This is a genomic window from Pseudomonas sp. SG20052 (genome assembly GCF_031766055.1).
Classification (GTDB): Bacteria; Pseudomonadota; Gammaproteobacteria; order Pseudomonadales; family Pseudomonadaceae; genus Aquipseudomonas; species Aquipseudomonas mandelii.
Genome location: NZ_CP134498.1, coordinates 453,277 through 510,726 on the forward strand (window position 1 = coordinate 453,277; position 57,450 = coordinate 510,726).

The 57,450-nt window shown below is 60.3% G+C and carries 52 protein-coding genes and 2 pseudogenes (2 of these 54 cut by a window edge); 31 read left to right on the forward strand and 23 right to left on the reverse strand.

All coding sequences use genetic code 11. The annotated features are described in order from the left end of the window. Both RHP74_RS02135 and RHP74_RS02140 read left to right on the forward strand, forming a co-directional pair. Positions 1-73, forward strand: partial view of a hypothetical protein gene (locus RHP74_RS02135; protein WP_010464535.1) — the final stretch only. The gene continues 182 nt to the left of window position 1, outside the view; the window shows 73 of its 255 coding nt (coding positions 183-255); its start codon lies beyond the left edge, outside the window; it ends in the stop codon at positions 71-73. A gap of 31 nt (positions 74-104) precedes the next feature. Further along, the gene (locus tag RHP74_RS02140) at positions 105-674 is read left to right on the forward strand and encodes a lipocalin family protein (protein ID WP_010464533.1); all 570 of its coding nucleotides are present in this window, start codon (positions 105-107) and stop codon (positions 672-674) included. A 119-nt stretch (positions 675-793) separates the two neighbouring features. Here RHP74_RS02140 and RHP74_RS02145 read toward each other — a convergent pair whose 3' ends face one another. Beyond that, positions 794-2,158 carry a formimidoylglutamate deiminase gene (locus RHP74_RS02145; protein ID WP_311097555.1) on the reverse strand — a complete coding sequence of 455 codons (1,365 nt, stop codon included), beginning with the start codon at positions 2,156-2,158 and terminating at the stop codon, positions 794-796. A gap of 146 nt (positions 2,159-2,304) precedes the next feature. Here RHP74_RS02145 and hutC point away from each other — a divergent pair, with 146 nt between their 5' ends. The 18 genes and pseudogenes from hutC to RHP74_RS02235 all read left to right on the forward strand — a co-directional run. Then, complete coding sequence (hutC, locus tag RHP74_RS02150) at positions 2,305-3,015, forward strand: histidine utilization repressor (protein ID WP_154505298.1); 711 nt, start codon at positions 2,305-2,307, stop codon at positions 3,013-3,015. Continuing rightward, complete coding sequence (locus RHP74_RS02155; protein ID WP_010464527.1) at positions 3,012-3,581, forward strand: HutD family protein; 570 nt, start codon at positions 3,012-3,014, stop codon at positions 3,579-3,581. The genes hutC and RHP74_RS02155 overlap by 4 nt, the downstream gene beginning before the upstream one ends. 396 nt (positions 3,582-3,977) lie before the next feature. Next, complete coding sequence (gene hutU / locus RHP74_RS02160) at positions 3,978-5,666, forward strand: urocanate hydratase (protein ID WP_010464525.1); 1,689 nt, start codon at positions 3,978-3,980, stop codon at positions 5,664-5,666. Between the two features lie 111 nt (positions 5,667-5,777). Beyond that, on the forward strand, positions 5,778-7,250 hold the full coding sequence (locus RHP74_RS02165; RefSeq protein ID WP_010464523.1) for a cytosine permease: 1,473 nt from the start codon (positions 5,778-5,780) through the stop codon (positions 7,248-7,250). Between the two features lie 69 nt (positions 7,251-7,319). Further along, positions 7,320-8,288: an ABC transporter substrate-binding protein gene (locus RHP74_RS02170; RefSeq protein ID WP_010464521.1), complete on the forward strand. Its 969-nt coding sequence runs from the start codon at positions 7,320-7,322 to the stop codon at positions 8,286-8,288. A gap of 70 nt (positions 8,289-8,358) precedes the next feature. Further along, positions 8,359-9,210 (forward strand): proline/glycine betaine ABC transporter permease, encoded by an 852-nt coding sequence (locus RHP74_RS02175; protein ID WP_010464518.1) that lies wholly within the window; start codon positions 8,359-8,361, stop codon positions 9,208-9,210. Further along, positions 9,207-10,037 (forward strand): glycine betaine/L-proline ABC transporter ATP-binding protein, encoded by an 831-nt coding sequence (locus RHP74_RS02180; RefSeq protein WP_145309870.1) that lies wholly within the window; start codon positions 9,207-9,209, stop codon positions 10,035-10,037. The genes RHP74_RS02175 and RHP74_RS02180 overlap by 4 nt, the downstream gene beginning before the upstream one ends. A gap of 167 nt (positions 10,038-10,204) precedes the next feature. Further along, the gene (gene hutH / locus RHP74_RS02185; RefSeq protein WP_311097562.1) at positions 10,205-11,728 is read left to right on the forward strand and encodes a histidine ammonia-lyase; all 1,524 of its coding nucleotides are present in this window, start codon (positions 10,205-10,207) and stop codon (positions 11,726-11,728) included. Between the two features lie 120 nt (positions 11,729-11,848). After that, positions 11,849-13,381: a histidine ammonia-lyase gene (gene hutH / locus RHP74_RS02190; protein ID WP_010464511.1), complete on the forward strand. Its 1,533-nt coding sequence runs from the start codon at positions 11,849-11,851 to the stop codon at positions 13,379-13,381. A gap of 132 nt (positions 13,382-13,513) precedes the next feature. Continuing rightward, the gene (gene hutI / locus RHP74_RS02195; protein ID WP_311097565.1) at positions 13,514-14,719 is read left to right on the forward strand and encodes an imidazolonepropionase; all 1,206 of its coding nucleotides are present in this window, start codon (positions 13,514-13,516) and stop codon (positions 14,717-14,719) included. A 10-nt stretch (positions 14,720-14,729) separates the two neighbouring features. Continuing rightward, positions 14,730-15,533, forward strand: a complete 804-nt coding sequence (gene hutG, locus RHP74_RS02200; RefSeq protein WP_311097567.1) for an N-formylglutamate deformylase — start codon at positions 14,730-14,732, stop codon at positions 15,531-15,533. Between the two features lie 311 nt (positions 15,534-15,844). Continuing rightward, positions 15,845-16,801 (forward strand): choline ABC transporter substrate-binding protein, encoded by a 957-nt coding sequence (locus tag RHP74_RS02205; protein ID WP_311097569.1) that lies wholly within the window; start codon positions 15,845-15,847, stop codon positions 16,799-16,801. Positions 16,802-17,009: 208 nt separating this feature from the next. Continuing rightward, positions 17,010-17,927 (forward strand): alpha/beta hydrolase, encoded by a 918-nt coding sequence (locus RHP74_RS02210; protein ID WP_311097571.1) that lies wholly within the window; start codon positions 17,010-17,012, stop codon positions 17,925-17,927. A gap of 105 nt (positions 17,928-18,032) precedes the next feature. Then, positions 18,033-19,004, forward strand: coding sequence for a prolyl aminopeptidase (gene pip, locus RHP74_RS02215; RefSeq protein WP_010464501.1), 972 nt, complete (start codon positions 18,033-18,035; stop codon positions 19,002-19,004). Further along, on the forward strand, positions 19,001-19,438 hold the full coding sequence (dtd, locus tag RHP74_RS02220; RefSeq protein WP_010464499.1) for a D-aminoacyl-tRNA deacylase: 438 nt from the start codon (positions 19,001-19,003) through the stop codon (positions 19,436-19,438). The genes pip and dtd overlap by 4 nt, the downstream gene beginning before the upstream one ends. A 276-nt stretch (positions 19,439-19,714) precedes the next feature. Then, entirely contained in the window at positions 19,715-21,544 is a 1,830-nt protein-coding gene (locus RHP74_RS02225; RefSeq protein ID WP_145309885.1) for a glucan biosynthesis protein G, read from the forward strand. Then, on the forward strand, positions 21,537-24,107 hold the full coding sequence (gene mdoH / locus RHP74_RS02230) for a glucans biosynthesis glucosyltransferase MdoH (protein ID WP_010464496.1): 2,571 nt from the start codon (positions 21,537-21,539) through the stop codon (positions 24,105-24,107). The genes RHP74_RS02225 and mdoH overlap by 8 nt, the downstream gene beginning before the upstream one ends. Positions 24,108-24,221: 114 nt before the next feature. Further along, positions 24,222-24,389 (forward strand): annotated as a pseudogene (locus tag RHP74_RS02235) (peptide ABC transporter ATP-binding protein); the annotation flags it as partial. 126 nt (positions 24,390-24,515) lie between these two features. Here RHP74_RS02235 and RHP74_RS31305 read toward each other — a convergent pair. From RHP74_RS31305 to ubiE, 11 genes and pseudogenes are all read right to left on the reverse strand, one after another. After that, positions 24,516-25,388 carry a methyl-accepting chemotaxis protein gene (locus RHP74_RS31305; protein ID WP_409201927.1) on the reverse strand — a complete coding sequence of 291 codons (873 nt, stop codon included), beginning with the start codon at positions 25,386-25,388 and terminating at the stop codon, positions 24,516-24,518. A 33-nt stretch (positions 25,389-25,421) separates the two neighbouring features. Further along, a pseudogene (locus RHP74_RS31310) lies at positions 25,422-26,432 on the reverse strand (methyl-accepting chemotaxis protein); the annotation flags it as partial. Positions 26,433-26,670: 238 nt separating this feature from the next. Next, positions 26,671-27,378: a 16S rRNA (uracil(1498)-N(3))-methyltransferase gene (locus tag RHP74_RS02245; RefSeq protein WP_311097577.1), complete on the reverse strand. Its 708-nt coding sequence runs from the start codon at positions 27,376-27,378 to the stop codon at positions 26,671-26,673. Beyond that, positions 27,375-28,181: a twin-arginine translocase subunit TatC gene (tatC, locus tag RHP74_RS02250; RefSeq protein WP_010464487.1), complete on the reverse strand. Its 807-nt coding sequence runs from the start codon at positions 28,179-28,181 to the stop codon at positions 27,375-27,377. The genes RHP74_RS02245 and tatC overlap by 4 nt, the downstream gene beginning before the upstream one ends. After that, the gene (gene tatB, locus RHP74_RS02255) at positions 28,178-28,627 is read right to left on the reverse strand and encodes a Sec-independent protein translocase protein TatB (protein ID WP_077747609.1); all 450 of its coding nucleotides are present in this window, start codon (positions 28,625-28,627) and stop codon (positions 28,178-28,180) included. Before tatB ends, tatC begins: the two co-directional genes overlap by 4 nt. A 10-nt stretch (positions 28,628-28,637) precedes the next feature. After that, complete coding sequence (locus tag RHP74_RS02260) at positions 28,638-28,916, reverse strand: twin-arginine translocase TatA/TatE family subunit (RefSeq protein ID WP_010464483.1); 279 nt, start codon at positions 28,914-28,916, stop codon at positions 28,638-28,640. Between the two features lie 25 nt (positions 28,917-28,941). Next, positions 28,942-29,274, reverse strand: a complete 333-nt coding sequence (locus RHP74_RS02265; RefSeq protein ID WP_008047820.1) for a phosphoribosyl-ATP diphosphatase — start codon at positions 29,272-29,274, stop codon at positions 28,942-28,944. Then, entirely contained in the window at positions 29,267-29,668 is a 402-nt protein-coding gene (gene hisI / locus RHP74_RS02270; RefSeq protein ID WP_010464478.1) for a phosphoribosyl-AMP cyclohydrolase, read from the reverse strand. Before hisI ends, RHP74_RS02265 begins: the two co-directional genes overlap by 8 nt. An 81-nt stretch (positions 29,669-29,749) precedes the next feature. Next, a complete protein-coding gene (gene ubiB / locus RHP74_RS02275; RefSeq protein ID WP_010464476.1) occupies positions 29,750-31,354 on the reverse strand; it encodes a ubiquinone biosynthesis regulatory protein kinase UbiB in 1,605 nt (534 codons plus the stop codon). Continuing rightward, the gene (locus RHP74_RS02280) at positions 31,351-31,974 is read right to left on the reverse strand and encodes an SCP2 domain-containing protein (RefSeq protein WP_010464473.1); all 624 of its coding nucleotides are present in this window, start codon (positions 31,972-31,974) and stop codon (positions 31,351-31,353) included. Before RHP74_RS02280 ends, ubiB begins: the two co-directional genes overlap by 4 nt. Further along, positions 31,974-32,744 (reverse strand): bifunctional demethylmenaquinone methyltransferase/2-methoxy-6-polyprenyl-1,4-benzoquinol methylase UbiE, encoded by a 771-nt coding sequence (gene ubiE, locus RHP74_RS02285; protein ID WP_007948968.1) that lies wholly within the window; start codon positions 32,742-32,744, stop codon positions 31,974-31,976. Before ubiE ends, RHP74_RS02280 begins: the two co-directional genes overlap by 1 nt. A 155-nt stretch (positions 32,745-32,899) precedes the next feature. On the opposite strand from ubiE, the gene RHP74_RS02290 reads away from it, so the two are divergent. The 3 genes from RHP74_RS02290 to RHP74_RS02300 all read left to right on the forward strand — a co-directional run bounded on the left by RHP74_RS02290 (position 32,900) and on the right by RHP74_RS02300 (position 34,731). Then, positions 32,900-33,175 (forward strand): polyhydroxyalkanoic acid system family protein, encoded by a 276-nt coding sequence (locus RHP74_RS02290; RefSeq protein WP_010464468.1) that lies wholly within the window; start codon positions 32,900-32,902, stop codon positions 33,173-33,175. Between the two features lie 241 nt (positions 33,176-33,416). Then, complete coding sequence (locus tag RHP74_RS02295; protein ID WP_010464467.1) at positions 33,417-33,839, forward strand: phasin family protein; 423 nt, start codon at positions 33,417-33,419, stop codon at positions 33,837-33,839. A 10-nt stretch (positions 33,840-33,849) separates the two neighbouring features. After that, positions 33,850-34,731 (forward strand): phasin family protein, encoded by an 882-nt coding sequence (locus tag RHP74_RS02300; RefSeq protein ID WP_311097599.1) that lies wholly within the window; start codon positions 33,850-33,852, stop codon positions 34,729-34,731. A 201-nt stretch (positions 34,732-34,932) separates the two neighbouring features. Here the strand turns inward: RHP74_RS02300 and RHP74_RS02305 are convergent, their stop codons facing one another. From RHP74_RS02305 to RHP74_RS02350, 10 genes are all read right to left on the reverse strand, one after another. Further along, on the reverse strand, positions 34,933-35,553 hold the full coding sequence (locus tag RHP74_RS02305; protein ID WP_010464462.1) for a TetR/AcrR family transcriptional regulator: 621 nt from the start codon (positions 35,551-35,553) through the stop codon (positions 34,933-34,935). 59 nt (positions 35,554-35,612) lie between these two features. Further along, positions 35,613-37,295, reverse strand: a complete 1,683-nt coding sequence (gene phaC, locus RHP74_RS02310; RefSeq protein ID WP_311097601.1) for a class II poly(R)-hydroxyalkanoic acid synthase — start codon at positions 37,293-37,295, stop codon at positions 35,613-35,615. Positions 37,296-37,410: 115 nt separating this feature from the next. After that, complete coding sequence (gene phaZ, locus RHP74_RS02315) at positions 37,411-38,265, reverse strand: poly(3-hydroxyalkanoate) depolymerase (RefSeq protein WP_010464458.1); 855 nt, start codon at positions 38,263-38,265, stop codon at positions 37,411-37,413. Between the two features lie 151 nt (positions 38,266-38,416). Then, positions 38,417-40,096: a class II poly(R)-hydroxyalkanoic acid synthase gene (phaC, locus tag RHP74_RS02320; protein ID WP_010464456.1), complete on the reverse strand. Its 1,680-nt coding sequence runs from the start codon at positions 40,094-40,096 to the stop codon at positions 38,417-38,419. A 256-nt stretch (positions 40,097-40,352) separates the two neighbouring features. After that, positions 40,353-40,724, reverse strand: a complete 372-nt coding sequence (locus RHP74_RS02325; RefSeq protein WP_010464454.1) for a gamma-butyrobetaine hydroxylase-like domain-containing protein — start codon at positions 40,722-40,724, stop codon at positions 40,353-40,355. Positions 40,725-40,803: 79 nt separating this feature from the next. After that, complete coding sequence (gene hslU, locus RHP74_RS02330; RefSeq protein ID WP_010464452.1) at positions 40,804-42,141, reverse strand: ATP-dependent protease ATPase subunit HslU; 1,338 nt, start codon at positions 42,139-42,141, stop codon at positions 40,804-40,806. A 55-nt stretch (positions 42,142-42,196) separates the two neighbouring features. After that, the gene (hslV, locus tag RHP74_RS02335) at positions 42,197-42,727 is read right to left on the reverse strand and encodes an ATP-dependent protease subunit HslV (protein WP_007899242.1); all 531 of its coding nucleotides are present in this window, start codon (positions 42,725-42,727) and stop codon (positions 42,197-42,199) included. A gap of 232 nt (positions 42,728-42,959) precedes the next feature. After that, on the reverse strand, positions 42,960-43,667 hold the full coding sequence (locus RHP74_RS02340; protein ID WP_010464446.1) for an SPOR domain-containing protein: 708 nt from the start codon (positions 43,665-43,667) through the stop codon (positions 42,960-42,962). A gap of 1 nt (position 43,668) precedes the next feature. Next, positions 43,669-45,405 carry an arginine--tRNA ligase gene (argS, locus tag RHP74_RS02345; protein ID WP_010464443.1) on the reverse strand — a complete coding sequence of 579 codons (1,737 nt, stop codon included), beginning with the start codon at positions 45,403-45,405 and terminating at the stop codon, positions 43,669-43,671. Positions 45,406-45,642: 237 nt separating this feature from the next. Further along, positions 45,643-47,862 carry a primosomal protein N' gene (locus RHP74_RS02350; RefSeq protein ID WP_102593628.1) on the reverse strand — a complete coding sequence of 740 codons (2,220 nt, stop codon included), beginning with the start codon at positions 47,860-47,862 and terminating at the stop codon, positions 45,643-45,645. Between the two features lie 288 nt (positions 47,863-48,150). On the opposite strand from RHP74_RS02350, the gene rpmE reads away from it, so the two are divergent. The 3 genes from rpmE to RHP74_RS02365 all read left to right on the forward strand — a co-directional run bounded on the left by rpmE (position 48,151) and on the right by RHP74_RS02365 (position 50,650). Continuing rightward, the gene (gene rpmE, locus RHP74_RS02355) at positions 48,151-48,384 is read left to right on the forward strand and encodes a 50S ribosomal protein L31 (protein WP_027922104.1); all 234 of its coding nucleotides are present in this window, start codon (positions 48,151-48,153) and stop codon (positions 48,382-48,384) included. Positions 48,385-48,398: 14 nt separating this feature from the next. Next, complete coding sequence (locus RHP74_RS02360) at positions 48,399-49,202, forward strand: thermonuclease family protein (RefSeq protein WP_311097608.1); 804 nt, start codon at positions 48,399-48,401, stop codon at positions 49,200-49,202. 179 nt (positions 49,203-49,381) lie between these two features. Beyond that, the gene (locus tag RHP74_RS02365) at positions 49,382-50,650 is read left to right on the forward strand and encodes a malic enzyme-like NAD(P)-binding protein (protein ID WP_010464435.1); all 1,269 of its coding nucleotides are present in this window, start codon (positions 49,382-49,384) and stop codon (positions 50,648-50,650) included. Positions 50,651-50,905: 255 nt separating this feature from the next. On the opposite strand, the gene RHP74_RS02370 is transcribed toward RHP74_RS02365, so the two are convergent. Continuing rightward, a complete protein-coding gene (locus RHP74_RS02370) occupies positions 50,906-53,350 on the reverse strand; it encodes a penicillin-binding protein 1A (protein WP_409201928.1) in 2,445 nt (814 codons plus the stop codon). Between the two features lie 217 nt (positions 53,351-53,567). Between RHP74_RS02370 and RHP74_RS02375 the strand changes: the two genes are divergently transcribed. The 5 genes in view from RHP74_RS02375 to pilQ are tightly spaced (at most 13 nt apart) and all read left to right on the forward strand, a layout consistent with a single transcriptional unit that may run on beyond the window. Then, positions 53,568-54,632 (forward strand): pilus assembly protein PilM, encoded by a 1,065-nt coding sequence (locus RHP74_RS02375; RefSeq protein WP_010464432.1) that lies wholly within the window; start codon positions 53,568-53,570, stop codon positions 54,630-54,632. Further along, on the forward strand, positions 54,632-55,198 hold the full coding sequence (locus RHP74_RS02380; RefSeq protein WP_010464430.1) for a PilN domain-containing protein: 567 nt from the start codon (positions 54,632-54,634) through the stop codon (positions 55,196-55,198). The genes RHP74_RS02375 and RHP74_RS02380 overlap by 1 nt, the downstream gene beginning before the upstream one ends. Continuing rightward, entirely contained in the window at positions 55,195-55,818 is a 624-nt protein-coding gene (gene pilO / locus RHP74_RS02385) for a type 4a pilus biogenesis protein PilO (RefSeq protein WP_311097613.1), read from the forward strand. The genes RHP74_RS02380 and pilO overlap by 4 nt, the downstream gene beginning before the upstream one ends. After that, positions 55,815-56,342 (forward strand): pilus assembly protein PilP, encoded by a 528-nt coding sequence (locus RHP74_RS02390; RefSeq protein WP_010464425.1) that lies wholly within the window; start codon positions 55,815-55,817, stop codon positions 56,340-56,342. Before pilO ends, RHP74_RS02390 begins: the two co-directional genes overlap by 4 nt. 13 nt (positions 56,343-56,355) lie before the next feature. Beyond that, a protein-coding gene (gene pilQ / locus RHP74_RS02395) for a type IV pilus secretin PilQ (protein WP_311097615.1) crosses the window boundary here: on the forward strand, positions 56,356-57,450 show its 5' portion. Its footprint extends 987 nt past the window's final position; the window shows 1,095 of its 2,082 coding nt (coding positions 1-1,095); it begins with the start codon at positions 56,356-56,358; the stop codon falls past the right edge of the window.

Sequence of the window (57,450 nt, forward strand, 5' to 3'; positions counted from 1 at the left end):
CAAGAACAGCTTTATCAGCGTGCAGTATGCCGGTGACAAAGTACTGATGTTTTCCGGCCAAGGCCTGAAGTAATCCGGGGCTACGCGCCCACGGGAGAAAAACAATGAAGCGGTTATTGATACTCCTTTTTGCCGGCCTGGTATTGGCCGGCTGCGCCACTTCTGGCACAGATCCGTTGGCGCCGAAAACCGTCAACAGCGTCAATCTCAAGAAATACCAGGGCACCTGGTACGAGTTGGCCCGCCTGCCGATGTATTTCCAACGCAACTGCGCACAATCCGAAGCCCATTACACGCTCAATCCTGACGGCAAGGTGCAGGTGCTGAACCGCTGCCTGACGGCGGACTGGCAATGGGAAGAGGCCAAGGGCACGGCTTATCCACAAGTGCCGGGCAAGACCGACAAGTTGTGGGTCGAGTTCGATACCTGGTTCTCGCGCTTGCTGCCAGGTGTGGCGAAGGGGGAATACTGGGTGCTTTACGTCAGCGACGATTACAAGACCGCCATCGTCGGTGACCCGAGCCGCAAGTACCTGTGGCTGCTGTCGCGCACGCCGACGGTCAACGGTGTAGTGCGTGAAGAACTGCTGAGCAAGGCGCGTCAGCAAGGCTACGACACTACGCGGCTGATCTGGCGCGCGTCGGATACGCAGATGGCCAAGACCTCGAACTGACGGCTAGTAAAGAACAAATGTGGGAGCGAGCCTGCTCGCGATAGCGGAGTATCAGTCAACACTTCTGTTGAATTTGATCGCCCTGTCGCGAGCAGGCTAGCTCCCACATTTCGTTTGTGTCAGCCCAGGAGGTCGCGCAGGACATGGGTAAACGCGCGGTTACTTTCTTCTTCTGCTGCATGACGCCCGTCACGCACCACCCACTGGCCATTGACCAGCACATCGCGCACCTGGCGATCGCCGCCGGCAAACAACCAACGATTGAGAATCCCGTCACCGCTGGCCGTTGCCAGGTACGGATCGTTGCCGTCCAGCACCAGCCAATCCGCACGTTTACCAACTTCCAGTGCACCGATCGGCTGCCCCAGCGCCTGAGCGCCGCCATCCAGCGCAGCGTCATATAGCGTGCGGCCAACCATCGGCTGATCCGCGCCATACAGCCGATTACGCCGCTGATCGCGCAGACGCTGGCCGTATTCCAGCCAACGCAACTCTTCCACAACGCTCAATGACACATGGCTGTCGGACCCGATACCCATGCGTCCACCCTGCGCGAGGAAATCCACCGCCGGGAAAATCCCGTCGCCGAGGTTGGCTTCGGTGGTCAGGCACAGACCGGCGATGGCGCGACTCTTGGCCATCAACGTGACTTCTTCCGGATTGGCGTGGGTCGCGTGGACCAGGCACCAGCGCTGGTCGACTTCTGTGTTTTCGTACAGCCATTGCAGAGGGCGACGACCGCTCCAACTCAGGCAGTCATCGACTTCCTTCTGCTGTTCAGCGATATGAATGTGCACCGGGCACTGCTTGTCGCTGGCCGCCAGCACTTCGCTGATCTGCTGCGGCGTTACCGCGCGCAACGAGTGGAAACACAAACCCAGCGACTGCGCCGGTTGCTGCGCCAGGATCGGCTGCAAACGCGACTGAAGCGTGAGGTAGTTCTCGGTGCTGTTGATGAAGCGGCGCTGACCGTCGTTCGGCGCCTGGCCGCCGAAACCGGAATGGCTGTAAAGCACCGGAAGCAAGGTCAGACCGATACCGGCGGAACTGGCCGCCTGGCTGATGCGCAGCGCCAGTTCAGCGGGATCTGCGTAAGGCTGGCCGTTGGTGTCGTGATGCACATAATGAAATTCCGCGACCGAGGTGTAACCGGCCTTGAGCATTTCGATGTACAGCTGACGAGCAATGACGCCGAGTTGATCCGGGCTGATTTTTCCGACGAGGCGATACATCAAGTCGCGCCAGGTCCAGAAACTGTCATTCGGATTGCCCGCCACTTCCGCCAGCCCGGCCATGGCCCGCTGGAAGGCGTGGGAATGCAGATTCGGCATCCCCGGCAGCAGCGGACCGCTCAGCCGTTCGGCGCCATCTGCGTTGGAATCGGCCTGGATATGGGTCAAAACGCCCTCGGCGCTGACCTCAAGACGTACATTGTTGGCCCATCCACTAGGCAGCAGCGCGCGTTCGGCAAAGAAGGCGGACATGGTTCAGAACCCCATCGTGTGTTATTTGTATATACATATACAGACGTTTGCCTGCTCGGTAAACTCCGGCAAGCTAGCGACTTCTAACAGACGACCAAGGATTAACCGTGCCGACTCCGCCCCCAGTGTCACCGTTGGCCGCGAACATGGGCGACAGTCCGGCGCCCTTGTACGCCCGCGTCAAACAGATGATCACCCAGCAAATCGACAGTGGAAACTGGCCGCCGCACTACCGCGTTCCGTCGGAAAGCGAGCTGGTCAGCCAACTCGGTTTCAGCCGCATGACCATCAACCGCGCCCTGCGCGAGATGACCGCCGACGGTCTGCTGGTGCGTATGCAAGGTGTCGGCACGTTCGTCGCCGAGCCGAAAAGCCAGTCCGCGCTGTTTGAAGTGCACAACATCGCCGACGAAATCGCCTCCCGTGGCCATCGCCATACCTGCAAGGTGATCACCCTCGAAGAAGAGGCCGCCGGTTCCGAGCGCGCTTTGGCGCTGGACATGCGCGAAGGCCAGCGGGTTTTCCATTCGCTGATCGTGCATTTCGAAAACGATATTCCGGTGCAAATCGAAGACCGTTTCGTCAACGCGCTGGTGGCGCCGGACTACCTCAAGCAGGACTTCACCCTGCAAACGCCTTACGCCTACCTGAACCAGGTCGCGCCGCTGACCGAAGGCGAGCACGTGGTCGAGGCGATTCTGGCCGAGGCCTCAGAGTGCAAATTGCTGCAGATTGAAAAGGGCGAGCCGTGCCTGCTGATTCGTCGCCGCACCTGGTCCGGCCGCCAGCCGGTAACCGCCGCCCGTTTGATCCACCCTGGTTCCCGTCATCGTCTGGAAGGTCGGTTTCATAAATGAATGTAACGAAGGTTCTACGCGCAAAAGATTACCCGCGAATGCCGTGGAAAAACGGCGGTGGCAGCACCGAAGAAATCACCCGCGATGCGGGGACCGGGCTTGACGGCTTCGGCTGGCGCCTGTCGATTGCCGATATCGGCGAGTCCGGCGGATTCTCGACGTTCGCCGGCTATGAGCGGGTGATCACCGTGTTGCAAGGCGACGGTATGACCTTGCGGGTTGACGGCCAGGACACGCCTCCATTGTTACCGTTGGAGCCTTTTGCGTTCAGCGGCGAAAGCCACGTGACCTGCACCTTGCTGGGCGGGCCGATTCGCGACTTCAACCTGATTTATGCGCCCCAGCGTTACTACGCGCGGTTGCAGTGGCTGGCCGGTGAGCAGCAGTTTTTCAGCTCGGCTGGCACCGTGCTCATATTTAGTGTCACTGACGAGCTTGTCGTGAAGGTCGGCAACAGCGCCTCGCAACTCGGTCGCCATGATTGCCTGCAACTCGGTGGTAACACCGGCCTGCTGGAAGTTTCCAGTAACGGCCCGTGCTGTGTGATCGAGCTGACTGCACGCTGATCCAATACCACCACTGATCGTTCCCACGCAGAGCTTGGGAGCGATCAACTGATTCGAAACTGCGCACCACTTTGTTACCGAACGCCCCAGCGTGGCGCAAAACCACGCCCAAGTAACAGCAATCACCCCCCTCGCAAAATCCCCCGAAAAATTTCATCGTTGCCAGAACCCTTGATCCAGGCGCTTTCCAGCCCGTTTAAAACTTTTCTTGAACGCCCCTCCAACAAGTTGGCCGCTTGATTGCATATGCTTGTATGTACAAGTAAAGACGTATGCGTATGAGTCGACCGAGACTCCTCGCAACGTCCACTGATTCGCTTGTTGCGCAACAGTGCGCACAGGCTGGCTTACCCACCGCCAGGGTTGGTTTGGATTGATCGCTGAGGAGTCTTTTTCGTGACTGACAATACCCAGAAACCTACTAAATACCGTGATGTTGAAATCCGTGCCGCCCGCGGTAACAAGCTGACCGCCAAGAGCTGGCTGACCGAAGCGCCGCTGCGCATGCTGATGAACAACCTCGACCCGGAAGTTGCCGAGAACCCTAAAGAACTGGTGGTTTACGGTGGTATCGGTCGTGCGGCGCGTAACTGGGAATGCTACGACAAGATCGTCGAAAGCCTGACCAACCTGAATGACGACGAGACCCTGCTGGTGCAATCCGGCAAGCCGGTCGGCGTGTTCAAGACACACACCAATGCTCCGCGCGTGCTGATTGCCAACTCCAACCTGGTACCACACTGGGCGAGCTGGGAGCACTTCAACGAACTCGACGCCAAAGGCCTGGCCATGTACGGCCAGATGACCGCCGGCAGCTGGATCTACATCGGCAGCCAGGGCATCGTCCAGGGCACTTACGAAACCTTCGTCGAAGCCGGTCGCCAACATTACAACGATGACCTGAAAGGTCGTTGGGTCCTGACCGCAGGCCTCGGCGGCATGGGCGGCGCTCAGCCCCTGGCTGCAACCCTGGCCGGTGCTTGCTCGCTGAACATCGAATGCCAGCAGGTGAGCATCGATTTCCGCCTGAACAGCCGTTATGTCGACGAACAAGCCACCGACCTCGACGACGCGCTGGCCCGCATCGCCAAGTACACCAAGGAAGGCAAGGCGATTTCCATTGCGCTGCTGGGTAACGCGGCAGAAATCCTGCCGGAACTGGTCAAGCGCGGCGTGCGCCCGGACATGGTCACCGACCAGACCAGCGCCCACGACCCGCTCAACGGTTACCTGCCAGCCGGCTGGACCTGGGAAGAGTACCGCGCTCGCGCCAAGACCGAGCCTGCTGCCGTGGTCAAAGCCGCCAAGCAATCGATGGCCGTGCACGTAAAAGCGATGCTCGAATTCCAGAAGATGGGCATTCCGACCTTCGACTACGGCAACAACATCCGTCAGATGGCGCAAGAAGAAGGCGTCGAGAACGCATTCGACTTCCCGGGTTTTGTTCCGGCTTACATCCGTCCGCTGTTCTGCCGCGGCATCGGTCCATTCCGTTGGGCTGCACTGTCGGGTAACGCTGAAGACATCTACAAGACCGACGCGAAGGTTAAAGAGCTGATCCCGGACGACGCCCACCTGCACAACTGGCTGGACATGGCCCGCGAGCGCATCAGCTTCCAGGGTCTGCCGGCCCGTATCTGCTGGGTTGGCCTGGGCCAGCGCGCCAAGCTGGGTCTGGCGTTCAACGAAATGGTGCGCAGCGGTGAGTTGTCCGCGCCAATCGTGATCGGTCGCGACCACCTGGACTCCGGTTCGGTCGCCAGCCCGAACCGCGAAACCGAATCGATGCAGGATGGCTCCGACGCCGTGTCCGACTGGCCACTGCTCAACGCCCTGCTCAACACCGCGAGCGGCGCGACCTGGGTTTCCCTGCACCACGGCGGCGGCGTCGGCATGGGCTTCTCCCAGCACTCGGGCATGGTGATTGTCTGCGACGGTACTGACGAAGCGGCCGAGCGTATCGCTCGCGTCCTGCACAACGACCCGGCCACCGGTGTCATGCGTCACGCCGATGCCGGTTACCAGATCGCGATCGACTGCGCCAAGGAACAAGGGCTGAACCTGCCGATGATTACCGGCAAATAAAACAGGCTTTGGCCTGATGCAAAACCTGTAGGAGCGAGCGATGCGGCGCCCCGCATCGCTCGCTCCTACAGGGATCACCAACACCGACAAACAATCCACAGAGGTTGAACAATGGCTGTTAATGACGATCGTGCAGGCAGTAAACCGTTGATCGAGACACGTTCGATCGACTACATCCCGGAAGCGGAAAGACACGGTCGTCTGTTAAGCCAGTTCACCCTGTGGATGGGTGCCAACCTGCAAATCACCGCGATTGTCACCGGGGCGCTCGCCGTGGTGCTGGGCGGTGATGTGTTCTGGTCGCTGATCGGTCTGCTGATCGGTCAATTACTGGGCGGTGGCGTGATGGCGTTGCATGCAGCGCAAGGGCCAAAACTTGGCCTGCCGCAGATGATCTCCAGCCGCGTACAGTTCGGCGTTTATGGTGCGGCCATCCCAATCGTGCTGGTCTGCCTGATGTACCTGGGCTTCACCGCAACGGGAACCGTGCTTTCCGGCCAGGCGCTGGGCCAGTTGTTTGGCGTCAGCGACAGCGTGGGTATCCTCATCTTCGCCAGCGTCATCGTGCTGGTCACGGTACTCGGTTATCGGGTGATCCATTTCATCGGCCGTGTCGCCAGCGTCATCGGCGTGATTGCCTTTGTTTATCTGTTCAGTCGTCTGATGAGCCAGACTGATGTGGGTGCGCTCCTGCAAATCCGCCACTTCAGCTGGAGCAGCTTCCTGCTTGCGGTGTCCCTCGCGGCATCCTGGCAGATCGCCTTCGGTCCTTACGTGGCTGACTACTCGCGCTACCTGCCGAGCAAGACTTCCTCGGTGAAAACCTTTTTCGCCGCTGGCGCGGGTTCGGTGATTGGTGCACAGGTGGCGATGATCCTCGGCGTGTTTGCCGCCGCTTCGGCCAACGGACAATTCGCCGGCCACGAAGTGGCCTATATCGTGGGTCTGGGCGGCACCGGTGCCACCGCTGCGCTGCTGTATTTCAGCATCGCGTTCGGCAAGGTCACCATCTCCACGCTGAACTCCTACGGCAGCTTCATGTGCATTGCGACCATCATCAGCGGTTTCCGTGGTCACCTGCAGGTATCGCGCTTGCAACGTCTGGTGTTCGTGCTGTTCATCGTCGGTACGGCCACCCTGATCGCGTTACTCGGTCAGCACTCGTTCCTCGGTGCGTTCAAGTCCTTCATCCTGTTCCTGCTGGCGTTCTTTACGCCATGGAGCGCGATCAACCTGGTGGACTACTACTGCATCACTCGCGAGCGTTATGACGTGCCGGCGCTGGCCGATCCAAAGGGTCGCTATGGCCGTTGGAACCCACTCGGCATCAGCATCTATGTCTTCGGTGTGCTGGTACAACTGCCGTTCATCGCCACCAAGTTCTATACCGGTCCGCTGGTGGAAACCCTGGGTGGTGTGGATATTTCCTGGATCATCGGTCTGGTGCTTCCCGCAGCCCTGTACTACGTCTGTGCGAAAAAATGGCACGGCTCGGTACCCGATCACCTGATTCTGCCGGTTGAGCAGGACAGCGTTGTACAACAAAAAACAAGTGGGGCTGGTCGCGCTGCGGCGCAGGCCTGATTGGACGTGGACAGGGCTGGATGCCTCTTGACTGCCGTAAGCCAATTCATGATTAGGAGCGTCACTACAATGAAATCGAACAAGACCCTGCTGACCACATTGCTGTCCATGGGCCTGCTCGCCAGCGCCGGCGCCACTCAGGCTGCCGGTTGGTGCGAGTCGGGCAAACCGGTGAAGTTCGCCGGCCTGAACTGGGAAAGCGGCATGCTGCTGACCGACGTGATGCAAATCGTGTTGGAGAAGGGCTACGACTGTAAGACCGACAGCCTGCCGGGCAACTCCATCACCATGGAAAACGCCCTGAGCAGCAACGACATTCAAGTGTTTGCCGAAGAGTGGGTTGGCCGCAGCGAAGTCTGGAACAAGGCCGAGAAGGCCGGCAAGGTTGTCGGTGTCGGCGCTCCGGTCGTTGGCGCAATCGAAGGCTGGTACGTGCCGCGCTACGTGATCGAAGGCGACGCCAAGCGCAAGCTGGAGCCCAAGGCCCCGGACCTGAAAGCAATCGCCGACCTGGGTAAATACGCCGCCGTGTTCAAGGACCAGGAAGAGCCTTCCAAGGGCCGTTTCTACAACTGCCCGGCCGGCTGGACCTGTGAACTCGACAACAGCGAAATGCTGAAAAGCTACGGCCTGGAAAGCACCTACACCAACTTCCGTCCGGGCACCGGCCCGGCGTTGGATGCCGCAGTGCTGTCGAGCTACAAGCGTGGCGAGCCGATCCTGTTCTACTACTGGTCGCCCACCCCGCTGATGGGCCAGGTTGACCTGGTCAAGCTTGAAGAAAAACCAGGCGTGAACAAGGAAGTGACCATCAAGGTCGGCCTGTCCAAGACGTTCCACGAGCAAGCCCCGGAACTGGTGGCAGTGCTGGAAAAGGTCAACCTGCCGATCGACCTGCTCAACCAGAACCTCGGGCGCATGGCCAAAGAGCGGATCGAGTCGCCAAAACTGGCCAAGATCTTCTTGAAGGAACATCCTGAAGTCTGGCACGCATGGGTAAGCGAAGACGCAGCCAAGAAAATCGACGCGGCCTTGTAGGTTGGGCCTCTCCGACTGTCGGCAACGGCAATCGGGTGCTTGATCGCAACCCCTTGATTGAGAGTCTCTTATGTTTCCCGAAAGCTTTACCTTTTCCATCGCCGACTGGGTCAACGGTTGGGTCGACTCGCTGGTCACCAACTACGGCGATGTGTTCCGGCATATCTCCGACACCCTGTTGTGGGCCATCGTCAATCTTGAAGGGTTGCTGCGTGCGGCGCCCTGGTGGCTGATGCTGGCCATCGTGGCGGGCGTTGCCTGGCACGCGACTCGTAAAGTGGTGACCACGGCAGTCATCGTCGGCCTGCTGTTCCTGGTGGGTGCGGTCGGCCTCTGGGACAAGCTAATGCAGACCCTGGCGCTGATGATGGTGGCCACGGTCATTTCGGTGCTGATCGGCATCCCGCTGGGCATTCTCTCGGCACGCAGCAATCGCCTGCGTTCGGTGCTGATGCCGTTGCTGGACATCATGCAGACCATGCCGAGTTTCGTGTACCTGATCCCGGTGCTGATGCTGTTCGGCCTGGGCAAGGTGCCGGCGATTTTCGCTACCGTGATCTACGCTGCGCCACCGCTGATCCGCCTGACCGACCTGGGCATCCGCCAGGTGGACGGTGAAGTGATGGAGGCGATCAACGCCTTCGGTGCCAACCGCTGGCAACAACTGTTTGGCGTGCAACTGCCGCTGGCCCTGCCGAGCATCATGGCCGGGATCAACCAGACCACCATGATGGCCCTGTCGATGGTGGTGATTGCCTCGATGATTGGCGCCCGTGGCTTGGGTGAAGACGTGTTGGTGGGGATTCAGACCCTCAACGTCGGACGTGGCCTGGAAGCCGGTCTGGCGATCGTGATTCTGGCAGTGGTCATCGACCGCATTACTCAGGCGTATGGTCGGCCACGGCATGAGGTGAGCAAATGAACGACGCAACCGTGAGCAAAATCGAAGTCAAAAACGTCTTCAAGATTTTCGGCAACCGCTCCAAGGACGCGCTGGGCATGATTGGCCAGGGCAAAACCAAGGATCAGGTGCTGGCCGAAACCGGCTGCGTGGTCGGCGTGAACGACTTGTCGTTGAGCATCGGCACCGGCGAAATCTTCGTGATCATGGGCCTGTCGGGTTCCGGCAAATCGACCCTGGTGCGCCACTTCAACCGCCTGATCGACCCCACCAGTGGCGCGATCCTGGTGGACGGTGTGGACATCCTGCAATACGACATGGAAGCCCTGCGCGAATTTCGCCGGCACAAGATCAGCATGGTGTTCCAGAGCTTCGGCCTGCTGCCGCACAAGACCGTGATCGACAATGTCGCCTACGGCCTGAAAGTGCGTGGCGAGAGCAAGCAAATGTGCGCCGAGCGCGCGTTGCACTGGATCAATACCGTGGGCCTGAAAGGCTACGAAAACAAATACCCGCACCAGCTCTCGGGCGGCATGCGTCAGCGTGTGGGCCTGGCCCGCGCCCTGGCGGCAGACACCGACATCATCCTGATGGACGAGGCCTTCAGTGCACTCGATCCGTTGATCCGCGCGGAGATGCAGGACCAGTTGCTGGAACTGCAAAAGACCCTGCACAAGACCATCGTCTTTATCACCCACGACCTCGATGAGGCCGTGCGCATAGGTAACCGCATCGCGATCCTCAAGGACGGCCGCCTGATCCAGGTGGGCACGCCGAGAGAGATCCTTCATTCGCCGGCGGATGAGTATGTGGACCGGTTCGTCCAGCGTCGGGCGGCGGTGGTTTAAAGGTTTGCGGCGGTTGTGCTGACCCCTTCGCGGGCAAGCCTCGCTCCTACAGGTTTTGAGTCGTTCCTGCATTGGACGGCAAACCTGAATCCTGTAGGAGCGAGGCTTGCCCGCGAAGAGGCCGGTAGAGCTGCAACAATATTCAGGTTTTACGCAAGAGGTCAAAGATGTCCCAGGCTGAAAAAATCGTTATCGCCGACGCCCCGTTGCGTTGGCAGGATGTGGTTGCCGTCGCCCGTCATGGCGCTCAGCTTGAGCTGTCGGCCCAGGCCTGGGCGCGGATCGAGAATGCCCAGGCGATCGTTCAGCGCATCGTCGCCAGCGGCGAGCGAGCGTATGGCGTCAACACGGGCCTGGGTGCGTTGTGCAACGTCTCGCTCAAAGACGAACAACTGAGCCAGTTGTCGCGCAACACCTTGCTCAGCCACGCTTGTGGCGTTGGCGCTCCGCTGGCCGACGAGCAGACCCGTGCAATCATGTGCGCGGCGATCCGCAATTACAGCCATGGCAAATCCGGCATTCATCGCCGGGTGGTCGAAGCCCTCCTGGCGCTGCTCAATCGCGGCATCACCCCGCAAGTGCCGTCCCAGGGTTCGGTCGGTTACCTGACCCACATGGCGCACATCAGCATCGCGCTGTTGGGTGTCGGCAATGTCAGTTATCGCGGGCAGATCGTTTCCGCCCAGCAAGCCCTGGCCGAAGAAGGTCTGCAACCGGTTCAGTTGGGTGCCAAAGATGGCTTGTGTCTGGTCAACGGCACGCCGTGCATGTCCGGCCTCAGCTGTCTGGCGATTGCCGATGCGACGCGCCTGGTGCAATGGGCCGACGTGATCGGCGCCATGAGCTTCGAAGCCCAGCGTGGCCAGATCGCGGCGTTCGATGCCGAGATCATCGCGCTCAAACCGCATCCGGGCATGCAGCAGGTCGGCATCAATCTGCGAGCGTTGCTGGATGGCAGTGAAGTGATTGCATCGAGCAAAGGCATTCGCACGCAGGATGCGCTGAGCATCCGTTCAATCCCGCAAGTCCACGGTGCTGCACGGGATCAACTGACGCACGCGATCCGCCAGATCGAAACCGAACTCAACGGCTGTACCGACAACCCGTTGCTGCTGGGTACGCCAGACAACTTCCGTGTCATGTCCCAAGCCAACCCGCATGGCCAATCGGTCGCGCTGGCGGCGGATTTGCTGGCCATCGCCATGGCCGAAATCGGCTCCATCGCCGAGCGTCGCCTGGACCGCTTGATCAACCCGCACGTCAGCGGCCTGCCAGCGTTTTTGGTGGCCAACCCCGGGGTGAACTCCGGGATGATGATTGTCCAGTACGTCGCCGCCTCGCTGTGCGCGGAAAATCGCCAATTGGCGCAACCGGCCGTGCTCGACAACTACGTCACCTCGGGCTTGCAGGAAGACCACTTGAGTATGGGCACCAACGCGGCGCTGAAGCTGCATCGCGCCCTGGAAAATTGCACGCAGATCCTCGCCATCGAGTACCTGCTGGCGGCCCAGGCGTTTGAATTTCTCAAGGAACAGCGTTTTGGCGCAGGCACCGATGCCGCTTGGCGTCTGCTGCGTGAACGCGTCCCGGCCTACGACCAGGACCGCTGGCTGGCGCCGGACATCGCCGCCGCTGCCGGCGTGTTGAAAGATCCGATTTTGCTGCACAAGGCTTTACCGAACCTCAACTGATTCCTACATCAAACCAGCGTGCCAAGGCGCCAGCCCCCCACGAGGCGGGAAGCGACGGACAACGGACATTTCCGGAGCGTCTGGTTAGTTAACAAAAAGACTCTCAAAAGGAGAATAAAAGTGACTGCGCTAAATTTGATTCCCGGCCAACTGAGCCTTGCCCAACTGCGTGATATCTATCAGCAGCCGGTCAAAATCACCCTCGACAACAGTGCATCAAAGCAGATCGAAGCCAGCGTTGCCTGCGTGGAACAGATCCTCGCCGAGAACCGCACCGCCTACGGCATCAACACCGGTTTTGGCCTGCTGGCTTCGACCCGCATCGCCAGCGAAGACCTGGAAAACCTGCAGCGCTCGCTGGTGCTGTCCCATGCCGCCGGTGTCGGCGAGCCGATCAGCGACGCGCTGGTGCGGTTGGTCATGGTGCTCAAGGTCAACAGCCTGAGCCGTGGTTTCTCCGGCATTCGTCGCGTCGTGATTGACGCGTTGATCGCGCTGATCAACGCCGAGGTTTACCCGCACATTCCATTGAAAGGTTCAGTCGGTGCGTCCGGCGATTTGGCGCCTTTGGCGCACATGTCCCTGGTGTTGCTGGGTGAAGGCAAGGCCCGCTACAAAGGCGAGTGGATGGAAGCGACTGAAGCACTGAAAGTCGCCGGCCTGACGCCGCTGACCCTGGCGGCGAAAGAAGGCCTGGCGCTGCTCAACGGCACTCAGGTGTCGACCGCTTATGCGCTGCGCGGTCTGTTTGAAGGCGAAGATCTGTTCGCCGGTGCCGTGGCGATTGGTGCCCTGACGGTCGAAGCCGTGCTGGGTTCGCGTTCGCCGTTCGACGCGCGCATCCACGCCGCCCGTGGCCAGAAAGGCCAGATCGATGCCGCTGCCGCCTACCGTGATCTGCTGGGCGAGCGCAGTGAAGTGTCCGACTCGCACCAGAACTGCGAAAAGGTCCAGGACCCGTACTCCCTGCGCTGCCAGCCGCAAGTCATGGGCGCCTGCCTGACTCAGTTCCGTCAGGCGGCCGAAGTGCTGGCCGTCGAAGCCAACGCCGTTTCCGATAACCCTCTGGTCTTCGCCGCTGAAGGCGACGTGATCTCCGGTGGTAACTTTCACGCCGAACCGGTGGCCATGGCCGCTGACAACATGGCCCTGGCCATCGCTGAAATCGGTTCCCTGAGCGAACGCCGCATCTCGCTGATGATGGACAAGCACATGTCGCAACTGCCGCCGTTCCTGGTGGCCAATGGCGGGGTGAACTCCGGTTTCATGATCGCCCAGGTGACTGCGGCGGCACTGGCTAGCGAGAACAAGGCGTTGTCCCATCCGCATTCGGTGGACAGCCTGCCGACTTCCGCGAACCAGGAAGACCACGTATCGATGGCACCGGCTGCCGGCAAGCGCTTGTGGGAAATGGCTGAAAACACGCGCGGTGTGTTGGCGGTGGAATGGTTGGCGGCGGTTCAGGGGCTGGATTTGCGGGAAGGTTTGAAGACTTCGGCGAAGCTGGAAAACGCCCGTGGGATTCTGCGTAAAGAAGTGCCGTTCTATGAGAAGGACCGCTTCTTTGCGCCGGACATCAATGCGGCGACTGAGTTGTTGGCCACGCGTTGCCTGAATGAACTGGTGTCGGCCAGGCTTTTGCCGAGCCTTTAACCCCTACCCACCGATCGTTCCCACGCTCTGCGTGGGAATGCAGCCCGTGACGCTCCGCGTCACTGGACGCAGAGCGTCCCTAGAGGCATTCCCACGTGGAGCGTGGGAACGATCAAAGACGAGGAACTCGGGATGAAAACTCTCTGGCAACACTGCCACGTCGCAACCATGGCGCAAGGCGTCTACTCGATCATCGAGGATGCGGGCATCGTGACGTCCGGTGCGCACATTGAGTGGGTCGGCCCGCGCAGTGAACTGCCGTCGGGTGAGTACCCGGCGGTCAATGATTTGAAAGGGGCCTGGGTCACCCCGGGCCTGATCGACTGCCACACCCACACGGTGTTCGGCGGTAACCGCAGCGGTGAATTCGAACAGCGCCTGAAAGGTGTCAGCTACGCGGAAATTGCAGCAGCCGGTGGCGGCATCGCCAGCACCGTGCGCGCCACCCGTGCAGCGACCGAAGATGAGCTGTTCGCCAGCGCCGCCAAGCGTCTGAAAAGCCTGATGCGCGACGGCGTGACCACGGTCGAAATGAAATCCGGCTACGGCCTCGACCTGGCCAGTGAACGCAAGATCCTGCGAGTCATCCGTCGTCTCGGCGCCGAACTGCCGGTCAGCGTGCGCAGCACGTGCCTGGCCGCTCATGCGTTGCCACCGGAATATGCGGATCGCGCCGACGACTACATCGATCACATCTGCGCTGAAATGCTCCCGGCCCTGGCCGCCGAAGGGCTGGTGGATGCGGTGGACGCGTTCTGCGAATACCTGGCCTTTTCGCCGACACAGGTCGAGCGGGTGTTCATCACCGCACAAGAACTGGGTCTGCCGGTGAAGCTGCACGCCGAGCAATTGTCGTCGCTGCACGGTTCGAGCCTGGCGGCGCGTTACCACGCTCTGTCGGCCGATCACCTGGAATTCATGACCGAAGACGACGCCATCGCCATGGCCAGATCCGGCACCGTCGCGGTGCTGCTACCCGGTGCGTTTTACTTCCTGCGTGAAACCCAGTTGCCACCGATGGATGCCCTGCGCAAACACGGCGTGAAAATCGCCATCGCCAGCGACCTCAACCCCGGCACGTCACCGGCACTGTCGTTGCGCTTGATGCTGAACATGGCCTGCACCTGTTTCCGCATGACCCCGGAAGAAGCCTTGGCGGGCGCGACCATTCATGCCGCCACCGCGCTGGGCATGGCTGATACTCACGGTTCGCTGGAAGCCGGCAAGGTCGCGGATTTCGTCGCCTGGCAAATCGATCGTCCCGCCGATCTGTCGTACTGGCTGGGCGGTGACCTGGAAAAACGCGTCGTGCGTCACGGCGTCGAAACGAGCGTTTAGGAGAGCAGTTGTGGATAAGGTTCTGAACTTCAAACAAGGCCGCGTGCCGCTGCTGATCAGCATGCCCCACGCCGGCCTGCGCCTGACTCCGGCGGTGGAAGCCGGGTTGATCCCCAATGCGCGCAGCCTGCCGGACACGGACTGGCACATTCCCCAACTTTATGAGTTCGCTGCCGAACTGGGCGCCAGTACATTGGCTGCCGAGTACTCGCGCTTCGTCATCGACTTGAACCGTCCGTCTGACGACAAGCCGCTGTATGTCGGCGCCACCACCGGTCTGTATCCGGCGACGCTGTTCGACGGTATTCCGTTGTTCCGTGAAGGGATGGAACCGTCGGCGGCGGAACGAGCGACGTATCTGGAGCAGGTGTGGACGCCGTATCACACCACCCTGCAGAACGAACTGGCGCGACTCAAAGCCGAGTTCGGCTACGCGTTGTTGTTCGATGCGCATTCGATCCGCTCGATCATCCCGCACCTGTTCGACGGCAAGCTGCCGGACTTCAACCTCGGCACCTTCAATGGCGCCAGTTGCGATCCACAATTGGCCACTCAGCTGGAAGCGATCTGCGCCAGGCACACCGATTACAGCCACGTGCTGAACGGTCGCTTCAAGGGCGGCCACATCACCCGGCATTACGGCAACCCGGCGGAAAACATCCATGCGGTGCAACTGGAGCTAGGGCAGTGCACGTACATGGAAGAGTTTGAGCCGTTTCGCTATCGCCCGGACCTGGCGGCGCCGACGCAGGTTGTGCTCAAGGAATTGCTGCAAGGCCTGCTGGCCTGGGGCCAAAAGCACTACAACGCATAACCCTGTGGGAGCGCGCTTTTGTGGCGAGAGCGCTTGCTCCCGCTCGGCGGTGAAGCCGTCGTAAACCCGGCGAGTCGGGTGTATCTGATAACACTCGGTTGAATGGGTTGGGGACTGCTTCGCAACCCAGCGGGAGCAAGCTCCCTCGCCACAGAGTGGGGTTGGTCTCGATACCTGAGCGTAACGGTCGCCACCGTGCAAATCTCGGTCGCTACAGTTCGCTTTTACCCTCTCGACGCTGCGTAATGTGCTGGTCACGGTGCAAGAAGACACCGGCCCTCGCAATAATCTGCCGCACGAGAACGCTCTCTATGACAAGCACCAAAGGTTTGTTCACCCGCTGTCTCTCAATCCTCTGCGGCACCGCTCTTCTGAGCACCAGCGTCCTGGCCAGTGACGACGCGTCCTGCAAGGCCGTGCGCATGGGTGTGGTCAACTGGACCGACGTGATCGCCACCAGCGGCATGGCTGACGTATTGCTCAATGGCCTGGGCTACGAAAGCAAGCAAACCAGCGCCGTGCAGCAAATCATCTTTGCCGGCATCCGCGACAAACGCCTCGATATCTTCCTCGGTTACTGGAAACCGGCGATGGACAAGAACATCGCGCCGTTCCTTGATGCCAAACAAGTGAAGGTCCTGGATAAGCCGAGCCTGGCCGACGCGCAGGCAACGCTCGCGGTGCCTCAGTACGTTGCGGACGCCGGGCTGAAAACCTTCGCCGACATCGCCAAGTTCAAAGACAAGCTCGGCGGCAAGATCTATGGCATCGAGCCCGGCAGTGGCGCCAACACCACGATCAAAACCATGATCGAGACCAATCACTTCGGCTTGAAAGACTTCAAGCTGATCGAGTCCGGCGAGGCCGGCATGCTCGCGGCCGTTCAGCGGGCGGTGAACCGTAAGGAGTTCGTGGTGTTCGTCGGTTGGACCCCACACCCGATGAACATCAACATGAAAATCGCCTACCTGACCGGCAGCGAAGACGTTTATGGCCCCAACGAAGGCGCAGCGAAGGTCTCGACTGTGACGTCCCCGGACTATGCCGAACGTTGCCCGAACGTGAACCGTTTGCTGGAGAACCTGACTTTCACCGCCGCCCAGGAAAGCCAGTTGATGGTGCCGATCATGGAGCGCAAGACGCCTCAGGACGTTGCCCGGCAATGGCTGCGTGATCATCCCGAAGACCTTCAGCGTTGGTTGGTGGGTGTCAGCAGTTTTGATGGCAAGGATGGCTTAGCCACCGTACAAGCCAGCCTGAAAAACTGATCACCTTTCCTTCGGCAAGTGCTGTCCTGTGGCGAGGGAGCTTGCTCCCGCTCGGCGGCGAAGCCGTCGTAAACCCGGCTGCTCGGGTGTATCTGATAAAACCCGATTGAATGGTTTGGGGGCTGCGGTGCAGCCCAGCGGGAGCAAGCTCCCTCGCCACAGAACCGGGTTCCCATTCCAAATCGCTGAACTAACTGGCACCAGACTTATGGCCTCTTATCCCTTATCTGAACAGATGACGGCGTTCGTCGAAAAAACTGTCAGCTTCAACAGCACCGACAGCAGCCTCAATGGGTTGCGTCGGGCTTACAGCGAGATGTGCCGGGCGTTCACCCCGCCGCGTCCCGCGGGGCTGTACGTGGTCGATTTCGAGTTGGCCGGTGTGTCGGTCCGATCCTATCAACCGCCGGTTTCACCTCCGACCGGCGGTGGACCGTGCATCGTGTATCTGCATGGCGGTGGTTGGGTGGTAGGGGATCTGGAATCCCACGATTTCATCTGCGCCGAACTGGCGTCGACACTCGGCGCACTGGTGATCGCGGTCGATTACCGATTGGCGCCGGAACATCCTTTTCCGGCGGCGTTCAATGATTGCCTGGGTGTCTGGCGCGCGCTGCGAAGCGGACCTTTTCGGCTTGATCCCGGACGAACGCTGGTGGCGGGGGACAGTGCCGGTGGCAATCTGGCTGCTGCGTTGTGTCTGGCGCTGCGGGATGCGGGCGAGCCGGTCCCGGCGGCGCAGGTTTTGATCTATCCGGGGCTGGGCGGTGATCGCTCGTTGCCGTCGCGTAGCGAATGCATCGACGCGCCATTGCTCGCCAGCAGTGATGTGGATTGTTATCACGCCCTGTACTTGCGCGGCACCCGACAGCCGGGCGCCTATGCGATGCCGTTGCTCGCCGGACACTTCGGCGGGCTGCCGCCGGCATTGATTGCCGTGGCGCAATTCGACCCGCTGCGCGATGACGGCGTGCTCTATGCCGAGCATCTCCAGGCCGCGGGTGTGCCCACCACGCTTTACTATGGAAAAGGGCTGGTTCATGGCTGTTTGCGGGCCCGGGGCCAGGTCGCCGAGGTCGACTTGCTGTATGAAACGCTGCTCGGGTTTTTGGCTGACAGGTTATGACGCTGCAAGGGGCATGCTCATTGGCGTAATTCGGGTTTATGATGCCGGACGGCAGAATAATAGAAGTCCCCCCAGGGATGACCTCGACCCCTTACGGAGCGCGCAATGCAGACTTTGTACCCGCAGATCAAACCCCACGCCCGGCACGATCTGGCCGTCGATGAAACTCACACCCTGTATGTCGACGAAAGCGGTTCACCGGAAGGTTTGCCGGTGGTGTTCATCCACGGCGGCCCCGGTGCCGGGTGTGATGCCCAGAGTCGACGGTACTTTGATCCGAACATGTACCGCATCGTGACCTTCGACCAGCGCGGTTGCGGGCGCTCCACGCCCCACGCCAGTCTTGAAAACAACACCACCTGGGATCTGGTCGCCGACCTTGAGCGCATTCGCAAACACCTGGGCATCGAAAAATGGGTGCTGTTTGGCGGCTCTTGGGGCTCGACCCTGGCGCTGGCCTACGCGCAAACCCACCCGGAGCGTGTACACGGTCTGATCCTGCGCGGGATTTTTCTCTGCCGGCCGCAGGAAATCGAGTGGTTCTACCAGTGTGGCGCCAGCCGTCTGTTCCCCGATTACTGGCAGGACTATGTCGCGCCGATTCCATTGGATGAGCGCGGCGACCTGCTCAGCGCTTTCCACAAGCGCCTGACCGGCAACGATCAGATCGCCCAGATGCATGCGGCCAAGGCCTGGTCCACCTGGGAAGGCCGGACCGCGACCTTGCGTCCGAATCCGCTGGTGGTCGATCGCTTCTCCGAGCCGCAGCGCGCATTGTCCATCGCACGTATCGAATGTCACTACTTCACCAACAATGCCTTCCTCGAGCCGAACCAGCTGATTCGCGACATGGGCAAGATCGCCCATTTGCCTGGCGTGATCGTCCACGGTCGTTATGACGTGATCTGCCCACTGGACAACGCCTGGGAACTGCATCAAGCCTGGCCGAACAGTGAACTCCAGGTGATTCGCGACGCCGGCCACGCCGCGTCCGAGCCGGGCATCACCGATGCACTGGTGCGTGCCGCCGGGCAGATGGCTCGCCGCTTGCTCGACCTGCCGCCCGAAGAAGCATGAAAGGCCTGCTGCAACGCGTGCATGGCGCGCGAGTCGAGGTAGCGGGGGAAGTGGTGGGGGCGGTCGATCAGGGGTTGTTGGTGCTGGTGGCGGTGGAGCCCGAGGATACTCGTGCCAGCGCCGACAAACTTCTGCATAAACTGCTTAACTATCGAGTATTCAGTGACGCCGAGGGCAAGATGAATCTGTCTTTGGCGGATGTAGGCGGCGGGTTGCTGCTGGTCTCGCAGTTCACCCTGGCCGCAGACACCAAGAGCGGGTTGCGCCCGAGTTTTTCGACCGCTGCCCCTCCGGCCCTGGGCGAGGAGCTTTTCGACTATTTATTAAGCAAAGCGAAACAGGTGCATGGCACTGTGGCATCAGGTAGATTCGGCGCGGACATGCAGGTGCACCTGGTCAACGATGGCCCGGTCACTTTCCTGTTACAGACGTGAAAGCACTTGAAACATGTTTTTCAGGGCTTTTCGACTGAAAACAGGGGTTTTTCGCGATAAATACTTTGTTACCCCTGATGCGTTGTAACGCGGCCTACTAGATAATCGCGCGCTACGGGGATCAGCGTTCGTTGGTCCATTTTGACTTAGGTAGAGACTTGTCCGAGACCTGTTGGGGAATCATTTAGCCCCATAGGAGTCGGAACAATGCTCGCCAACCTGGCATATAGATAGCTGGCCGTTGGTTTTTTGATCTGTTTTCGGCGAGGGTTGCTCGTGATTGTTACTCCCTGTAATGCACCAAAATTGACTGCCAAACGGTTCCGAAGCGCTCTGGTAGCGGGCTCTGCACTGCTCTGCTTGCTCAGCGCCGGCCAGATTTGGGCATTCAATCTGGAGGATGTATCGGTCAAGGCGAAAGAGCTGGCCGGACAAAAATACGAAGCCCCGCGCAGTAACCTGCCGAACGAATTCCGCGAAATGAAATTCGCGGACTATCAAAAAATTCGTTTCCGCACTGAAAAAGCCGAGTGGGCCGATCAGAAAACCCCGTTCAAGCTTTCGTTCTATCACCAGGGCATGCACTTCGACACGCCGGTGAAAATCAACGAAATCACGGCTAACACCGTCGAAGAGATCAAATACGACCCAACTCGTTTCGATTTCGGCGATGTGAAGTTCGATCCTAAAGCTACCGAACAACTGGGTTATGCCGGTTTCCGAGTGCTTTACCCGATCAACAAGGCCGACAAGCAAGACGAAATCATGACCATGCTCGGCGCGAGCTACTTCCGCGTTGTCGGCAAGGGTCACACCTATGGCTTGTCCGCTCGCGGCATGGCCATCGATACCGCATTACCGTCCGGCGAAGAATTCCCGCGCTTCACCGAATTCTGGATTCAACGGCCAAAACCGGGTGACAAACACTTGGTGATCTTCGCGCTGCTGGATTCGCCACGCGCTACCGGTGCTTATCGTCTGATCCTGCGTCCTGGCAGCGACACCATTGTCGACGTCAAGGCCCGCATGTTCCTGCGTGACAAGGTCACCAAGCTTGGCGTTGCGCCGCTGACCAGCATGTTCCTGTTCGGCGCCAACCAGCCGTCGAAAGTGCTGAACTACCGTCGTGAACTGCACGATTCCAGCGGTCTGTCGATTCATGCCGGCAACGGCGAATGGATCTGGCGTCCACTGAACAATCCAAAACACCTGGCCGTGAGCAACTACTCGATCGAAAACCCGCGTGGTTTCGGCTTGCTGCAACGTGGCCGCGACTTTAGCCACTACGAAGACCTCGACGACCGCTACGACAAGCGCCCAAGTGCCTGGATCGAACCAAAAGGCGATTGGGGCAAGGGTTCCGTCGATCTGGTAGAGATTCCGACTGCCGACGAAACCAACGACAATATCGTTGCGTTCTGGAGCCCGGAAAAACTGCCTGAGCCTGGTCAGCCGCTGGACGTCGCCTATCGCATGCACTGGACCATCGACGAAGCTGCACTTCACGCACCGGACAGTGCCTGGGTTCAACAGACCCTGCGTTCCACGGGTGACGTGAAACAGTCCAACCTGATCCGTCAGCCGGATGGCAGCGTTGCCTATCTGGTGGACTTCGAAGGTCCGTCCCTGGCAGCACTGCCGGAAACTGCGGACGTTCGCAGCCAGGTCAGCGTGGGCGACAATGCCGAGCTGGTCGAAAACAGCGTGCGTTACAACCCTGAAACCAAGGGCTGGCGCCTGACCCTGCGGATGAAAATCAAGGATCCGGGCAAGCCTACCGAGATGCGTGCGGCACTGGTCGAGAACATCGTGCCGGGCGACCTCTCCAAGAACTCGCTGCCAGTCTCCAACTCTTCGGTTGCCAAGGCCGATAAAGTGGCCGCCAAGCAACAAGAGAAGGCGGACAAGGAAGCCAAGGACGCCAAGCAAGCCGAAGCCAAGCAGGCCGACGCCAAGCCAGTTGCCGATACCAAGGAAAAGGACAAGGACAACAAAGACGCCAAGCAGCCTGTTGCTGCGGACGCGGCCCCAGCCACACCGGAATCGGCAGCGACGGAAGAAGTCCTGACCGAGACCTGGAGCTACCAGTTGCCTGCCGATGAGTAATTCTCAACTACAGCCAGAGACTCTTGCCGAGTATCTGGCGCATCTACCGATGACCGACCAGCAGCGCGCGGAACTCGCGGGCTGCCAGTCCTTCAGCGAACTGCACCAACGTCTGTCGTCTTCGACGTTCGACGCTCCGACCGAGGCTGCCCAAGCCTCGGTGGGCCGTCGCCTGACCCTGAGCACTGCTGAAGAACTGGAAGAAGCGGAAATGCTGGCGGTCGACGCCAGTGGTCGGGTTTGCCTCAAGGCCACCCCGCCGATCCGTCGGACCAAAGTCGTGCCGGAGCCGTGGCGCACCAACATTTTGGTGCGTGGCTGGCGGCGCCTGACCGGTCGCACCAATCCCCCGGCCCCGCCGAAGGACGAGAACGTGCTGCCGGCGGCTCGCTGGCGCACAGTCGGTTCGATCCGCCGTTACATTCTGCTGGTCCTGATGCTTGGCCAGACCATCGTCGCCGGCTGGTACATGAAAGGCATCATGCCGTACCAGGGCTGGTCGTTCGTCGACCTGAACGAGGTTCTGCACCAACCGATCCTGAAAACCGTCACGCAAGTGCTGCCGTATGCGCTGCAAACCAGCATCCTGATTCTGTTCGGGATTCTGTTCTGCTGGGTGTCGGCCGGTTTCTGGACGGCGCTGATGGGCTTCCTCGAATTGCTCACTGGCCACGACAAATACCGGATCTCCGGTAAAAGTGCTGGCAACGAGCCAATTGCCAAGGACGCGCGCACTGCACTGGTGATGCCGATCTGCAACGAAGACGTGCCACGGGTGTTTGCCGGTTTGCGCGCGACCTTCGAGTCGGTTGCAGCCACGGGTGACCTGGATCGCTTCGACTTCTTCGTCCTCAGTGACAGTAATGACGCGGACATCTGCGTGGCCGAGCAGCAAGCCTGGCTGGACGTCTGCCGTGAAGCCAAGGGTTTCGGCAAGATTTTCTATCGCCGTCGCCGCCGTCGTGTGAAACGTAAAAGCGGCAACCTCGACGACTTCTGCCGTCGCTGGGGCGGTGACTACAAGTACATGGTCGTGCTCGACGCGGACTCCGTGATGAGCGGTGACTGCCTGACCAGCCTGGTGCGCTTGATGGAAGCTACGCCGGACGCCGGGATCATCCAGACCGCGCCGCGTGCGTCGGGCATGGACACCCTTTATGCGCGTATGCAGCAGTTCGCTACCCGCGTGTACGGTCCGTTGTTCACCGCCGGCCTGCACTTCTGGCAGTTGGGTGAATCCCACTACTGGGGCCACAACGCGATCATCCGCATGAAGCCGTTCATCGAGCACTGCGCCTTGGCGCCGTTGCCGGGTAAAGGTGCTTTTGCCGGTGCGATTCTGTCCCACGACTTCGTCGAAGCTGCGCTGATGCGCCGTGCCGGCTGGGGCGTGTGGATTGCCTACGATTTGCCGGGCAGCTACGAAGAACTGCCGCCGAACCTGCTGGACGAACTCAAGCGTGACCGTCGCTGGTGCCACGGTAACCTGATGAACTTCCGCCTGTTCCTGGTCAAGGGCATGCACCCGGTGCACCGTGCGGTGTTCCTGACCGGCGTGATGTCTTACCTGTCGGCGCCGTTATGGTTCTTCTTCCTGGTGTTGTCGACGGCGCTGCTGGCGGTCAACACCTTGATGGAACCGCAGTACTTCCTTGAGCCGCGTCAGCTCTATCCGCTGTGGCCGCAATGGCACCCGGACAAAGCAATTGCGCTGTTCTCGACGACGATTGTGCTGTTGTTCCTGCCGAAGCTGTTGAGCATCATCCTGATCTGGGCCAAGGGCGCGAAAGAGTTCGGAGGCAAGTTCAAGGTGACCTTGTCGATGCTGCTGGAGATGCTGTTCTCCATGCTGCTGGCGCCGGTGCGGATGATTTTCCACACCCGTTTCGTCCTCGCCGCGTTCCTCGGCTGGGCCGCGACCTGGAATTCGCCACAACGTGACGACGACTCCACGCCATGGAGCGAAGCGGTCAAGCGCCACGGTCCGCAAACCTTGCTGGGCTTCTTCTGGGCCCTGCTGGTGGTCTGGCTGAACCCGAGCTTCCTGTGGTGGCTGGTGCCGATCGTCGGTTCGTTGATGCTGTCGATCCCGGTATCGGTGATTTCCAGTCGTGTCGGCCTGGGCCTCAAGTCCCGTGACGAAAGCCTGTTCCTGATCCCTGAGGAATACAATCCGCCGCAGGCGTTGCTGGCAACCGATCAGTACACCCACGAAAACCGTTGGCATGCACTGAACGACGGTTTCATCCGTGCGGTGGTCGATCCACAGCAGAACGCCTTGGCGTGCTCGCTGGCGACCTCGCGTCACGGTCAGGCCGAGCCGATCGAATGGTTGCGCATCGAGCGGGTGCGTCACGCATTGAAAGTCGGGCCTGACGGCCTGAACAACAATGAGCGTGTGCAATTGCTGAGCGACCCGGTGGCATTGGCTCGCTTGCATGAGCAGATCTGGAATGAAGGCCATCCCGAGTGGCTGGCAGCCTGGCGCAAATCGGTGAAAGCCGATCCCCATGCGCCGCTGCTACCGCTCAAACCGCTGAGTGCGCAGCCTCAGTTGGCCTGACGAGAAACCCCGCGAAAGCGGGGTTTTTTTTGCGCTGCTGATCGCTCCCACGCAGAGCGTGTGAACGACCAGCGTTAGAGCAACAATTCCTGCTTAAACCCTTGTGCAAACGGAGGCATGACCATGGTCTGCGTCACCCACGAGATGGGCTTTGCACGGGAAGTCGCGGATCGAGTGCTGTTCTTCGATCACGGCAAATTGCTGGAAGATGCCTCGCCGGCCGAGTTCTTCGATGCGCCGAAGGATCCGCGGGCGCAGGCCTTCTTGCGTCAGGTTTTGTAGCTTGAGCGCCTGTCGTGACGCCTTCGCGGGCAAGCCTCGCTCCTACAGTATTGTGTCGTGGCTCAATCGAGCGATACGCAAAGTCCTGTAGGCGCGAGGCTCGTCCGCGAAGGCATCACCTCGGTTTCAAACCTTGAACCTGCCCACCAGCATCTGCAGATGCGTCCCCAGGCGCGCCAGCTCGACGCTGGACGCCGCGGTCTCTTCACTGGCTGCCGAGGTCTGCTCGGACACATCGCGCACGTTCAGCACGCTCCGGTTGATCTCCTCGGCCACTGCGGTTTGCTGCTCGGCAGCGGCGGCAATCTGCTGGTTCATCGACTGAATCGCCGACACCGTGCGGGTGATGCTTTCCAGCGAGCTACCGGCGCGGCGGGTCAGTTCGACGCTGCTGTCGGTCAGGCTGCGGCTGTTGTCCATGATGGTCGCCACTTGCTGGGTGCCGGTTTGCAGGCCGACGATCAGCTCTTCGATTTCCTCGGTGGACTTCTGAGTGCGCTGGGCCAGGCTGCGCACCTCGTCGGCGACCACCGCGAAACCACGTCCGGCCTCACCGGCACGGGCGGCTTCAATCGCGGCGTTGAGGGCCAAAAGGTTGGTTTGTTGGGCCACGGATTTGATCACGTCCAGCACGCTGCCGATCTTGTCGCTCTCGCGTTTCAGATCACCCATGGCCGCTGTGGAATTGCCAACCTCGAGGGCCAGGCGCTCGATCTGAGCGATGGCCTCTCCGACCACTTTGTCACCTTCGCGGGCCTGCTGATCGGCGGCGACGGCGGCTTCGGAGGCTTCTTCGGCGTTTCGCGCGACTTCCTGCACGGTGGCCGTCATTTCGTTCATTGCCGTGGCCACCTGATCGGTCTCGACCTTCTGGCTGTTGACCCCGGCGCTGGTCTGTTCGGTGACGGTGGACAGTTCTTCGGCGGCGCTGGCGATTTGCGTTACGCCATCGCTGATACCGCCGATCAGTTCGCGCAGGCCCAGAGTCATGTTCTGCATGGCACGCTGGAGCTGGCCCAATTCGTCGCGACGTTCAGAAACAAGGTTTTGCGTCAGGTCACCAGCCGCCACGCGTTCGGCGACTTTGAGGGTCTGGTTCAGCGGAACCACGATCTGGCGAGTGATCGCCCATGCCGCCAGCAAGCCAAACGCCAGGGCCAGAACGGTGGCCATCAGCAGCAGGTTCTTGGCGTGTGCTGCGTCGGTGTCGCGGACGATGGTTTGTGACACGGTGAGTTTTTTACTGACGTCGAGCAAGGTATCGCCTTGCGCGGCCATGCGCTTGAGGGCGGCGGCGCTGGCCACTTGCGAGTCGCGGAACTGGCTGACGGCGGCGCGATAGGCCTTGAGCGAATCGCTGGCCTGTTGCAGGTTGGCAATGTGCTGTTCCGGCAGTTTGGAGGGCAGGCTTTCGAGGTTCTTCAGGGCGTTGTCGATGGCGTCCAGTGCAGGTTGCTCGGCCTCGGTCTTGCCGCTGTAGGTGTAGCCGCGCACCTGGAAGCGTGCCTGCTGAATCAGTTTGCTCAGGTCGATCACGCTGTTGAAGTCGGCGACGCTGTCGCCTTGCAGCATGGACTTTTCGACTTCAGCGACGCGGGCCACGGCGTTATCGGCGGTCGCACCCAGTTTGCTGCGGGCGTCTTCGCGGTTGGCACCGGCCTGGGTCATCGCGATGAAGGCTTGCTTGTACTGGCTGACGGCGGCCAGTTGCTGGTCAATCATCGCCGCATCAGCGGGCTGTTCGATCAATTTGCGTGCGGTTTGCAGGCCTGTGTCGAGTTGGCTCAACAGATCGTTGACGGCGCCCGGGCCTTGTTCGCCTCGGCGCATTTCGTAGTCCAGACGGGCCAGGCGCAGGTCTTTGGTCAGGTCGTTGAGGCTGGCAATGAACCCAAGCTTGTCGCCCCGGCTCATCACGCCCGTCAGGCCGGTCCAGGCGGTGAAGGTGATCAGCAGCGTCAGCAGCAGCACCAGACCGAAACCGATCCCCAGTTTGCGATTGACGCTTACGTTTCCCAGACTCTCGGTTAGCCAACGGTACATGCTGCTACTCCCTCGGACTACAAATTGGTTTTATGGGAGCTGTATCGGCCGGCGGCCGGGAATCTGTAGGTAAAGCGCGGTATTCAGGTCGAGTAAATCCCTGTGGCGAGGGAGCTTGCTCCCGTCCGGCTGCGAAGAAGTCGCAAATCAGGCTGAGATGGTTTTGCAGGAATAAAGCGGTGGCCGCGGCGCGCCCAAACGGGAGCAAGCTCCCTCGCCACAGTGACCGTGCTTGATCTTAAAAGAGGCGGGCGAGCAGGGCGGTGACGGCGGTTTCGACGCGCAGGATGCGCTCGCCAAGTTGTACCGGTTGCAGGCCAGACTTGGCCAGCAGGTCGATTTCGTAAGGGATCCAGCCGCCTTCGGGGCCGATGGCCAGGGTCACCGGTTCATTCAGGCCGCGAGGGCAGGGCGGGTAATTGCCCGGGTGACCCACCAGGCCTAGGGTGCCTTCGGAAATGGCCGGCAGCCGATCTTCGACGAACGGCTTGAAGCGCTTCTCGATGACGATTTCCGGCAGCACGCTGTCCCGGGCTTGTTCCAGGCCGAGGATCAATTGCTCGCGAATCGTTTCAGGTTCCAGAAACGGCGTCTGCCAGAAGCTCTTCTCGACGCGATAGCTGTTCACCAGGATGATTCGTGGCACACCCATGGCCGCCACGGTCTGAAACACCCTGCGCAGCATTTTCGGCCGTGGCAGGGCCAATATCAGTGTCAGGGGCAGCTTGGTCGGCGGCGGCTGGTCAAGGGTGACGCGCAATTCTGCTTCATCAGCGTCCAGGCGCAGCACTTCGGCCGCACCCATCAGGCCGCCGATACGCCCGACGCGCATGCTGTCACCCACTTCACAGCGGTGGACTTCCTGCATGTGCGTCAACCGGCGATCACGCAGGATCACCCGGTCGGCCGCAATGAAATCGGCCTCTTCGAGGAGCAGCAGGTTCACGGCTGGGTCGCTGGCGGCTGGTCGTTGTGATCGTCTGCCGGCTGGTTGTCCGGCTGATCGTCTGGATGATCGCCGCGCTTGCTGATCAGACCGCCGAACAGGATGCCGATCTCGAACAGCAGCCACATCGGTACAGCCAACAGCGTCTGCGAGAAGATGTCCGGTGGTGTCAGGATCATGCCGACCACGAAGCAGCCGATGATCACGTAGGGGCGGATTTTCTTCAGGTATTTGACGTCGACCACGCCGATCCATACCAGCAGCACCACAGCCACCGGGATCTCGAACGCCACGCCGAAGGCAAAGAATAGCGTCATGACGAAGTCGAGGTAGCTGCTGATGTCAGTCATCATTTCCACGCCGGCCGGGGTGGCGGCGGCGAAGAACTTGAAGATCAGCGGGAACACCAGGTAATAGGCGAATGCCATGCCGGCGTAGAACAGCATGATGCTGGACACCAGCAACGGCACGGCGATGCGCTTCTCATGCTTGTACAGGCCCGGCGCGATGAAGCCCCAGATCTGATGCAGGATCACCGGGATTGCCAGGAACAGCGAGACCATCATGGTCAGCTTCAATGGCGTCAGGAACGGCGACGACACGTCGGTGGCGATCATCGTTGCGCCCACGGGCAAATACTGGCGCAGCGGCGTCGAAACGAAGGTATAGATCTGCTGGGTGAAGGCGAACAACCCGGCGAAGATGATGAAGATCGCCGCTACGCAACGCAGCAGGCGGGTACGCAACTCGGTGAGGTGCGAAACCAGCGGCATGTGCTGGTCGTTTTCAGGAAGATCGCTCATGGGGCTCGCGGCGCCAGTGTTGGGTCATGAGGGGCCGGCGCAACAGGCGCAGCCGCAGGCGTGGCAGGTTCAACCGGTGGCGTTGCAACAACGGGTGCAGGTGCTTCTACGGCGACGACAGGTGCTGGCTCGGCGGCGGGGGCATGAATCGTTTGCTCCGCGATCGGTTCAACAGGCTGAACGGGCGTGGCCTCCTGCTGGGTCGGCGTGAAAATCTTCCGCGCCTCCTGTTCCAGCGACAGGATGTGCTCGTTGTGCAGTTGCCGACGAATCTCGTCGGCACCGATTTCACGTTCAACTTCCTGTTTGATCGCGTTGAAGCTGCGCTTCAGGCGACCGACCCACAAGCCGGCGGTGCGCGCAGCGCCCGGCAGGCGCTCGGGGCCCAGCACCAGCAGGGCGACGAGGCCGACGAGCAGCAGTTCAGAGAAGCTGATACCAAACATTAGTCAGTGCTCACACGTCTTTGCGGATCGGCTCTTCGACTTTTTGCGCCTGCACGTCGATGGTGTGCGGCTGGTTCACGGACTGCGTGGTCTGTGGCTGAACAGGTGGAACCGGTTGCGCCGGAGTCACGGTAGGATCGGCCGGTTTCTCGTCATCGTTCATGGCTTTCTTGAAACCCTTGATCGACTCGCCCACGTCAGTGCCGAGGTTTTTCAGTTTCTTGGTGCCGAACACCAGCACGACAACAACCAGGATGACGATCCAGTGTTTCCAGTCAAAAATGCCCATGTTGCTGCTCCTCTCTAATAGTTGTTCAGGCGGACGGGCGCGAGGCTTTCTCGGCGTGTCCGGACAGACCGAAACGACGGTCCAGTTCATCGAGTACAGCCTGTGGATGCTGCCCCAGTTGGGCGAGCATGACCATGCTGTGGAACCACAGGTCGGCGGTCTCGTAGATCACATCGCTGCAGTCGCCGCTGATGGCGGCATCCTTGGCGGCAATGATGGTTTCGACCGACTCTTCGCCGACTTTTTCCAGAATCTTGTTCAAGCCCTTGTGGTACAGGCTGGCGACATACGAGCTGTCAGCGGCAGCGCCTTTGCGCTCTTCCAGCACCTCGGCCAGACGGGTCAGGGTGTCACTCATGGCTGTGTCCTGCGGAATAAATGGCGTGCGGGTCCTTGAGCACGGGATCGACGGTTTTCCAGTCGCCGTTCTCGAAGACGCGGTAGAAGCAGCTCTGCCGACCGGTATGGCAGGCAATGTCGCCGATCTGCTCGACCATCAGGATGATCACGTCAGCGTCACAGTCCAGGCGCATCTCATGCAGCGTTTGCACGTGGCCGGACTCCTCGCCCTTGCGCCACAGCTTGCCACGGGAACGTGACCAGTAAATGGCACGGTTCTCGGCAGCGCTCAGTTCCAGTGATTCGCGGTTCATCCAGGCCATCATCAGGACGCGCCCGGTCTTGTGATCCTGGGCAATCGCCGGCACCAGGCCGTCTGCGTCCCACTTGATCTCGTCCAGCCAGTTTTTCATCTTCGACTCCGACAGCGGGTTCCACACTTCATGAGCAGAACCCAAGCGTTCAAACAGTGTGCCAGCGTGCGGGGGCGCTGGCTATCGGCGAACGACCAGATACAAACCGACAGCCACCATGATTCCGGCCGGCCAATGACCCATATCGCTCAATGGCCCGCCGGCCAGCAGAATGGCGCCGCCCGCCAGGTGAGCGCAGCCGAGCAGGCGCAGGAACCAGTCGTCCTTGCGCTTGTGCCACGGTGGCGGCGGATCGTTGGCGTGGGGCTGGGACATGCGTTCGAGCAGGTCACGGGCCATGTTGGCCAGGTGCGGAATCTGTTCGAACTGGCTCTGCACGTTGCCGAGCAAGGCTTTGGGGCTGACGCGCTCACGCATCCAGCGTTCGAGGAATGGCTGGGCGGTGTTCCACAGATCGAGATCCGGGTACAGCTGACGGCCGAGGCCTTCGATGTTCAGCAAGGTTTTTTGCAGCAACACGAGTTGCGGCTGCACTTCCATGTTGAAGCGGCGAGCGGTCTGGAACAGGCGCATCAGCACTTGGCCGAATGAAATATCTTTTAACGGTTTTTCGAAGATCGGCTCGCACACGGTGCGGATCGCTGCCTCGAATTCGTTGAGCTTGGTTTCTGCCGGTACCCAGCCCGAATCGATGTGCAATTGCGCCACACGACGGTAGTCACGCTTGAAGAACGCGAACAGGTTACGCGCCAGGTAATCCTGGTCTTCAGGGGTCAGGCTGCCGACGATGCCGCAGTCGATCGCAATGTATTGCGGGCTCCACGGGTTGACGGTGCTGACAAAGATGTTGCCGGGGTGCATGTCGGCGTGGAAGAAACTGTCGCGGAACACTTGGGTGAAGAAGATTTCCACACCCCGTTCGGCGAGCATCTTCATGTCGGTGCGCTGGTCGGCCAGGGTCGCGAGGTCGGTGACCTGAATCCCGTAGATGCGCTCCATTACCAGCACTTTCGGCCGGCACCAGTCCCAATAGACTTGTGGCACATACAGTAGCGGCGAGCCTTCGAAGTTGCGCTTCAACTGGCTGGCATTGGCCGCTTCGCGCAGCAGGTCGAGTTCGTCGTAGATGGTTTTTTCGTAGTCCTGGACCACGTCCACCGGGTGCAGCAAACGTGCATCGGCCGAGAGTTTTTCGGCGGCGCGGGCGAGGATGAACAGCCACGCCAGGTCCTGGGCAATGATCGGTTTCAGGCCCGGGCGTATCACCTTGACCACCACTTCTTCGCCGGTCTTCAGTTGCGCGGCATGCACCTGCGCCACCGAGGCTGAGGCCAGCGGTTCGACGTCGAAACGGCTGAACACTTCACTGATCTTTTTGCCGAGCTGCTCTTCGATCAGGTTGACCGACACTTGCGAGTCGAACGGCGGCACACGGTCCTGCAGCTTCATCAACTCATCGGCGATGTCTTCGGGCAGCAGGTCGCGGCGCGTCGAAAGGATCTGCCCGAACTTGATGAAAATCGGCCCAAGGTCCTGCAACGCCAGGCGCAATCGCGCACCACGGCTCAGGTCCAGCGTCTTGCGCGGGAACCAGCGCCACGGCAAGGCGTAGCGCAGCGCCAGGAGAAACCAGGGCAGCGGCAGGGCGAACAGCAGGTCATCGAGGCGGTAGCGAATCACAACGCGCTGGATGCGCAACAAACGGCGGACGGCAAGCAGCTTCATGCGTTATCGCTTGGGTCGAGGGATCGGGAAAGGCGCTCGAAACGCGCCTCGAGACGTTCCAGATCGAGCTTGATCTGGTCCAGTTCACTGAAACGGGCTTCGGCTTCGCGCTGACCGACGAGGGTGCGCGATTCTTCGGCCAGGTATTCGCCAAGATTCTGATTCAGGCTGGCGAAACCCTGCTGATACCAGCGTGCGCGGCTGCGCAGGTGACCGCCGACCAGTTGCGTGGCGACCGGGCCGAGCCAGCGCGAGAGTTCGTACTCCCAGTCCAGCTCAAGGTCCTGAAGGATCGCCGCCAGCTCCAGCAGCACGCCGCTGTCACCGTCGAGCTCGACTTCAGGGCCATGCAGCACCGAGGTCTTTTCCTTGCTCATCGCCAGTTTCAACAGGCTGGAGGCCGGTGCACGCAACGTGCAGTCAGCGCCGGTTTCCCAGTGGGAAGCGAGCATCAGGCCTTCGTCGCTGGGCAGGATGAACAGTTGCAGCGCCGGGCTGCGGCAGTCGACGGCAATCACCCTGCCGCTCAAATGCGCCAGTCGCGGTAGCGCCGTGCTGTCGAGACGCAGCACCCGGTTCAGACCGAGTTCAACGCTGGCGAGCAGGCCGGCCAGCAACATCAGGGTTTGATGCCGCGGTGCAGGGCGACGATGCCTGCGGTCATGTTGTGGTAGGTCACGCGGTCGAAACCGGCCTCGACCATCATCGACTTCAGGGTTTCCTGATTCGGGTGCATGCGGATCGATTCGGCCAGGTAGCGATAGCTTTCCGAGTCGTTGGTGATCAGCTTGCCCATCAACGGCATGAAGGCGAACGAGTAGGCGTCGTAGGCTTTGGACATCAGCGCATTGGTCGGCTTGGAAAATTCCAGCACCAGCAAACGGCCGCCCGGTTTCAGTACTCGCAGCATCGAGCGCAGGGCGTCTTCTTTATGGGTCACGTTGCGCAGACCGAACGCGATGGTCACGCAGTCAAAATGGTTGTCCGGGAACGGCAGCTTTTCAGCGTCGGCCTGAACGAACTCGACATTACCGGCCACACCCAGATCCAGCAGGCGGTCACGACCGACCTTGAGCATGGATTCGTTGATGTCGGCCAACACCACCTGGCCGGTCGGGCCAACGAGGTGCGAGAACTTCTTGGTCAGGTCGCCTGTGCCGCCGGCGATGTCCAGCACGCGGTTACCGGTGCGAACACCCGACAGCTCGATCGCAAAACGCTTCCACAGACGGTGCATGCCGCCCGACAGGAGGTCGTTCATCAAGTCGTACTTGGCGGCTACCGAGTGGAAAACCTCAGCGACTTTTTCCGCTTTTTGGCTTTCCGGTACGTTTTTGAAGCCGAAGTGAGTGGTGGGTTCGGCATCGCTGCCTTTGCGCTGATCAGTCATATCGCTGTCACCAAAAGAGAATGCGGGACATTCTAATCCCGGTGGCCTGCTTTGTCTTGGCAAGGCTGAAGGTAAGATAGGCAACCACCGGGACGTTTTGCCGCAGCAGCGGTCAAGATGCTTCAGGAAAGTATCCATAAAGCAGGAGTCATTCGATGGCCCGTATTAGTGTTGAGCGTGCCCACGGCCTGGGCAAGGAAGCAGCCCGCGAGAAGGCTGATCTGTTGGCGCAGAAGCTGTCCGATCAATATGGCCTGGAGCCGCAATGGTCCGGCGACACCCTGAACCTCAAACGTTCCGGTGTGAAAGGCGCGGTACATGTCAGCGAAGATTCGATCCGCGTCGATGTGGAGTTGGGCCTGATGATGTCGGCCATGAGCGGCATGATCAAATCGGAAATCGAAAAAGCCCTTGATAAGGCCTTGGTCTGATTCCGGATTGAAATCCCTTCATCTGTAGGAGTGAGCCGCTCGCGATAGCGGTCTGTCAGTCGATATTGATTTCGACTGACAGACCGCTATCGCGAGCGGCTCACTCCTGCATTTGTTTTGTGTGAAGCCAAAGTTTTATGTCAGTTGTTAGGGTGCCGTTTCTAATTTTTCTCCCTACTTTGTGCCTGAGCCCGACACTTTCGCGGGCAGTTCCTCAAACCTTCTGCGCGTGAGGTGCACCATGGCCAAAGTTATTTTGAAGAAAAAAATCGACGCTTCGACTACTGCTCTGGGCGACGTCAAATCCTATGCCCGCAAGATCTGGCTGGCAGGCCTGGGGGCCTACACCAAGGTCGGCCAAGAGGGCAGCGAGTACTTTCAAGAGTTGATCAAGGCTGGTCAAACTGTTGAAACCAAAGGTAAAAAAGTAGTTGCCGAGAAACTTGAAGCGGCTAACACAGAGATTGAAGAAGCCAAGAGTGAAGTGAGCACTTTCAAAGGCAAGGTCGAAGTTCAACTCGACAAGGTCGAGAAGGCTTTTGACTCGCGTGTCGCAAGTGCCTTGAATCGTATCGGCATTCCGTCTAAACATGACGTTGAGACACTCTCTGCTAAGCTCGATGAGCTGACGGCATTGCTCGAACGCGTCGCGCGTAAATCTTAAGGAGAACGGGATGGCTGGTAAAAAGAACACCGAAAAAGAAGGCAGCTCGTGGATCGGGAAAGTCGAAGACTACTCCCGCAAAATCTGGCTTGCTGGTTTAGGCGTGTACTCGAAGATCGACACTGACGGCAGCAAGCTCTTCGATACATTGGTTAAAGACGGCGAGAAAGCCGAGAAGCTCACCAAGAGCGCTGTCGGCAAGAAAGTCGATGCCGCCAAGGACTCCGCTTCGTCGGCCAAGTCGCGCATCAGCGGCGTGAAAGATCGGGCACTGGGCAAGTGGGATGAGCTGGAAGGGGCTTTTGACAAGCGCCTGAACAGCGCCATTTCGCGCCTGGGTGTACCGAGCCGCAATGAAGTGAAAGCGCTGCACAGCAAGGTCGATACCCTGACCAAGCAGATCGAGAAACTCACCGGCGCCAAGGTTGCACCTGTTGCGGCGAAAACCGCAGCGGCCAAACCGGCTGCTAAACCAGCCGCCAAAAGCGCTGCCAAGCCACTGGTAAAAGCGGCTGCCAAACCGGTCGCCAAAGCCGCGTCGAAAGTCGCATCCGCCGCCAAGTCCGCTACCAAAACTGCCGCCGCCAAACCTGCAGCAGCCAAGACAGCGGTCAAATCGGTTGCTGCCAAAGCCGCCGCCAAACCAGCAGCAAAACCGGCTGCCAAAACTACAGCGGCCAAACCGGCAGCCAAACCAGCGGCAAAACCTGCCGCAGCGAAGAAGCCAGCAGTGAAGAAACCGGCCACGCCTAAGGCTGCCGCGCCAAAACCAGCAGTGGCTGCCGCCAAACCGGCGACCCCGGTCAGCACGTCGAACTCCGCTGCTGCACCGACCCCTGCTGTAACCCCGACTGTCGCGCCAGCTCCATCGACGCCAACCAGTCAGTCCTGATTTTTCAGGGCTCAAGAAAACGCCCGGCCTGCAAAGGTCGGGCGTTTTTGTTTGTGCGCGATTTCATATACACCGCAGAACCCTTGTGGGAGTGAGCCTGCTCGCGATTGCGGTGTGTCATTCAACATTGATATTGGCTGACCCGGCGACATCGCGAGCAGGCTCACTCCCACAGTGAAATGTGTTTATCCAGTGAAAGGGTTACTCGTGTTCTTCGAGGTATTGCAGGGCCAGGTGCTCGGTCGCCACTTTGATCGGCGGCAGCAAATGCGGCGCCACCAGCATCATGATCTGATACACCACCAACCTGACTTCACCCTCGCGATCAAGAATCCGCTGATAGTCCAGTGAGAACAGCAGCGTCATGGTGATCTGCTCCACCAACTGCCCCAGCGCTTGAGTGTCACTGACCAACTGCCCTTGCGCCTTCAATCGCGCCAGCAACGAAGCCAGCGTGCGCTTCAGTGCATTGAGCAGATTGCGGATGCCCTTGGCCAGTTTCGGCAGGCGCCCGGCCAGGTTTGACAGGTCCTGGAACAGAAACCGGTAATGGGCCAGCCGCTCGACGATCAAGTGCAGGAACAACCAGTAATCCTCCGGTGCCAGCTCCACGTCGGCCGGAGGATCAAGCAGTGGCGCAAGCTCGGCCTGGAAACGCTCGAACAAGCCGAGAATCAACGGTTCCTTGCCGTGGAAGTGGTAGTAGAGGTTGCCCGGGCTGATGCCCATTTCGTTGGCAACTTCCATGGTGGAAACGTTCGGTTCACCCTTCTGATTGAACAATTGCAGGGCACATTCGAGGATCCGGTCGCGGGTTTTCATCCAGTCTTCTTAATGGTCGGGTCATGCCACGGCAGGCGTGTGCCGTGGTTCGTTGTCAGTCAGCGCACACGCACGTAAGTACCGGGTGCCGCCTCCATCGGTGGATAGTTCTGGTTGCCGAGGGCCATGTGGGTTTCTTTTTGCGAGCCCGAGCGTTCCTGAATCCAGCTCAGCCATTGGGTCCACCAACTGCCGTCGACTTGCTTGGCGTCGTAATACCACGCCCGTGGGTCGCTGCTCAGTTTCGCGCTCTCGACGAAGTTGGCCTTCGGGTTGCTCGGCGGGTTGAGGATGCTCTGCACATGACCGCTGTTGGACAGGACGAAACGTCGCTCGCCACCCAGCAGCAGCGTCGAGCGATACACCGCGTCCCACGGCGTGATGTGGTCGTTGATGCCGGCCACGCTGAAGCTGTCGACCGTGACTTTCTGCAAGTCGATCGGCGTGCCGCACACTTCAAGGCCGCCCGGATGACTCAGTGGGTTGTGCTTGAAGAAGTCCAGCAGGTCGCCATGCAAGGCTGCCGGCAACCGGGTGTTGTCGTTGTTCCAGTAGAGGATGTCGAACGCTGGAGGCTCCTTGCCCAACAGGTAGTTATTGACGAAGTAACTCCAGATCAAATCGTTGGGACGCATCCAGGCAAAGACCTTGGCCATGTCGCGCCCGTCCAGCACACCTTTCTGATAGGAGCGACGCTTCGCCGCTTCCAGGGTCTGTTCGTCAGCGAAAAGCGTCGCCGGAGAGTCCATCTGACTGTCGAGCAGGCTCACCAGATACGTCGCGCTGGATACCCGCCGCAGTTGTCGCTTGGCCTGCAAGTGGCCTTGCAGCGCGGCGATGGTCAGCCCACCGGCGCAAGCGCCCATCAAGTTCACTTCGCGAGCGCCGGTGATTGCCCGGCAAACGTTCATCGCTTCTTCAACCGCTTCGACGTAGGTCGACAGACCCCATTCGCGATGGCGCACATCCGGATTGCGCCAGCTGATCATGAAGGTCTGCAGGCCGTTTTTCAGGGCGAACTGGACGAAGCTGTTATGCGGGCTCAGGTCGAAAATGTAGTACTTGTTGATCTGCGGCGGCACCACCAGCAGCGGTTTGGAATACTGCTTTTCGCTCATCGGCTTGTACTGGATCAGCTCCAGCAGCTCGTTGCGAAACACCACGGAACCCGTGGTGGTGGCGACCGTTTTACCGACCTCGAACGCTTGCTTGGTGACTTGTCTGGGCAGGCCGTCGTTGTGCAGGAAATCGTCGACCAGATGGCTGATGCCACGCACCAGGCTGTTACCGCCGGAATTGAAGATTTCCTTGATCGCCAGCGGATTGAGCAAGGTGTTGGACGGCGCCACGGCGTCATTGAGCAAGGCGAACGCAAAGTGGGCCCGAGCGCGATCGTCCGGGGTCATGTTGCTTTCGTCGATCCAGCTTTTAACTTCTTTCTGCCAGCTCAGGTAGGCCTGCAAGCTGCGGCGATAAAACGGGTTGAGGCTCCACGCCGGGTCGGCAAAACGACTGTCCTGCGGGTTGGTCGGGTGCAGGGTTTCCCCCAGCATGACGCGACCCAGTTGGCCGCCCAGTTTCAAGGCATGTCGAACGCTGTGCACCGGGTTACGCAAGCCATGGGCGGCAACGCTGCGCAGGGTCGAAAACAGATCCCGGCCACGCAGGCCGGTGATCGCACTCTGCGCGTTGATGAACGCGGCGGGAGTGGGCAAAAAGTCCCTCGCTGGTTTGTCGCGCATGTGTCAACACTCCTTCGTCTTTCAGGCCAAATACAAACACATCGAACCAGAACACCATAGACGCTGTTACGGGTTGTTGCGCGGTGCGGCGTCCTGCCGACCGACAATGGGCCGGTTAACCGCCCAATGGCGCGGGATGCGGATGCATCACGGCGCGCTGACGTTCCTCCTCGAGGAATTTCATGATGATCGGTGCCACCGCTTCGGCGCGGGTAATCAGGAACAGATGCCCGTCATCGATGATGTGCAACTGCGCATTGGGGATCCGCCAGGCCAGCATGCGCATGTTGATCAGCGGGATCAGTGGATCGTCGTCGCCGGCCAGTACCAGCGTCGGCTGGTTGATCTTGTGCAGCCAGTGAATACTGGTCCAGCCAAGCCCGGCGAACAGCTGCCAGTAGTAACCGAGCTTGCCCGCCGAACGGACCTTCGCCGCATGGCTGGCGGCCAGGGTCGGATCGCGACGGAAAGAGCCGCCGTAGATCATCGGCGCAATGCGGATCACGTGAGACGGCTGGATGTAGCGCCGCGGGCTGGCCATCATCCACAGCACTTTCGGTTTGCCCGGCACCATCACCGCGCCGGCCGCCGTGGCCGCCAGCACGAGTTTTTTGCAGCGCTCGGGATAGTCGTAGGCGAACTGCTGAGCGAGTGCGCCTCCCCAGGACACGCCGATGACGTTGACTTGCCCATAGTCGAGATAGTCGAGCATCCGCGCCGTGAGTTTCGCCAGGCCCGGAAAACGGTACGGCCGATTCGGCGTCGACGAACCGCCGACACCGGGAACGTCGAAGGCGATGACTTCCAGGTCCGGGTCCAGCGCTGCGACGAACGGAAACACCAGCTCCAGGTTGGCGCCGATGCCGTTGAAAATCAGCAAGGGCGTCAAGTGAGGCTTGCCGGGGCGTACCGCCGTGCGGAGGGTCTGGCCATCCAGGTCGACAGTACGGAATATGAACGGTTGCGGCATGCTTCAGGCCCTGTGGGTTAATTCATCCCCGGTCCCCCTGCAGGAGCGAAGCTTGCTCGCGAAGGCGTCAAGTCAGTCGACATCCATGTTGAATGAAAGACCGTTTTCGCGAGCAAGCTTCGCTCCTGCAGAGGGGCGCGGGGTGTGTCAGTTACCGCTCATGCACATAAGTGCCGGGTGCTGCTTCGCCTGCTGGATAGGCCTTGTTCCCCAGGCTCGCCGGGGACTTCTTCAGCTTGCCCGAACGCTCGGCCTGCCAGGCCTGCCAGTGCAGCCACCAGGAGTCAGTGTGCTTGGTGGAGTTCTCTTGCCAGTCTTCGGCTTTGACCGGCATTTCGGTGCTGGTCATGTAGCGCGATTTCGGATTGCCCGGCGGGTTCAGAATGCTCTGGATATGCCCGCTGCTGGACAGCACGAACTCGACCTTGCCGCCAAACAACTGCGCCGACTTGTAGCAGGACTTCCACGGCGTGATGTGGTCGTTGGTGCCGGCCAGGGAAAAGATGTCGGCCGTGACCTGCTTCAGGTCGATCGGCGTGCCGCACACTTCCAGTGCATCAGGACGGATCAGCGGGTTGTTTTTGAACATTTCGATCAGGTCGCCGTGGAATGCGGCGGGTAACCGGGTGGTGTCGTTGTTCCAGAACAGGATGTCGAATACCGGCGGCTCGTTTCCCAGCAGGTAGTTGTTGACCCAGTAGTTCCAGATCAGGTCATTGGGTCGCATCCAGGCAAAGACTTTCGCCATGTCGCGGCCTTCCAGCACACCGGCCTGATAGGAATGGCGCTTGGCGGCTTCGAGGGTCTGCTCGTCGACGAACAAGGCCACGTCGCTGTCCAGGGTCGTATCCAGCACGCTGACCAGCAGGGTGAGGGCGTTGACCTTCTTCTCGCCGATCGCGGCGTAGTGGCCCAGCAGCGCGGTGCAGGTGATGCCACCGGAGCAGGCGCCCAGCATGTTCACGTCTTTGCTGCCGGTGATCGCAGTAACCACGTCGACCGCTTCCTTGAGCGCTTCGATGTAGGTCGACAGACCCCACTCGCGCTGCTCCTTGGTCGGGTTGCGCCAGCTGACGATGAACGTCTGCACGTTGTTGCGCAGGCAGAAGCGCGCCAGGCTCTTGTCCGGGCTCAGGTCGAATACGTAGAACTTGTTGATCTGCGGCGGCACCACCAGCAGCGGACGCTCGTGCACCTGCTCGGTGATCGGGCGGTACTGGATCAATTCCAGCACGTCATTGCGGAACACCACCGCGCCTTCGGTCACGCCCAGGCTCTTGCCGACTTCGAACGCGCCCATGTTGACCTGGCTCGGCATGCCGCCGTTGTGTACCAGATCCTTGGCCAGGTGCGAGAGGCCGTCGAGCAGGCTTTTGCCGCCGGTCTCGAAGAACCGTTTGACCGCCGCCGGGTTGGCCGCACTGTTGGTCGGGGCCATGGCTTCGGTCATGAGGTTGATCACGAAATGCCCGCGACTGACGTCTTTGGGCGGCAGGTTGCTGTCGTCAATCCAGTCGTGGAGTTCCTTGCGCCACGCCAGGTAAGTTTGCAGATAACGTTTATAGAGCGGGTTCTGGCTCCAGGCCGGATCGGCGAAGCGACGGTCATCGCTGGTAGGTTGAAGTTCTGATTTGCCGAACAACACGTTCTTCAATTCAAGGCCGAAATGGGCGACATGCTTGGCACTGTGAATCGGTTGTTTGATGGCCTGCCTGAGCACCATTCGAGCAGAAGCCAGTAGATCCTTTCCACGCAGCCCAACGACAGGATTCAGCCCCAAGGTGTTTTCCGAGGCTTGATACTTCAAGTCATCGTTATTCTTGTTACTCATCTACGACGCTCCATTGTCCTGAGACGAGTACCTGGGCCCAGCTGTCATCACACAGCCAATGCCAGGTACTTATGCTCGGGTGACCGTTAATTCTGCATCGCTGCTTTTTACGGCAGAGAGCACTGCAGGGAACTTGCCAGCTCCATTGGTTACCCGAGTTTAATTTTTTTCGCAAGCGGGCCAATCATTGACCCAGGAGCGGAGCATTCAAACAGATGGAATTAGAAAATGCCCTCTAAAGAGCAAGAGGGCTGACCTAGAGCATCAGCTTGACGATGGATTCGTTCGGATCGCGGGTTTTTCCGGCGGCTTTGAGTTCGGCAAGATAATCGTTCCAGAGATCCTCTTGGCGCACGCCCAACTGGTACAGATATTCCCAAGTGAACAGGCCGCTGTCGTGCCCGTCGTCGAAGGTCAATTTCAGTGCGTACTGACCGGCCGGTTCTACCTTGGTCAGGCCTACGCCGATCTTGCCAAATTGCAGGATAGGTTTGCCGTGGCCCTGGACCTCGGCGGAAGGAGAGTGCACGCGAAGGAACTCGGCGGGCAGGTGATATTCCTCGCCGGACGCGTATTTCAGCGACAGGGTTTTCGAGGCTTTGTGCAGTTTGATGTCGGTGGGAAGCATAGGAAGAGCCTCGGGCGGAAAGCTACAAGCTGCAAGCTTAACTCGATAAGCTTGACGCTTGTAGCTTGCAACTTGAGGCTTACAGAATGTAGCGGGACAGGTCTTCGTTCTGTGCCAATTCGCCGAGGTGACTGTTGACGTAATCGGCGTCGATCAGGATCGCCTTGTCGTCATGGGCGCTGGCCAGGTCGCCGGCGCTGAACGACACTTCTTCGAGCAAGCGTTCGAGCAAGGTGTGCAGGCGACGGGCACCGATGTTCTCGGTCTTCTCGTTGACCTGCCAGGCGATCTCGGCAATACGCTTGATGCCGTCCGGCTGGAACTCGATGACAAGGCCTTCGGTTTTCAGCAGGGCGCAATACTGCTCGGTGAGCGACGCATGCGGCTCGCTGAGGATGCGCTCGAAATCTTCCGGCGTCAGCGCCTTCAGCTCGACACGAATCGGCAGGCGACCTTGCAGCTCCGGCACCAGGTCACTTGGCTTGCTCAGGTGGAACGCACCGGAAGCGATGAACAGGATGTGGTCGGTCTTGACCATGCCCAGCTTGGTGTTGACGGTGCAGCCTTCGATCAGTGGCAGCAAGTCACGCTGCACGCCTTCACGGGATACGTCGACGCCACCGGAGTTGCCGCGCTTGGCGACTTTGTCGATTTCATCGATGAACACGATGCCGTGCTGCTCGACCGCTTCCAGCGCCTTGGCCTTCAACTCTTCATCGTTGACCAGGCGGCTGGCTTCCTCGTCACGCACCAGTTTCAGCGCTTCCTTGACCTTGATCTTGCGGTTTTTCTTTTTGCCCTTGCCCATGTTGGCGAACAGGCTCTGCAACTGGTTGGTCATTTCTTCCATGCCCGGTGGCGCGGAGATGTCGACGCCGGCCATTTCGGCGACTTCGATTTCGATCTCCTTGTCATCCAGCTGACCTTCGCGCAGGCGCTTGCGGAACAGCTGGCGGGTGTTGGAGTCGGCTGACGGGGCGTCGTCATTGTTGAAGCCCATGCGTGCCGGTGGCAGCAAGGCGTCGAGGATGCGTTCCTCGGCGGCGTCTTCGGCGCGGTGGCGAACCTTGGTCATTTCCTGTTCGCGCAGCAGCTTGATCGCCGCGTCGGCCAGGTCACGAATGATCGATTCGACATCGCGACCGACGTAGCCGACTTCGGTGAACTTGGTCGCTTCGACTTTGATGAACGGCGCGTTGGCGAGTTTGGCCAGGCGACGGGCGATCTCGGTTTTACCGACACCGGTCGGGCCGATCATCAGGATGTTCTTTGGCGTTACTTCAACGCGCAGCTCTTCGGGCAGCTGCATCCGGCGCCAGCGGTTACGCAGCGCGATGGCGACGGCGCGCTTGGCATCGTCCTGGCCGATAATGTGGCGATTGAGTTCGTGGACGATTTCACGGGGAGTCATGGACATAGTAATTGGCGGTCCTCAAGCAAAAGTGAGCCGTGGCACTAAGGCCGGAACAGGCTTACTCGGCGAGGTCCTGCTCCTCAATGGTGAAGGTGTGGTTGGTGAATACGCAAATGTCGCCGGCGATACCGAGTGCGGTTTCGACGATTTCCCGGGCCGACAGATCGGTTTTCTTCAGCAGCGCGCTGGCGGCGGCCTGGGCGTAACCGCCACCGGAACCCATGGCGATCAGGCCTTCTTCGGGTTCGACCACGTCGCCGTTGCCGGTGATGATCAGTGAGGCGTCTTTGTTCGCGACGGCGAGCATGGCTTCGAGGCGGCTGAGGGAGCGGTCAGTGCGCCATTCTTTGGCGAGTTCGACAGCGGCGCGAACCAGGTGGCCCTGATGTTTCTCAAGCTGGCCTTCAAAACGCTCGAAGAGGGTGAAGGCGTCAGCGGTGGCCCCGGCAAAACCGGCGATGACCTGGCCGTGGTACAGGCGACGAACTTTCTTCGCGTTGCCTTTCATCACGGTATTGCCGAGAGAAACCTGGCCGTCGCCGCCCATGACGACTTTGCCGTGGCGGCGAACTGAAACGATGGTGGTCAAGGGAGAGTCTCCACGCAGCGGGGCGAAAATGCCTTATGCCAACTCATATGGGGGTGGCGATGCGTTTTTCAACTGCGGGGCGGGAGAGGGGACGAGCGGTGTTGCGCGGGGAAGGGTGTGTTGGCTGTTCTGGCGCCTTCGCGGGCACGCCTCGCTCCTACAGGGAATAACGCAATCCTTGTAGGAGCGAGACTTGCCCGCGAAGAACGATAACGCGGTGCCCCTGACGAAATCAGCGGTTCTGGCGTTGTTGTAACAACAGGTTGCTGAAGCCGGCGCCGGACAGTTGTTTCTGCGCCGTGGTCAGCTGTTCGCGATTGCTGAACGGCCCGACCAGCACTCGATACCAGGTTTCATCTTTGACTGTGCCGGATTCAACCGCCACCGCCTGGCCCAGCAGGATGATCTGCGCCCGAACTTTGTCCGCGTCAGCTTCCTTGCGGAACGAACCGGCCTGAAGGAAGAACTTGGTCACCGGGGCCGCTTTGGACACCGGTGGCGCTGGCGGCGGCGTGATCCCTGCCAGTGCCGCCTGGGCTCGCGCGGTATCAATCTTCGCTGCTTGCTCCGGCGTCACCGGCGTGGTCGGAATTGCCGGCACTTGTGGCGTCGGCAGGGTTTTCTCCGGCACGGCATCCGGCGGCACGATCACTTCCGATTCCGGCAGCAGGGTGTAGAAGTCGTACTTCGGCTTCACCGGTTGCGTCGGGCTCGGCGGGGTCTTGTTGGCCTCGGCGATCTTGGTGGCTTTCTGCTGTTCGATCTTCTCGCGCTTGACGCTCTCGCTGCCCTTGCCCGGTTCCAGTTTCATCAGGAACACAATGAACGCGCCGACCGTCAGGCCGATGGCCATCCACAGCCAACCCGGGATCGGTTGCTTTGCAGGAGCTTGGTAACGGCTGGCGCCACGCTTGGGTGCAGGTTTTTTCTTGGCAGCCAACTTACATACGCTCCAGAGTTTCCAGACCCAAGAGTTCCAGGCCTTGCTTGAGAGTGCGGCCGGTCAGCGCGGCGAGGCGCAGACGGCTCTGCATTTGCGCCGGGGTGTCGGCGCTGAGAATCGGGCAGTTCTCGTAGAAGCTGGAGAACAGGCCGGCGACATCGTACAGGTAGGTGCACAGAATGTGTGGCGTGCCTTTTTCGCACACGTTGTTCAGCACTTCGCCAAATTGCGCGAGCTTGGCTGCCAACTCGTGTTCGTGTGCTGCTTCGAGGACGATCTGGCCTTCGACTTCACTGAAGTCCTTGCCGAGTTTGCGGAATACACCGGCCACGCGGGTGTAGGCGTACAGCAGGTACGGAGCAGTGTTGCCTTCGAAGTTGAGCATCAGGTCGAAGTTGAAGCTGTAGTCGCTGGTACGGTGCTTGGACAGGTCAGCGTATTTCACGGCGCCAATGCCCACGACCCTGGCGATGTTGCGCAATTCGTTTTCGGCCAGCTCCGGATTCTTGTCTTTCACCAGGGTGTAGGCGCGTTCCTGGGCTTCGGTCAGCAGATCGATCAGCTTCACGGTGCCGCCATCACGGGTCTTGAACGGACGGCCATCGGCGCCGTTCATGGTGCCGAAGCCCATGTGTTCCATTTCCATCGGGTGCGTCACGAAGCCGGCCTTGCGGGCGACTGCGAACACTTGCTGGAAGTGCAGCGCCTGGCGCTGATCGACGAAGTACAGCGCGCGGTCAGCCTTGAGTTTGCCGCTGCGATAACGCACGGCTGCCAGGTCAGTGGTGGCGTAGAGGTAGCCGCCATCGGCCTTGACGATGATCACCGGCAGCGGGTCGCCGTCGGCGTTCTTGAATTCGTCGAGGAACACGCACTGGGCGCCATTGCTTTCGACCAGCATGCCGGCGGCCTTGAGGTCGTTGACCACGTTGATCAGGTCGTCGTTATAGGCGCTTTCGCCCATCACGTCGGCCATGGTCAGTTTGACGTTCAGCAGTTCGTAGATTTTCTGGCAGTGCGACAGCGAGATGTCCTTGAACTTGGTCCACAGGGCCAGGCAGTCCGGGTCGCCGGCTTGCAGCTTGACCACCAGACCACGGGCGCGATCGGCGAACTCTTCGGATTCGTCGAAGCGTTGCTTGGCGGCGCGGTAGAAGTTTTCCAGGTCGGACAGTTCATCGCTGGTGATCGGGTTTTCTTGCAGATAAGCCATCAGCATGCCGAACTGGGTGCCCCAGTCGCCGACGTGGTTCTGACGGATGACGTCGTCGCCGAGGAACTCCAGAACGCGTGCCACGCCGTCGCCGATGATGGTCGAACGCAAGTGACCGACGTGCATCTCTTTGGCCAGGTTCGGGGCCGACAGGTCGACCACAGTGCGCTGCACCGGGCCTGCTTTGCGCACGCCGATGTGGTCGTCGGCGAGGGCGGCATCCAGGCGAGTGGCCAGGGCATCAGTGTTCTGGAAGAAATTCAGGAAGCCCGGGCCGGCGATTTCGGTCTTGGTGACGTTTTCATCAGCCGGCAGCGCAGCGATGATTTTCTCAGCCAGGTCACGCGGCTTCATGCCGGCCGGTTTGGCCAGCATCATCGCGATGTTGCTGGCGAAGTCGCCATTCTTCTTGTCACGGGAGTTTTCCACCTGGATCGCCGGCGACAGGCCTTCAGGCAACACACCTTCGTTGACGAGTTGGGTGATGGCTTGTTGGATCAGCTGGCGAATGGTGTCTTTCATGGTGTTCTCTTTCGACCGCAAGCGCGGCGGCGCTTCGATGCGCTAGTGGAAAAACTGGGCATTATCCGTTGCGAAGACGGGCTTGCCAACTATAGCGGGCAGGTTATGGATATGTGGTGACAAATCGGGCCTCTTCGCGGGCCAGCCTCGCTCCTACAGTTTTTGTGTCGTTCACAGTATTGGCAAACGACTCTCCCCCTGTAGGAGCGAGCCTTGCCCACGAAGGCAATTGACCAATCAATACAAATCGACGGGATCCACATCCAGCGACCAACGAACCGCCCGCCCGCTCGGCATCTGCTCCAGCGCCAGCAACCAGCTACTCAGCAGCCGATGCAACGGCGCCCGGGCCGTGGCTTGCAACAACAACTGCGCACGATAACGCCCGGCCCGGCGTTCCATCGGAGCCGGCACCGGGCCGAGCAGCTCAATACCGGTCAGATTCTGCTCAGCCAGCAAGCGCTCGGCCTCGCTACACGCTTCATCGAGAAAACCTTCGGCCTGTCCCGGTTTATGCGCTTCGGCCCGCAGCAGCGCCAAATGCGCAAACGGCGGCAATCCTGCCGAGCGGCGTTCGCTCAAGGCCTGTTCGGCAAAGGCGAAATAGCCTTGTTCGGTCAATTGCACCAGCAGAGGATGATCGGCCAGGTGCGTCTGGATAATCACCTTGCCCGGCTCTTCGGCCCGCCCGGCCCGACCTGCCACCTGAACGATCAACTGTGCCATGCGCTCGCTGGCGCGGAAGTCGCCAGAGAACAATCCACCGTCGGCATCGAGAATCGACACCAGCGTTACCCGTGGAAAGTGGTGCCCTTTGGCGAGCATTTGCGTGCCCACCAGAATGCACGGCTGGCCTTTCTGGATGGTGGCGAACAACTGATTCATCGCGTCCTTGCGCGACGTACTGTCGCGGTCGACCCGCAGCACCGGGACGTCCGGGAACAGAATCGCCAGACGCTCTTCTGCGCGTTCGGTGCCGGCACCCACCGGCCGTAAATCGACCTTGCCGCACTTCGGGCAATGCCGCGGCACGCGTTCCACGTAGCCGCAATGGTGGCAGCGCAATTCGCCGGAGCGCTGGTGCACGGTCATCCGCGCATCGCAGCGCTGGCACTCGGACATCCAGCCGCAGTCATGACACAGCAGCGTCGGCGCAAAGCCGCGACGATTGAGAAACACCAGGACTTGCTGGCCAGCCGCCAGCGTCTGGCCGATGGCTTGCTGCATCGGCCCGGAAATACCGCTATCCAGCGGACGGCTTTTCACATCGAGACGCAGGAATCGCGGTTGCTTGGCGCCGCCAGCTCGCTCGTTCAGGCGTAGGAGCCCATACCGACCGGTGTAGGCGTTGTGCAGGCTTTCCAGTGAAGGCGTGGCGGAGCCGAGGACAATCGGGATGTTTTCCTGTCGCGCGCGCACCAAAGCCAGATCGCGGGCGTGATAGCGCAGGCCTTCCTGCTGTTTATAGGAGCCGTCGTGCTCTTCGTCGATGATGATCAGGCCGGGATTTTTCATCGGCGTGAACAGCGCCGAGCGGGTGCCGATAATGATGTCGGCGTCACCGTCCCGGGCCGCGAGCCAGGCCTCGAGGCGCTCCCGATCATTGACTGCCGAGTGAATCAGGGCGATGCGCGCATTGAAACGCTGCTCGAAGCGCGCCAGGGTTTGCGGGCCGAGGTTGATCTCCGGGATCAGGACCAGCGCCTGCTTGCCGGCTTCGAGCGTTTCGCGGATCAGCTGCAGATAGACTTCGGTCTTGCCGCTGCCGGTAACGCCGGCCAGCAGGAACGCATGATAACTGTCGAACCCGGCGCGAATCGCTTCATACGCGGCACGCTGCTCAGGGTTGAGCGGCAACTCCGGTTGCGCCAGCCAATGTTCGTGGCGGGCGCCGGGAGCGTGCTTGCGGATTTCCACCTGCACCAGATCCTTGGCCAGCAACAGATCCAGGCTGTCCTTGCTCAGCATCAGTTTGCTCAACAACTGATGGGCCACGCCGTGAGGGTGCTGGGCCAACGTGGCCAGGGCTTCGCGCTGGCGCGGGGCACGGGCGATACGCGGATCATCCAGGCTGGCACCGGGCGCGGCGGACCAGAAGCGTTCCTGGCGCGCCTCGGCCAATTCGCCCTGGCGCAGCAACACTGGAAGCGCCCAGCTCAAGGTGTCACCGAGGCTGTGCTGGTAATACTGCGAGGTCCACAGACACAGCTTGAACAGTGCTGGCGGTAGCGGCGGGGTGGCGTCGAGCAGGGCCAGCGCCGGTTTGAGCTTTTCCACCGGGACTTCGCTGGTGTCGGTGACCTCCACCAGAATCCCGATCATCTCCCGCCGACCAAACGGCACCCGCAGGCGCATGCCCGGTTGCAACTGGGCGCGCAGGATCCCGGCCGGGGCACGGTAATCGAACAGGCGGCGCAGCGGCGAAGGCAGGGCGAGGCGCAAAATGGCGTCGTGCACGCGGGGATCTCGATAAACGGGCAGTAAAAGAAGTCGGACGCATACTAATTGTGGGAGTGGGCTTGCTCGCGAATGCGTTGGGTCAGACACCTCATCGCTGGCTGGCAGCCCGTATTTGCGAGCAAGCCCGCTCCCACAAGGGGCACATATCAGGCGGGGAGCCTAGCAGACGGTCGGTAGAAGCGACAGCTTGCGCGATTGGCATTGTCTGGTAGAATCCGCGGCCTAATTACGTGCGGTATTCAACAATAGTGTTGAGTGGCGGCACGCTAGCCCGAGGAAGACACCATGAAAGCCGATATCCATCCAACATACGAAGTCACCGCAGTTACCTGCAGCTGTGGCAACAAGTTCGAAACTCGTTCGAACCTGGCCAAGCCTCTGGCGATCGACGTATGCAACGAGTGCCACCCGTTCTACACCGGTAAGCAGAAGACTCTGGATACTGGCGGCCGTGTACAGCGCTTCGCAGACCGTTTCGGCGCTTTTGGCAAAACCAAAGCTCCTGCTGCTGCAGAGTAAGGTTGAAAAGCCCCATGGGCTTTACCTTGCTAACGAAAAAGGCGTCCCTCGCGGGCGCCTTTTTTGTGTCCGCGATTTGGCTGTCCGGCGCCCAGGCCTTCTGCCCGGTGCCGAGCGGGCTTACACCCGTCGCGGTGCAGCGTGTGGTGGATGGCGACACCTTGCGCCTGAGCGATGGCCGCAGTGTGCGCATGATCGGCTTGAATACGCCTGAGCTGGGCAAGCAGGGCCGTTCCGACGAGCCGTTCGCCGTGGTCGCGCGCAAACGCCTGGAAGCGCTGGTGGCGGCCAGCGACGGGCGCGTGGGTTTGCTGCCCGGCAAAGAAAGCAAAGATCATTACGGTCGCACGCTGGCCCATGTTTATGGCGCCAATGGCGCCAACCTCGAAGCGCAGATGCTCGCCGAGGGCCTTGGTTTTCAAGTGGCGGTCGCGCCGAATGTCGATTTGGTCAGCTGTCAGCAAGCCGCCGAACTCAGCGCCCGTCAGGCCGGCCTTGGCCTGTGGCGGCAATCCCCTGTACTGAAAGCGGAGCAGATCAACGCCTCCGGTTTTGCCGTGCTCAGTGGTCGTGTGAGCAAGGTTCAGCGCAATCGCGGCGGAGTTTGGATTGAGTTGCAGGACGCGGTTGTATTGCGCGTTGCACCCAATTTGCTCGGGCAGTTCGATGTTGCATCGCTTGAGCGGCTGAAGGGCAAGCAGATTGAGGCGCGTGGCTGGGTCGTGGATCGATCGCGTCGGGGCGGCTTGAAACCCGGGCAGGCACGCTGGCTTCTGCCGCTGACCGATCCGGCGATGCTGCAAGCGGCGCCCCGATAAAAAATTGTAGACATTTTTTATGGCGATTGTGAACAGTCTATCCCTTGTGTTCCGCGGCTCTTGGCCCAAAGTCGTAGGGCAGGGCGCTTGACAGGGGTGACCGGTCAGTCTTGTGGGGACTTTGCGACACGCGTATCCTCGGCGGTCCGTCTGTCCAACAGTAAAAGCGGAATGCCCACATGTCTGATTTGAAAACTGCCGCTCTCGAATATCATGCCCATCCTCGTCCAGGGAAGCTGAGTGTCGAGCTCACCAAGGCCACCGCTACCGCCCGCGACCTGTCGCTGGCCTACAGCCCCGGCGTAGCCGAACCAGTACGCGAAATCGCCCGCGATCCTGAACTGGCCTACAAATACACCGGCAAAGGCAACCTGGTTGCAGTCATTTCCGATGGCACCGCGATTCTCGGCCTGGGTAACCTCGGCCCATTGGCTTCCAAGCCAGTCATGGAAGGTAAGGGCGTGTTGTTCAAGCGCTTCGCCGGCATCGACGTTTTCGACATCGAAGTCGACTCCGAAAGCCCGCAAGCCTTCATCGACACCGTCAAGCGTATCTCCATCACCTTTGGTGGCATCAACCTGGAAGACATCAAGGCACCTGAGTGCTTTGAGATCGAGCGCGCTCTGATCGAGCAGTGCGACATTCCAGTGTTCCACGATGACCAGCACGGCACCGCAATCGTTACCGCGGCCGGCATGATCAACGCCCTGGAAATCGCTGGCAAAACCCTCGCTGACGCCAAGATCGTCTGCCTGGGCGCCGGTGCGGCCGCCATCTCCTGCATGAAATTGCTGGTGAGCATGGGCGCCAACATCGAAAACATCTTCATGGTTGACCGTACCGGTGTGATCCACTCCGGCCGTGACGACCTGAACCAGTACAAGGCTGTCTTCGCTCACGCGACCGACAAGCGCACCCTGGCTGACGCCCTGACCGGTGCTGACGTGTTCGTTGGCCTGTCCGGCCCGAACCTGCTGAGTGCTGAAGGCCTGAAGTCCATGGCGGCCAACCCGATCGTGTTCGCCTGCTCGAACCCGGATCCGGAAATCGCCCCGGAACTGGCGCACGCCACCCGTGACGACGTGATCATGGCGACCGGCCGTTCGGACTACCCGAACCAGGTCAACAACGTATTGGGCTTCCCGTTCATCTTCCGCGGTGCCCTGGACGTTCGCGCCAAGCGCATCAACGAAGAAATGAAAGTGGCAGCGGCCAACGCCCTGCGCGAACTGGCCAAGCTGCCGGTTCCTCAGGAAGTGTGCGACGCCTATGGCGGCATCAAGCTGGAATTCGGTCGTGAGTACATCATTCCGAAGCCAATGGATGCCCGCCTGATCACCGTGATCTCCGATGCCGTGGCCAAGGCCGCCATCGAGACCGGCGTAGCGACCCTGCCGTATCCGAAGAACTACCCGCTGAAAAGCGTGGATGACGTGTTCAACGGCTAAACCGTTGTAGCGCTTCAACCGAAAGCCCCGGCTCAATTGAGTCGGGGCTTTTTTTTGTCTGTGGTTTTTGTGGTGTCTGTAAGGATCTCTTCGCGGGCAAGCCTCGCTCTTACAGGGGCAAGCGCTGGGAACTTTCCATGTCCGTAGGAGCGAGACTTGCCCGCGAAGAGGCCCTCAAGGACAAAGCAAAACCTGCAGGCCATAAAAAGCCCCGCTCTTCTTGAGAAGGCGGGGCTTTTGCGTTGCGCTGCGCGATCAGAACAGATCGATTGGCGCTGCTTCGTCCGCTGGCAGCGGGCTGCCCGGCGCATTGCCGTTACCCAGCTCATTCACCGACGGAGGCGTGTCCTCGGCCTTGAACAGCTCGAAGTACGCGCCTGGCGTGCCTGGGCTGGCCGCACGGCCACTGACGGGGTCAACCCGCAAACTGAGAATGCCTTCCGGCTCTGGTTGAGTGTGAGGCGGCTTGTCCTTGAGCGCGGCAGCCATGTAGTTCATCCAGATCGGCAGCGCGACGGTGCCACCGAACTCGCGCTTGCCCAGGCTTTCAGGCTGATCGAACCCGGTCCAGACGGTGGTTACGTAATCGGCGTTGTAGCCGGAGAACCAGGCGTCCTTGGATTCGTTGGTGGTACCGGTCTTGCCCGCAATGTCACTGCGACCCAAGGCCAGTGCGCGGCGGCCGGTGCCGAGTTTGATCACGTCCTCAAGCATGCTGTTGAGGATGTAAGTGGTGCGACCGTCGACGATGCGTTCGGCCACGGCCGGCGTTTGCGGGGCAGTGCCGGGTGCGGCTGGAGCTTCCCCTGGAGTCGCATTGACCGTGAATGCCTGGGCGTCGGTCGGTGCGGCGATGCCGTTGGTCACTGCGGCGCCCTGAGGAACGCTCGGCGGGTTGGCGACGAACAGCGTGTCGCCATTGCGGCTTTCAATCTTGTCGATGATGTACGGGCTGATTTTGTAGCCACCGTTGGCGAAGGTGCTCCAGCCGGTGGCGATTTCCATTGGCGTCAGGGTCGCGGTGCCCAGGGCCAGGGACAGGTTGCGCGGCAGGTCCTGCTTGTTGAAGCCGAACTTGCTGATGTAGTCGATGGTGCGATCGATGCCCAGCGCCTGCACCAGACGGATCGACACCAGGTTGCGCGACTTGTACAGCCCTTCACGCAGGCGGATCGGGCCGAGGAAGGTGTTGGTGTCGTTCTTCGGGCGCCAGACCTTGTCCAGGTATTCATCGACGAACACGATCGGCGCATCGTTCACCAGGCTGGCGGCGGTGTAGCCGTTATCCAGCGCGGCGCTGTACACGAAGGGCTTGAAGCTCGAACCCGGCTGACGCTTGGCCTGCATGGCGCGGTTGTAGTTGCTCTGCTCAAAGGCGAAACCACCGACCAGCGAGCGAATGGCGCCGTTCTGCGGATCAAGGGACACCAGCGCGCCTTGCGCTTGCGGGATCTGGCTGAACTTCAGCGAATTGTCCGGTTGGCGCTGCACGCGAATCAGGTCGCCGACCTGAGCCACGTCCGACGGCTGCTTCGGATTGGCGCCCATGCTGTTGGTGTTCAGGAACGGACGCGCCCATTTCATGCTGTCCCAGCCGACGTGTTCTTCGCCGGTGCGGGTCAATACTTGCAGGCCAGTCTTGTCGACCTGAGTGACGATGGCGGGCTCAAGGCTGCTGACGGTCCGCTGTTTGGTCAGTTCGGTGGCCCAGGCCTCGCGAGTCTTGCCCGGCAGGCGCGACTCGGGACCGCGATAGCCGTGACGCTGATCGTAGGTCATCAAGCCTTCGTGCAGCGCGGTGTTGGCCATTTCCTGGAGATTGCTCGGCACCGTCGTGGTCACGCGAAAACCTTCGGTGTACGCATCGCTGCCATAGCGGCCGACCATTTCGGCACGGGCCATTTCAGCAATGTACGGCGCGTTCACTTCCGGCGTCGGCACGTGGTAGCTGGCGTTCAGCGGTTCGTTGATCGCAGTGGTGTAGTCGGCTTCGGTGATTTTGCCGAGCTTGTACATGCGCCCCAGGATCCAGTCGCGACGTTCCTTGCTGCGGGCCGGATTGGCCAGCGGGTTGAAGCGCGAAGGGGCTTTTGGCAGGCCGGCGATCATCGCCATCTGCGCCAGGCTGACATCACGAATCGATTTGCCGTAGTAAACCTGCGCTGCGGCTTCGATGCCATAGGCGCGGTTACCCAGGTAGATCTTGTTGACGTACAGCTCCAGGATTTCGTCCTTGGTCAGCTGCCGTTCGATCTGCAGGGCCAGGAGGATTTCGGTGGTTTTGCGCGAGAAGCTGCGTTCGCTGGTCAGGAAGAAGTTCTTCGCCACCTGCATGGTGATGGTGCTGCCGCCGGACTGGATGTGTCCGCTTTTTACCAACTGGGTTGCAGCGCGCATCAAGCTGCTGGGATCGACGCCGTAGTGGTTGGCGAAATTATCGTCTTCAGCACTTAGTAACGCATTGATGAAATTGGGGGGAATGTCGGCGAAACGGATTGGTGTGCGGCGCATCTCGCCAAATTCTGCGATCAACTTGTTGTCGCTGCTGTATACCCGCAATGGAATCTGCAACTGGATGCTTCGCAGAGCCTCCACAGATGGCAATCCCGGACTAAGGTAAAGAAACGCGCCGCTCAGACCAAGGAGCAGTCCGCAGAAAACGGCGACGATGGACCAACCGAAAAATTTCAGCAGACGAATCAAGGCTTTGGGATATCCAGGGCAAAGAATGAATTGGGCAACAGGGTTCAGATAACAGGGAACGACCCGCGCTTGCAGTAAAAACCGGAAAAAATCGCTGGGCATTATAAGCATTTTTCCGTCGAGGGCGTCATTTGCGCTGCTGTCAAGACGGGTGGTTTGAACGCAATGGGTATTACAGAGTCCGTAAGACACGGATAGTCATAGGGAATTGGTAGTGCTAGGACTCTTCAATAAAAAAGCCAATACGCTTCTGGGCATCGACATCAGCTCCACGTCGGTGAAGTTGCTTGAGCTAAGTCGCCAGGGTGAGCGTTATCGGGTCGAGGCCTATGCGGTCGAGCCCTTGCCTACCAACGCAGTGGTCGAAAAAAATATCGCCGAGCTCGAAGGCGTGGGCCAGGCACTCGCGCGCGTGCTGCTCAAGGCCAAAACCAACCTCAGGAATGTCGCCGTGGCCGTCGCCGGTTCGGCAGTCATCACCAAAACCATCGAGATGGACGCAGGTCTTTCCGACGACGAGATGGAAAACCAGCTGAAGATCGAGGCCGATCAGTACATCCCCTATCCATTGGATGAAGTCGCCATCGACTTCGAAGTCCAGGGCGTGTCGGTGCGTAACCCCGAACGGGTCAATGTGCTGCTGGCGGCCTGTCGCAAGGAAAACGTGGAGGTGCGTGAAGCCGCCCTGGCGCTGGCCGGCCTGACCGCGCGAGTGGTGGATGTCGAGGCCTATGCGCTGGAGCGGTCGTTCTCCTTGCTGGCGGGGCAACTGGCGGTCTCTCAGGAGGGGCTGACCGTGGCGGTGGTCGACATCGGTGCGACCATGACCACCCTGAGCGTGCTGTACAACGGGCGGATCATCTACACCCGGGAACAATTGTTCGGCGGTCGTCAGCTCACGGAGGAAATCCAGCGTCGTTATGGCCTGACCGTCGAGCAGGCGGGGTTGGCGAAGAAGCAGGGCGGGTTGCCGGATGACTACGTCAGCGAAGTCTTGCAGCCGTTTCGCGATGCGCTGGTGCAGCAGGTTTTCCGGTCGTTGCAGTTCTTCTTCGCATCCGGTCAGTACAACGCGGTCGATCACATCCTGCTGGCTGGCGGTACCGCGTCGGTCCCGGGGCTTGACCGCCTGATCGAGCAGCGGTTGGGCACGCCAACCCAGGTGGCCAATCCGTTCTCCGACATGGCATTGAGCAGCAAGGTCAACGCCGGGGCCCTGGCAAGCGATGCGCCAGCACTGATGATCGCTTGCGGGCTCGCCCTCAGGAGTTTCGACTGATGGCACGGATCAATCTTTTACCCTGGCGCGAAGAGCTGCGTGAAGAGCGCCGCAAGCGCTTTTTGCTGGCGCTGGTCGGCGTATTGGTGTGCTCGGTGGGCGCGATTTTTATCGCGGACCAGGTCATCAGCAGCGCCATTGACCGACAAGTGGCCCGTAACGAATACATCGGCAAACAGATTGCCGTGGTCGACGAGCGCATCAAGCAGATCAGCGACCTGAAGTCACGTCGCCAGCAGCTCGTCGAGCGCATGCGCATCATCCAGGACCTGCAAGGTAACCGTCCGATCAGTGGGCGGATTTTCGACCAGTTGGCGCGTACCCTGCCTGACGGGGTGTATTTCACCGAAGTGAAAATGGCCGGAAAAACCCTGTCCATTACCGGTGCGGCGGAATCGAACAATCGTGTTTCGGACCTGATGCGCAATCTGGATGCGTCCGATTGGTTCGATGCGCCGAGTCTCACGGAAGTCAAAGCCACCACCGCCGGTCAGCTGGATCAGGCCAACGTCTTTCAGTTGACCGTCCGTCAGACTCAGCCCGCCGTTGTGGAGGCTGGCAAATGAGCCTCTCGGAATGGTTCGAAAGCCTGCGCAAGATCGACATCAACGATCTGGACACCAACAACATGGGGTCCTGGCCGCCAGCGATCAAGGCCCTGGCGGGCGTCTTGCTCATGGTTCTGGTGTTGACCCTCGGCTACACCTTTTACATCAGCGATCAGGAAGATCACCTCGGACTCAAGCGTGAAGAGGAGTCGACCCTCAAGGAGCAATTCGCGAACAAGGCGCACATGGCGGCAAACCTGGAGCTGTATACCCAGCAGATGAAAGAGATGGAGAACTCTTTTGGCGTGTTGCTGCGGCAATTGCCCAGCGATACCGAGGTGCCCGGGCTGCTGGAGGACATCACCCGCACCGGCCTCGGTAGCGGGCTGGAGTTCGAAGAGATCAAGCTGTTGCCGGAGGTTGCCCAGCAGTTCTACATCGAACTGCCGATCCAGATCACCGTGACGGGTGCCTATCACGACCTGGCGACGTTCGTCAGTGGCGTGGCCGGGTTGCCGCGGATCGTTACGCTGCATGATTTCGACCTTGCGCCGGCCGACCCCGAGGGCGGTCCGAAACTACGCATGAGCATCCTTGCCAAGACCTATCGCTACAACGACAAGGGGTTGCAGAAATGAACCCGATTCGTTGCGTGTCGATGGTTGTGTTGCTCGCCGGCCTGGCCGGTTGCGGCAACGGCAATGACGTTGGCGACCTCGACGCCTTCATGAATGAAGTCCGTCTGCGGCCGCCGGGCAAGATTGAACCAACGCCGACATTCCGGTCTTACCCAACGTTCACCTATAACGCTGCCAACCTGCGCAGCCCGTTTTCTCGGCAGGTCAGGGTCGATCTGGCGGGGCAGAAGCGCGGCTCGCGCAACGTCAAACCCGACCCCAACCGGGCCAGGCAATACCTCGAAGGTTTCAACATCGAGCAGTTTGAAATGGTCGGCACGATCTCCAATGCCACCGGCTCCTTTGCGCTGTTGCGCGGGGCAGGCGGGGTGCATCGGCTGAAAGTCGGCGATTACCTGGGGCGTAACGATGGACGGATCGTCGCCATCAGCGGCTCGCAAGTCGATGTGGTCGAAATCGTTCCCGACGGCGAAGGCGCCTGGCTGGAACGGCCACGAACCATCCCTTTGAAAGAGCACTCATAGTGGAACTCGAATAATGAACAGGATTTTCTCAACCCTCGGTATCTCGCTATGGATAGCGTTGCTGTCGCCGATGGTACAAGCGGCCAACCTCAAAGCGCTGGATGTTGCTGCGCTGCCGGGTGATCGTGTCGAGTTGAAGTTGTCTTTCGATGGCCCGCCCCCACAACCTCACGGTTATACGACCGAGTCGCCGGCACGAATCGCGCTGGATCTGCCCGGGGTGGTCAATCAGCTTTCGAGCAAGAGTCGTGAGCTGGGTGGCGGCAATGCCCGTAGCGCGACGGTGGTGGAAGCCAAGGACCGGACGCGGCTAATCATCAATCTGACCCAGTTGGCCCCGTACAGCGCCCGTGTCGACGGCAACAACCTGATTGTGGTGGTCGGGCAAGGCGCCAATAACAAAACGCCTCGGCCGACTACCCGCGCGCCTCGCGCCGCGACTGCAATGCCCGCCCCGACGAAAGCCTATGCGCCCGTGGGCAAAGCCATTCGCGGTGTGGATTTCCAGCGCGGTACGCAGGGTGAAGGCAATGTAGTGATTGATCTGTCGGATCCGTCCATCGCCCCGGACATCCAGGAGCGCGACGGAAAGATCATCCTGGGATTCGCCAAAACCAAATTGCCAGAACCGTTGCGCGTGCGCCTGGACGTCAAGGATTTCGCCACCCCGGTGCAGTTCGTCAATGCCAGCGCCTCGGGGGATCGGGCCACGATCAGTATCGAGCCCAGCGGAGCCTTCGATTATTCGACCTACCAGACCGACAACAAGCTGACGGTCAGCATTCGGCCAATGACCGTCGACGACCTGCAAAAGCGCAACGCCGAACGTTTTGCCTACACCGGTGAAAAACTCTCGCTGAATTTCCAGGACATCGATGTGCGTTCGGTGCTGCAACTGATCGCCGATTTCACCAACCTCAATCTGGTGGCCAGCGACACGGTGCAGGGCGGCATCACCTTGCGTTTGCAGAACGTGCCGTGGGACCAGGCGCTGGACCTGGTGCTGAAAACCAAAGGCCTGGACAAGCGCAAGATCGGTAACGTCCTGCTGGTGGCGCCGGCCGATGAAATCGCCGCGCGTGAACGTCAGGAACTGGAATCGCAGAAG

Excerpts from the sequence above, each read along its gene's own strand:
- RHP74_RS02140 (WP_010464533.1), top strand. The coding sequence starts at position 105 with ATGAAGCGGTTATTGATACTCCTTTTTGCCGGCCTGGTATTGGCCGGC.
- RHP74_RS02145 (WP_311097555.1), bottom strand. The coding sequence starts at position 2,158 with ATGTCCGCCTTCTTTGCCGAACGCGCGCTGCTGCCTAGTGGATGGGCC.
- hutC (WP_154505298.1), top strand. The coding sequence starts at position 2,305 with ATGGGCGACAGTCCGGCGCCCTTGTACGCCCGCGTCAAACAGATGATC.
- RHP74_RS02155 (WP_010464527.1), top strand. The coding sequence starts at position 3,012 with ATGAATGTAACGAAGGTTCTACGCGCAAAAGATTACCCGCGAATGCCG.
- RHP74_RS02165 (WP_010464523.1), top strand. The coding sequence starts at position 5,778 with ATGGCTGTTAATGACGATCGTGCAGGCAGTAAACCGTTGATCGAGACA.
- RHP74_RS02170 (WP_010464521.1), top strand. The coding sequence starts at position 7,320 with ATGAAATCGAACAAGACCCTGCTGACCACATTGCTGTCCATGGGCCTG.
- RHP74_RS02175 (WP_010464518.1), top strand. The coding sequence starts at position 8,359 with ATGTTTCCCGAAAGCTTTACCTTTTCCATCGCCGACTGGGTCAACGGT.
- RHP74_RS02180 (WP_145309870.1), top strand. The coding sequence starts at position 9,207 with ATGAACGACGCAACCGTGAGCAAAATCGAAGTCAAAAACGTCTTCAAG.
- hutH (WP_311097562.1), top strand. The coding sequence starts at position 10,205 with ATGTCCCAGGCTGAAAAAATCGTTATCGCCGACGCCCCGTTGCGTTGG.
- hutI (WP_311097565.1), top strand. The coding sequence starts at position 13,514 with ATGAAAACTCTCTGGCAACACTGCCACGTCGCAACCATGGCGCAAGGC.
- RHP74_RS02205 (WP_311097569.1), top strand. The coding sequence starts at position 15,845 with ATGACAAGCACCAAAGGTTTGTTCACCCGCTGTCTCTCAATCCTCTGC.
- RHP74_RS02210 (WP_311097571.1), top strand. The coding sequence starts at position 17,010 with ATGGCCTCTTATCCCTTATCTGAACAGATGACGGCGTTCGTCGAAAAA.
- pip (WP_010464501.1), top strand. The coding sequence starts at position 18,033 with ATGCAGACTTTGTACCCGCAGATCAAACCCCACGCCCGGCACGATCTG.
- dtd (WP_010464499.1), top strand. The coding sequence starts at position 19,001 with ATGAAAGGCCTGCTGCAACGCGTGCATGGCGCGCGAGTCGAGGTAGCG.
- mdoH (WP_010464496.1), top strand. The coding sequence starts at position 21,537 with ATGAGTAATTCTCAACTACAGCCAGAGACTCTTGCCGAGTATCTGGCG.
- RHP74_RS31305 (WP_409201927.1), bottom strand. The coding sequence starts at position 25,388 with ATGCAGAACATGACTCTGGGCCTGCGCGAACTGATCGGCGGTATCAGC.
- tatC (WP_010464487.1), bottom strand. The coding sequence starts at position 28,181 with ATGAGCGATCTTCCTGAAAACGACCAGCACATGCCGCTGGTTTCGCAC.
- tatB (WP_077747609.1), bottom strand. The coding sequence starts at position 28,627 with ATGTTTGGTATCAGCTTCTCTGAACTGCTGCTCGTCGGCCTCGTCGCC.
- RHP74_RS02260 (WP_010464483.1), bottom strand. The coding sequence starts at position 28,916 with ATGGGCATTTTTGACTGGAAACACTGGATCGTCATCCTGGTTGTTGTC.
- RHP74_RS02265 (WP_008047820.1), bottom strand. The coding sequence starts at position 29,274 with ATGAGTGACACCCTGACCCGTCTGGCCGAGGTGCTGGAAGAGCGCAAA.
- hisI (WP_010464478.1), bottom strand. The coding sequence starts at position 29,668 with ATGAAAAACTGGCTGGACGAGATCAAGTGGGACGCAGACGGCCTGGTG.
- ubiB (WP_010464476.1), bottom strand. The coding sequence starts at position 31,354 with ATGAAGCTGCTTGCCGTCCGCCGTTTGTTGCGCATCCAGCGCGTTGTG.
- RHP74_RS02280 (WP_010464473.1), bottom strand. The coding sequence starts at position 31,974 with ATGTTGCTGGCCGGCCTGCTCGCCAGCGTTGAACTCGGTCTGAACCGG.
- ubiE (WP_007948968.1), bottom strand. The coding sequence starts at position 32,744 with ATGACTGATCAGCGCAAAGGCAGCGATGCCGAACCCACCACTCACTTC.
- RHP74_RS02290 (WP_010464468.1), top strand. The coding sequence starts at position 32,900 with ATGGCCCGTATTAGTGTTGAGCGTGCCCACGGCCTGGGCAAGGAAGCA.
- RHP74_RS02295 (WP_010464467.1), top strand. The coding sequence starts at position 33,417 with ATGGCCAAAGTTATTTTGAAGAAAAAAATCGACGCTTCGACTACTGCT.
- RHP74_RS02300 (WP_311097599.1), top strand. The coding sequence starts at position 33,850 with ATGGCTGGTAAAAAGAACACCGAAAAAGAAGGCAGCTCGTGGATCGGG.
- RHP74_RS02305 (WP_010464462.1), bottom strand. The coding sequence starts at position 35,553 with ATGAAAACCCGCGACCGGATCCTCGAATGTGCCCTGCAATTGTTCAAT.
- phaC (WP_311097601.1), bottom strand. The coding sequence starts at position 37,295 with ATGCGCGACAAACCAGCGAGGGACTTTTTGCCCACTCCCGCCGCGTTC.
- phaZ (WP_010464458.1), bottom strand. The coding sequence starts at position 38,265 with ATGCCGCAACCGTTCATATTCCGTACTGTCGACCTGGATGGCCAGACC.
- phaC (WP_010464456.1), bottom strand. The coding sequence starts at position 40,096 with ATGAGTAACAAGAATAACGATGACTTGAAGTATCAAGCCTCGGAAAAC.
- RHP74_RS02325 (WP_010464454.1), bottom strand. The coding sequence starts at position 40,724 with ATGCTTCCCACCGACATCAAACTGCACAAAGCCTCGAAAACCCTGTCG.
- hslU (WP_010464452.1), bottom strand. The coding sequence starts at position 42,141 with ATGTCCATGACTCCCCGTGAAATCGTCCACGAACTCAATCGCCACATT.
- argS (WP_010464443.1), bottom strand. The coding sequence starts at position 45,405 with ATGAAAGACACCATTCGCCAGCTGATCCAACAAGCCATCACCCAACTC.
- rpmE (WP_027922104.1), top strand. The coding sequence starts at position 48,151 with ATGAAAGCCGATATCCATCCAACATACGAAGTCACCGCAGTTACCTGC.
- RHP74_RS02360 (WP_311097608.1), top strand. The coding sequence starts at position 48,399 with ATGGGCTTTACCTTGCTAACGAAAAAGGCGTCCCTCGCGGGCGCCTTT.
- RHP74_RS02365 (WP_010464435.1), top strand. The coding sequence starts at position 49,382 with ATGTCTGATTTGAAAACTGCCGCTCTCGAATATCATGCCCATCCTCGT.
- RHP74_RS02380 (WP_010464430.1), top strand. The coding sequence starts at position 54,632 with ATGGCACGGATCAATCTTTTACCCTGGCGCGAAGAGCTGCGTGAAGAG.
- pilO (WP_311097613.1), top strand. The coding sequence starts at position 55,195 with ATGAGCCTCTCGGAATGGTTCGAAAGCCTGCGCAAGATCGACATCAAC.
- RHP74_RS02390 (WP_010464425.1), top strand. The coding sequence starts at position 55,815 with ATGAACCCGATTCGTTGCGTGTCGATGGTTGTGTTGCTCGCCGGCCTG.